The 57,671-nt window shown below is 44.6% G+C and carries 53 protein-coding genes, 1 tRNA gene and 1 riboswitch (2 of these 55 cut by a window edge); of the genes, 31 read left to right on the top strand and 23 right to left on the bottom strand.

All coding sequences use genetic code 11. The features are described 5' to 3' along the window. The 3 genes from M9194_RS14135 to nagA all read right to left on the bottom strand — a co-directional run. A protein-coding gene (locus M9194_RS14135; RefSeq protein WP_250613329.1) for a cation:proton antiporter family protein crosses the window boundary here: on the bottom strand, positions 1–1,360 show its 5' portion. The gene continues 236 nt to the left of window position 1, outside the view; only the first 1,360 of its 1,596 coding nucleotides appear in the window; the start codon lies at positions 1,358–1,360; its stop codon lies off the left edge, out of view. Positions 1,361–1,570: 210 nt separating this feature from the next. Next, positions 1,571–2,785 (bottom strand): DNA-binding transcriptional regulator NagC, encoded by a 1,215-nt coding sequence (gene nagC / locus M9194_RS14140; protein WP_250613330.1) that lies wholly within the window; start codon positions 2,783–2,785, stop codon positions 1,571–1,573. Between the two features lie 2 nt (positions 2,786–2,787). Further along, entirely contained in the window at positions 2,788–3,924 is a 1,137-nt protein-coding gene (gene nagA / locus M9194_RS14145) for an N-acetylglucosamine-6-phosphate deacetylase (protein ID WP_250613331.1), read from the bottom strand. A 371-nt stretch (positions 3,925–4,295) separates the two neighbouring features. Here nagA and nagE point away from each other — a divergent pair, with 371 nt between their 5' ends. Both nagE and glnS read left to right on the top strand, forming a co-directional pair. After that, on the top strand, positions 4,296–5,855 hold the full coding sequence (gene nagE, locus M9194_RS14150) for an N-acetylglucosamine-specific PTS transporter subunit IIBC (RefSeq protein ID WP_250613332.1): 1,560 nt from the start codon (positions 4,296–4,298) through the stop codon (positions 5,853–5,855). A 232-nt stretch (positions 5,856–6,087) separates the two neighbouring features. Continuing rightward, a complete protein-coding gene (gene glnS, locus M9194_RS14155; protein WP_250613333.1) occupies positions 6,088–7,758 on the top strand; it encodes a glutamine--tRNA ligase in 1,671 nt (556 codons plus the stop codon). Positions 7,759–7,845: 87 nt separating this feature from the next. Here glnS and fcrX read toward each other — a convergent pair whose 3' ends face one another. Further along, positions 7,846–8,295, bottom strand: a complete 450-nt coding sequence (gene fcrX / locus M9194_RS14160; RefSeq protein ID WP_250613334.1) for a ferric iron uptake transcriptional regulator FcrX — start codon at positions 8,293–8,295, stop codon at positions 7,846–7,848. A 207-nt stretch (positions 8,296–8,502) separates the two neighbouring features. Here fcrX and M9194_RS14165 point away from each other — a divergent pair, with 207 nt between their 5' ends. Further along, entirely contained in the window at positions 8,503–8,982 is a 480-nt protein-coding gene (locus tag M9194_RS14165) for a DUF4442 domain-containing protein (protein ID WP_250613414.1), read from the top strand. Between the two features lie 76 nt (positions 8,983–9,058). Here M9194_RS14165 and fldA read toward each other — a convergent pair whose 3' ends face one another. From fldA to M9194_RS14180, 3 genes are all read right to left on the bottom strand, one after another. Continuing rightward, a complete protein-coding gene (gene fldA, locus M9194_RS14170; protein ID WP_250613335.1) occupies positions 9,059–9,592 on the bottom strand; it encodes a flavodoxin FldA in 534 nt (177 codons plus the stop codon). Between the two features lie 49 nt (positions 9,593–9,641). Beyond that, a complete protein-coding gene (locus M9194_RS14175) occupies positions 9,642–9,860 on the bottom strand; it encodes a DUF2788 domain-containing protein (protein ID WP_250613336.1) in 219 nt (72 codons plus the stop codon). Between the two features lie 81 nt (positions 9,861–9,941). After that, positions 9,942–10,712: an alpha/beta fold hydrolase gene (locus tag M9194_RS14180; protein WP_250613337.1), complete on the bottom strand. Its 771-nt coding sequence runs from the start codon at positions 10,710–10,712 to the stop codon at positions 9,942–9,944. A 92-nt stretch (positions 10,713–10,804) separates the two neighbouring features. On the opposite strand from M9194_RS14180, the gene seqA reads away from it, so the two are divergent. Together seqA and pgm are read left to right on the top strand one after the other, a co-directional pair. After that, complete coding sequence (gene seqA / locus M9194_RS14185) at positions 10,805–11,353, top strand: replication initiation negative regulator SeqA (protein WP_250613338.1); 549 nt, start codon at positions 10,805–10,807, stop codon at positions 11,351–11,353. Between the two features lie 80 nt (positions 11,354–11,433). Further along, the gene (pgm, locus tag M9194_RS14190; RefSeq protein WP_250613339.1) at positions 11,434–13,080 is read left to right on the top strand and encodes a phosphoglucomutase (alpha-D-glucose-1,6-bisphosphate-dependent); all 1,647 of its coding nucleotides are present in this window, start codon (positions 11,434–11,436) and stop codon (positions 13,078–13,080) included. 70 nt (positions 13,081–13,150) lie between these two features. Here pgm and M9194_RS14195 read toward each other — a convergent pair whose 3' ends face one another. Further along, a complete protein-coding gene (locus M9194_RS14195; protein ID WP_250613340.1) occupies positions 13,151–13,912 on the bottom strand; it encodes a DUF1853 family protein in 762 nt (253 codons plus the stop codon). A 149-nt stretch (positions 13,913–14,061) separates the two neighbouring features. Here M9194_RS14195 and M9194_RS14200 point away from each other — a divergent pair, with 149 nt between their 5' ends. After that, the gene (locus tag M9194_RS14200) at positions 14,062–14,820 is read left to right on the top strand and encodes a Nif3-like dinuclear metal center hexameric protein (protein WP_250613341.1); all 759 of its coding nucleotides are present in this window, start codon (positions 14,062–14,064) and stop codon (positions 14,818–14,820) included. A gap of 48 nt (positions 14,821–14,868) precedes the next feature. Here M9194_RS14200 and M9194_RS14205 read toward each other — a convergent pair whose 3' ends face one another. Further along, complete coding sequence (locus M9194_RS14205) at positions 14,869–16,158, bottom strand: citrate synthase (protein WP_250613342.1); 1,290 nt, start codon at positions 16,156–16,158, stop codon at positions 14,869–14,871. Positions 16,159–16,557: 399 nt separating this feature from the next. On the opposite strand from M9194_RS14205, the gene sdhC reads away from it, so the two are divergent. The 8 genes from sdhC to sucD all read left to right on the top strand — a co-directional run bounded on the left by sdhC (position 16,558) and on the right by sucD (position 26,148). Beyond that, positions 16,558–16,950, top strand: a complete 393-nt coding sequence (sdhC, locus tag M9194_RS14210; protein ID WP_250613343.1) for a succinate dehydrogenase cytochrome b556 subunit — start codon at positions 16,558–16,560, stop codon at positions 16,948–16,950. Continuing rightward, complete coding sequence (sdhD, locus tag M9194_RS14215; RefSeq protein ID WP_250613344.1) at positions 16,944–17,291, top strand: succinate dehydrogenase, hydrophobic membrane anchor protein; 348 nt, start codon at positions 16,944–16,946, stop codon at positions 17,289–17,291. Before sdhC ends, sdhD begins: the two co-directional genes overlap by 7 nt. Further along, complete coding sequence (gene sdhA, locus M9194_RS14220; RefSeq protein ID WP_250613345.1) at positions 17,292–19,058, top strand: succinate dehydrogenase flavoprotein subunit; 1,767 nt, start codon at positions 17,292–17,294, stop codon at positions 19,056–19,058. Positions 19,059–19,073: 15 nt separating this feature from the next. After that, positions 19,074–19,784: a succinate dehydrogenase iron-sulfur subunit gene (locus tag M9194_RS14225; RefSeq protein ID WP_250613346.1), complete on the top strand. Its 711-nt coding sequence runs from the start codon at positions 19,074–19,076 to the stop codon at positions 19,782–19,784. Between the two features lie 95 nt (positions 19,785–19,879). Further along, positions 19,880–22,696, top strand: coding sequence for a 2-oxoglutarate dehydrogenase E1 component (gene sucA / locus M9194_RS14230; RefSeq protein ID WP_250613347.1), 2,817 nt, complete (start codon positions 19,880–19,882; stop codon positions 22,694–22,696). 19 nt (positions 22,697–22,715) lie between these two features. Further along, a complete protein-coding gene (gene odhB, locus M9194_RS14235) occupies positions 22,716–23,924 on the top strand; it encodes a 2-oxoglutarate dehydrogenase complex dihydrolipoyllysine-residue succinyltransferase (RefSeq protein WP_250613348.1) in 1,209 nt (402 codons plus the stop codon). Positions 23,925–24,109: 185 nt separating this feature from the next. Next, on the top strand, positions 24,110–25,276 hold the full coding sequence (sucC, locus tag M9194_RS14240) for an ADP-forming succinate--CoA ligase subunit beta (protein WP_250613349.1): 1,167 nt from the start codon (positions 24,110–24,112) through the stop codon (positions 25,274–25,276). Further along, entirely contained in the window at positions 25,276–26,148 is an 873-nt protein-coding gene (gene sucD / locus M9194_RS14245; protein WP_250613350.1) for a succinate--CoA ligase subunit alpha, read from the top strand. The genes sucC and sucD overlap by 1 nt, the downstream gene beginning before the upstream one ends. Positions 26,149–26,219: 71 nt before the next feature. Here the strand turns inward: sucD and M9194_RS14250 are convergent, their stop codons facing one another. Next, a complete protein-coding gene (locus tag M9194_RS14250) occupies positions 26,220–27,551 on the bottom strand; it encodes a Na+/H+ antiporter family protein (RefSeq protein ID WP_250613351.1) in 1,332 nt (443 codons plus the stop codon). A 26-nt stretch (positions 27,552–27,577) separates the two neighbouring features. Beyond that, entirely contained in the window at positions 27,578–28,225 is a 648-nt protein-coding gene (rnt, locus tag M9194_RS14255; protein WP_250613352.1) for a ribonuclease T, read from the bottom strand. Positions 28,226–28,461: 236 nt separating this feature from the next. On the opposite strand from rnt, the gene motY reads away from it, so the two are divergent. The 5 genes from motY to M9194_RS14280 all read left to right on the top strand — a co-directional run bounded on the left by motY (position 28,462) and on the right by M9194_RS14280 (position 33,894). After that, positions 28,462–29,343 (top strand): flagellar protein MotY, encoded by an 882-nt coding sequence (gene motY / locus M9194_RS14260; protein ID WP_250613353.1) that lies wholly within the window; start codon positions 28,462–28,464, stop codon positions 29,341–29,343. 148 nt (positions 29,344–29,491) lie between these two features. Next, positions 29,492–29,962 carry a Dps family protein gene (locus M9194_RS14265; RefSeq protein ID WP_250613415.1) on the top strand — a complete coding sequence of 157 codons (471 nt, stop codon included), beginning with the start codon at positions 29,492–29,494 and terminating at the stop codon, positions 29,960–29,962. Between the two features lie 185 nt (positions 29,963–30,147). Further along, positions 30,148–32,565: a hybrid sensor histidine kinase/response regulator gene (locus M9194_RS14270; protein WP_250613354.1), complete on the top strand. Its 2,418-nt coding sequence runs from the start codon at positions 30,148–30,150 to the stop codon at positions 32,563–32,565. A 102-nt stretch (positions 32,566–32,667) separates the two neighbouring features. Continuing rightward, a complete protein-coding gene (locus tag M9194_RS14275) occupies positions 32,668–33,417 on the top strand; it encodes an MBL fold metallo-hydrolase (protein ID WP_250613355.1) in 750 nt (249 codons plus the stop codon). A gap of 93 nt (positions 33,418–33,510) precedes the next feature. Then, the gene (locus M9194_RS14280; protein ID WP_250613356.1) at positions 33,511–33,894 is read left to right on the top strand and encodes a hypothetical protein; all 384 of its coding nucleotides are present in this window, start codon (positions 33,511–33,513) and stop codon (positions 33,892–33,894) included. Between the two features lie 123 nt (positions 33,895–34,017). Here M9194_RS14280 and gloA read toward each other — a convergent pair whose 3' ends face one another. From gloA to M9194_RS14325, 9 genes are all read right to left on the bottom strand, one after another. Further along, positions 34,018–34,434 carry a lactoylglutathione lyase gene (gene gloA, locus M9194_RS14285; protein WP_250613357.1) on the bottom strand — a complete coding sequence of 139 codons (417 nt, stop codon included), beginning with the start codon at positions 34,432–34,434 and terminating at the stop codon, positions 34,018–34,020. Between the two features lie 14 nt (positions 34,435–34,448). Further along, the gene (gene nth / locus M9194_RS14290; RefSeq protein ID WP_250613358.1) at positions 34,449–35,081 is read right to left on the bottom strand and encodes an endonuclease III; all 633 of its coding nucleotides are present in this window, start codon (positions 35,079–35,081) and stop codon (positions 34,449–34,451) included. Positions 35,082–35,109: 28 nt separating this feature from the next. Then, a complete protein-coding gene (locus tag M9194_RS14295) occupies positions 35,110–35,802 on the bottom strand; it encodes an electron transport complex subunit E (protein ID WP_250613359.1) in 693 nt (230 codons plus the stop codon). Further along, on the bottom strand, positions 35,802–36,431 hold the full coding sequence (gene rsxG / locus M9194_RS14300) for an electron transport complex subunit RsxG (RefSeq protein ID WP_250613360.1): 630 nt from the start codon (positions 36,429–36,431) through the stop codon (positions 35,802–35,804). The genes M9194_RS14295 and rsxG overlap by 1 nt, the downstream gene beginning before the upstream one ends. Positions 36,432–36,434: 3 nt before the next feature. Next, complete coding sequence (rsxD, locus tag M9194_RS14305; protein ID WP_250613361.1) at positions 36,435–37,481, bottom strand: electron transport complex subunit RsxD; 1,047 nt, start codon at positions 37,479–37,481, stop codon at positions 36,435–36,437. Continuing rightward, positions 37,481–39,868 carry an electron transport complex subunit RsxC gene (gene rsxC / locus M9194_RS14310; protein ID WP_250613362.1) on the bottom strand — a complete coding sequence of 796 codons (2,388 nt, stop codon included), beginning with the start codon at positions 39,866–39,868 and terminating at the stop codon, positions 37,481–37,483. Before rsxC ends, rsxD begins: the two co-directional genes overlap by 1 nt. Continuing rightward, entirely contained in the window at positions 39,869–40,459 is a 591-nt protein-coding gene (rsxB, locus tag M9194_RS14315; protein WP_250613363.1) for an electron transport complex subunit RsxB, read from the bottom strand. Beyond that, positions 40,459–41,040: an electron transport complex subunit RsxA gene (gene rsxA, locus M9194_RS14320; RefSeq protein ID WP_250613364.1), complete on the bottom strand. Its 582-nt coding sequence runs from the start codon at positions 41,038–41,040 to the stop codon at positions 40,459–40,461. Before rsxA ends, rsxB begins: the two co-directional genes overlap by 1 nt. 309 nt (positions 41,041–41,349) lie before the next feature. Next, positions 41,350–41,425: transfer RNA gene (locus M9194_RS14325), tRNA-Asn, on the bottom strand. Positions 41,426–41,925: 500 nt separating this feature from the next. On the opposite strand from M9194_RS14325, the gene uvrB reads away from it, so the two are divergent. The 3 genes from uvrB (at position 41,926) to luxU (ending at position 45,971) form a co-directional block, all read left to right on the top strand. Then, positions 41,926–43,956 carry an excinuclease ABC subunit UvrB gene (gene uvrB / locus M9194_RS14330; protein WP_250613365.1) on the top strand — a complete coding sequence of 677 codons (2,031 nt, stop codon included), beginning with the start codon at positions 41,926–41,928 and terminating at the stop codon, positions 43,954–43,956. A 269-nt stretch (positions 43,957–44,225) separates the two neighbouring features. Then, positions 44,226–45,626: a quorum-sensing sigma-54 dependent transcriptional regulator LuxO gene (gene luxO / locus M9194_RS14335; RefSeq protein ID WP_250613366.1), complete on the top strand. Its 1,401-nt coding sequence runs from the start codon at positions 44,226–44,228 to the stop codon at positions 45,624–45,626. Then, positions 45,627–45,971 (top strand): quorum-sensing phosphorelay protein LuxU, encoded by a 345-nt coding sequence (gene luxU / locus M9194_RS14340; RefSeq protein ID WP_250613367.1) that lies wholly within the window; start codon positions 45,627–45,629, stop codon positions 45,969–45,971. Here the strand turns inward: luxU and yvcK are convergent. Further along, the gene (gene yvcK, locus M9194_RS14345; RefSeq protein WP_250613368.1) at positions 45,966–46,850 is read right to left on the bottom strand and encodes a uridine diphosphate-N-acetylglucosamine-binding protein YvcK; all 885 of its coding nucleotides are present in this window, start codon (positions 46,848–46,850) and stop codon (positions 45,966–45,968) included. The two genes, luxU and yvcK, sit on opposite strands and share 6 nt — an antisense overlap. A 352-nt stretch (positions 46,851–47,202) precedes the next feature. Continuing rightward, a riboswitch (molybdenum cofactor riboswitch) is annotated at positions 47,203–47,339 on the top strand. On the opposite strand from yvcK, the gene moaA reads away from it, so the two are divergent. From moaA to udp, 9 genes are all read left to right on the top strand, one after another. Further along, entirely contained in the window at positions 47,328–48,317 is a 990-nt protein-coding gene (moaA, locus tag M9194_RS14350; protein WP_250613369.1) for a GTP 3',8-cyclase MoaA, read from the top strand. (Overlaps the previous riboswitch by 12 nt.) 69 nt (positions 48,318–48,386) lie before the next feature. Then, positions 48,387–48,914, top strand: a complete 528-nt coding sequence (gene moaB, locus M9194_RS14355) for a molybdenum cofactor biosynthesis protein B (protein WP_250613370.1) — start codon at positions 48,387–48,389, stop codon at positions 48,912–48,914. A gap of 3 nt (positions 48,915–48,917) precedes the next feature. Next, positions 48,918–49,397, top strand: coding sequence for a cyclic pyranopterin monophosphate synthase MoaC (moaC, locus tag M9194_RS14360; protein ID WP_250613371.1), 480 nt, complete (start codon positions 48,918–48,920; stop codon positions 49,395–49,397). Beyond that, positions 49,394–49,639 (top strand): molybdopterin synthase sulfur carrier subunit, encoded by a 246-nt coding sequence (moaD, locus tag M9194_RS14365; protein WP_250613372.1) that lies wholly within the window; start codon positions 49,394–49,396, stop codon positions 49,637–49,639. Before moaC ends, moaD begins: the two co-directional genes overlap by 4 nt. Position 49,640: 1 nt before the next feature. Further along, complete coding sequence (moaE, locus tag M9194_RS14370) at positions 49,641–50,096, top strand: molybdopterin synthase catalytic subunit MoaE (RefSeq protein WP_250613373.1); 456 nt, start codon at positions 49,641–49,643, stop codon at positions 50,094–50,096. A gap of 183 nt (positions 50,097–50,279) precedes the next feature. Continuing rightward, the gene (locus M9194_RS14375) at positions 50,280–50,696 is read left to right on the top strand and encodes a CBS domain-containing protein (RefSeq protein WP_250613374.1); all 417 of its coding nucleotides are present in this window, start codon (positions 50,280–50,282) and stop codon (positions 50,694–50,696) included. 104 nt (positions 50,697–50,800) lie between these two features. Further along, on the top strand, positions 50,801–52,252 hold the full coding sequence (locus M9194_RS14380) for an MATE family efflux transporter (RefSeq protein ID WP_250613375.1): 1,452 nt from the start codon (positions 50,801–50,803) through the stop codon (positions 52,250–52,252). 67 nt (positions 52,253–52,319) lie between these two features. Then, positions 52,320–54,659, top strand: a complete 2,340-nt coding sequence (locus tag M9194_RS14385; protein WP_250613376.1) for a zinc/cadmium/mercury/lead-transporting ATPase — start codon at positions 52,320–52,322, stop codon at positions 54,657–54,659. Between the two features lie 224 nt (positions 54,660–54,883). Then, positions 54,884–55,645 (top strand): uridine phosphorylase, encoded by a 762-nt coding sequence (udp, locus tag M9194_RS14390; protein ID WP_250613377.1) that lies wholly within the window; start codon positions 54,884–54,886, stop codon positions 55,643–55,645. Between the two features lie 69 nt (positions 55,646–55,714). On the opposite strand, the gene M9194_RS14395 is transcribed toward udp, so the two are convergent. Together M9194_RS14395 and M9194_RS14400 are read right to left on the bottom strand one after the other, a co-directional pair. After that, complete coding sequence (locus M9194_RS14395) at positions 55,715–56,803, bottom strand: ABC transporter substrate-binding protein (protein ID WP_250613378.1); 1,089 nt, start codon at positions 56,801–56,803, stop codon at positions 55,715–55,717. 169 nt (positions 56,804–56,972) lie between these two features. After that, positions 56,973–57,671, bottom strand: the 3' portion of a protein-coding gene (locus tag M9194_RS14400) for a hypothetical protein (RefSeq protein WP_250613379.1). The gene runs 111 nt beyond the window's last position; 699 of the gene's 810 nt are visible here — the last part of the coding sequence; its start codon lies beyond the right edge, outside the window — the gene reads right to left on this strand; its stop codon occupies positions 56,973–56,975.

A 57,671-nucleotide genomic window follows, 5' to 3' on the forward strand; every position in this document is an offset into this window, starting at 1 on the left:
GTTTGACTTTCGAGGTATCAAGAATCCGTTCCCAAAAATCTGGGTCGGTTGCATCGCCAGCAATGACATTGCGGCTCTGATGCTGATGTTGCTCCGCTGTACTGTCGTTAATGTCTACCCCTAGCGCAATATTTCCAAACCGAGAGGTAAGTTCATCGTAGGCACCAGTTCCAATCCGACCCATACCGAAAATTAGCACTTGGGCTTCCCCGGGATGGATGAGTTGGTCCTTTTTGTTTAGAGATTCTGCTTTGTGCTCTTTTAAGTGGTTGGCGACTTTTCGGTAGAGGCTGTGTGCTTTTCGGTTAAATGGAGAAGCAATCACAAAAGAGATAGAGACTGCAATGGCAATTGACACCATCACATCATTGTTAATCCAGTTCATTTGATAGGCGAGTGCGCCAACGATGAGTCCAAACTCACTAAAATTAAACAGGGCTAGGCTAGTAAACAGTGATGTTCGCACCCTAAATTTAAATTTATGCAAAACCCAAAAGTAGAGAACGCCTTTTATCGGCAGCAGCAGTAAGAAAAGAATTGCTAGTGATACGCCGACCAAGGTGGGTTGTGCTTGAAGACCGATGTCTAAGAAGAAACAAACCAAAAACAGCTCTTTCAAATTGAAAAGCGATTTTGATAGCTCAGAGGCTTTCTTATGGCCTGCGAGCAGCATGCCTAAAATGAGTGCGCCTAGGTCAGGTTTCATGCCAACCAAGTGAAAAAGTCCAGCTCCCATGACTAACGCAAAGAAGATACCGAACAACACGAGCATCTCTCCATGGCCCACTTTATCAAGCAGCTTAAAAAAGAATGGTCTGAGCAGCGGCAGTGCAAAGAGAGCGATGGCATACCAATGGGGAAGTTGGCCCGTTGAGGCGGTAAGAAAGATAACGGCGAATATATCCTGCATGACAAGAATACCTATGGCAATCATGCCGTAGGTCGCGTTCATGTCCCCTTTATCTTGGATAGACTTCACAGCGAAAACAGTACTAGAAAAAGACAACGCAAAGCCTAAAAGCACGAGCTGCATGAAAGGTAATTGAGATAAAAATGAAACGCCAAGTACTTTTAATAGCAGAAGAAAGGCACTAAAAATCAGTGTAGAAAGTACATTATGTATGGTTGCACTGGCCCATATTTCTTTTGCTAGCAATACCTTAATGTCGAGTTTGAGGCCAATAGTAAACAGCAGTAAAGTAACACCCAGTTCAGAGAGTGTTTGAATGGTCTCATTGGTTTGAAAACCGTAATAGTGCAATACGAATCCCGCGAAGAGAAAACCTACGAGGGGAGGGAGGTGGCATCTAACGGCGATAAATCCCGCGACAAATACCGAGGAAATAAAAACTAATTCCATATCAAATTAAATCCCTTGTGCCAGTACAGACGTATCATTTTTTCGGTGCAGCTCAGTGCCCCAAAGCCGAAGTAATCTGGAAGTCGTTGATTCTGCCCGCATATGCTAGCACTGTTGGGCCATCTATGGGAGACATAGAGAGTAGATAAATCACCCAGTGGTAGAAATAGCAAGACCCACCCAGAGCTGGGTGGGGCGATGAGTTAGGTGTTAGCTTTCTAACAGTTTTTGTAGCAAAACGCCATTTAACATCGCGCGCTTAATCATAGCAAATGCGCCCATGGAAGGCTGGTGGTTGAGCTCAGAGGCGACAATAGGCAAATGGTTATGGAAGGTTTTGAGTGACTGGTTTTCTACGTTTCGCTGAATCGCCGGAAAAACAATGTCTTTGCACTGCGTGATGTCGCCCGCGATAATGATTTTCTGCGGGTTGAACAAATTCACCGTGATCGCAATGGCTTTACCAAGTTGATTACCAACTCGAATTAAACTTTGTCTGGCAAGCTCATCACCCTTATTTGCATGTGCGCAGACATCCTTGATGGTAATTTGTGGCAGGTCGCAAAGGCTCGATTCGTAGCCTTGAGCGACGAGCTGCCTGACTCGTTTGACGATTGCAGGGTTGGCAGCAATGGTTTCTAAGCAGCCAAAGTTCCCGCATTGACATTGTTCACCTAGGGGATCAATTTGGATATGGCCGATTTCACCAACATTTCGGTTATGCCCAAGAAATACCTGGCCGTTAACGATGATTCCTGAGCCCGTGCCACGATGGACACTGACTAAAATAGAATCTTGGCAGTCTTGGCTAGCACCAAAGTAATGCTCTGCGAGTGCCATCCCGCGAACGTCGTTACCGACAAAACACGGAACTTCAAATTGATTTTTAAGTAGCTTACCTAACTCCAGCTTCTCCACTTTGATGCCCGGCATGTAGTCAACGATACCGGTTTCAGGGTTCACCAAGCCAGGTAAGATGATGCCAATGGCGATCAGTTGTTTAATCGTGTACTTGTGGTTCTTCAGAAAATAGGAGGTTTGGTGAATAACCCCCTCTGTGAGCTCTTCTTGAGTGGTGTAGAAAAACTCGTTGTTCGTTGAAGCTAATTCACGACCCGCTAGGTCATACAAGCTAAATTGGATATAGTCGCGGCCCAAACGAATAGCGAGAGAATGAAAAGGCTCTACTTCGGTTTTTAACGAAATAGCGCGGCGGCCACCGGTAGAGGCTTGCTGCGCGACTTCTTTTATTAGCCCGCGTTCAAGCAGTTGGCGGGTTATTTTGGTGACACTAGCGGGTGCCAGCTGACTGATGTCAGCAACTTGAATTCTAGAAATAGGCCCTTGTTGATCGATCAGTCGATAAACTGCTGCACTATTGAGTTGCTTCACTAAGTCTACGTTACCAATTTGTCCGCCATTCATTCTTATATTTGCTCGTATTTCCCGTTAACTATTGCCGCTTGGATTTGATAACTGCTGTCAAACACGGTCAGGTTGGCCGTCATACCTTTTCGAATTCGCCCAAGAGAGTCTTGAACCCCAATTGCGGTTGCTGGATATAACGTTGCCATCCTAAGTGCTTCATCCAAAGCGATCCCAACATGCTCAACTGTATTTCTAACAGCTTCTATCATCGTTAGCGCTGAGCCGCCTAGTGTATCATTTTCGTCAACGCACATACCATTACGGTAATAGACTTTCTTACCGACAAAAATAAAATGGTCGATGTCGGCACCCGCAGGCGCGGTTGCGTCGGTCACGAGTACCAACTTTTCACCTTTTAGTTTATGGGCAATGCGAATATTAGCGTAATCCACATGGTGTCCATCTGCGATGATTCCAGCATAAACATCAGATGTGTCGTAAATAGCTCCGACAGCCCCCGGATCACGGCCAGTAATTGAGGTCATGGCATTGAATAGGTGAGTGGCAAAAGAAATCCCCGCTTCAAATCCTTTTCTAGCTTGAGCATAAGTCGCATTGGTGTGGCCGATGGATACCACAATGCCAGCGTTTTTTAATTGCTCAATATGGCGACTTTCATTGCATTCAGGAGCCAAGGTGACTTTTTTAATCACATCGGCGTTGTCACACAGATAGTTAACCCTTTGATCCGCTGGATGACGAATATAATCAAGACTGTGAATGCCATTTTTTTTGGGGTTCAAGTAAGGGCCTTCTAAATGGAGCCCGAGTGAGTGGTTTTTATATTGTTGTTGGTACTGACGGGTCACCTCAATAGCCTTGTTCATATCCTGATCGGATGTGGTAATTAAGGTGGGTAAAAAGCTTGTGCAACCTGAGCGTAAATTGGCTTGGTGCATGGTGTGGATAGTACCAATCGAAATATCATCATTGAACATGACGCCACCACAGCCGTTCAATTGCAAATCAATAAACCCTGGGCTCAGATTCGCACCTTCAAGGTCAATAGAGTTCATATCTTGAGGCACGTCAGCAGAAGCGCAGATGTCACTAATCATATCACCATCGATGATGACTGCATGTTCTCTGAGTACATCTCTGCCTGTGTAAATATTGCAGTTTGTTAGCGCGTACATTGCCAGCTAATCCTTAAAAAAATATCGGTTTAAAAAGTTAATTAGCACGATGAATTATTTGTCTAAGTTATTAATTTTATGGTGAAAGGCCAAGTATTTATGAGATCTTTACGGTAAAAACTAGCCAAGATATTACTCACTTTATCAGCTTAAACTTAACCATCAGCTTGATAATTTTTATTGTAAAATAAGTTTTGCTTTTCATCCAGAGTAAATCAATAGATTTATCATTTTTGAGTGACTTTTATCACATAAGTGAGGGGTTTGATTTGCGATACAAATTTATCGCCATACACTTATTTGGACTAAATTGAGGCATCAAAATAAGTGCTTCGGCCAACTATTAGAAAATCCTATGGGGGGAACTTGAGGTGAATATTCTCGGGTATGCGCAAAAATTAGGTAAAGCATTGATGCTTCCTATCGCAACATTACCAGTTGCAGCGCTTCTACTACGTTTGGGACAACCAGACTTGCTAAACATACCATTTATGGCAGATGCAGGTAGTGCAATATTTACCAACCTACCGTTACTATTCGGGTTGGGTATTGCCATTGGTCTATCCAAGGATGGAGCTGGTGCTGCTGGGCTTGCAGGTGCAGTGGCATATTTTGTACTAGTCGCAACAACTAAATCAATCAACAAAGATATCGACATGTCCTTCTTTGGCGGGATCATCGCCGGGATAATTGCAGGGCACAGCTACAACGCGTTCCATAAAACTCGTTTGCCCGAGTGGCTAGCCTTTTTTGCAGGTAAACGTTTGGTGCCTATCATGGCAGGTCTATTTGCATTAATTGCTGGTGCAATAGCGGGTGTTATTTGGCCAACAATACAAGACGGATTAAACGCGGCTGCTCATGGTATCGTGCACGCTGGATACGTAGGTGAATTTATCTATGGCGTCCTTAACCGAGCATTGATTCCAGTCGGGCTTCACTATGTATTGAACGCTTACATGTGGTTTGGGCAAGGCACTTGTCAGGAAATCATTACCGCACCGATTGGTGTTCTGCACAACGCTACCCAGTTGTGTGTTGACCCAGCCGTTGCTAAGCAATTAATTGTTGGTCAGGCGCATACATTCCACTTTGCTAATGCGGTAACACCTGAAATTACCACTGTGGTTGAGAAAGTGACTGACATTGTTAAAACAGGTGACTTGAACCGCTTCTTTGCAGGTGATAAGAGTGCTGGTGCCTTCATGACTGGATTCTTCCCAATCATGATGTTCGGTTTGCCAGGTGCTGTTTTAGCCATGTATGTGGCTGCGCCTAAGCATCGTCGCCCGCATGTTGCTGGCCTGTTTATCTCTGTTGCTTTGACCGCATTCGTCACTGGTATCACCGAGCCAACCGAATTCATGTTCATGTTCCTAGCGCCTGGCTTGTATGTTATTCATGCTATTTTGACCGGCTTGTCTTTGGTGGTGACGAATTACCTCGGCATTCTTGATGGGTTTGGCTTCTCTGCAGGTTTGATTGACTTTGTATTGAACTGGGGCCTGGCGACCAAGCCATTAGAGCTCATATTTGTTGGCTTGGCCTTTGGTGTTATCTATTTCGTTATCTTCTACTTCGCTATTCGCTTCTGGGATTTGAAAACGCCTGGACGAGAAGATGAAGACGACGAGGATGCCAATGGTGAAGAAAAAGGTGACGGTGAGTTAGCGCGCCAATATCTAAAAGCCCTGGGTGGTAAAGATAACTTAACTTCGATTGACGCTTGTATTACACGTCTTCGCCTTACTCTGAAAGACCGCTCTATTGTCAACGAGACTGTGCTTAAAAAGCTTGGTGCGAAGGGCGTGGTTAAGCTAGGTGAGAATAATTTGCAGGTCATCTTAGGCCCTCTAGCAGAAATCATTGCTGGCGAAATGAAAGCCATAGGCTCAGGTGATGATTTATCCGATGTAACCTTACCTCGTTAAGCCATCTCACTTTCCTATCTGTTATTCAGCCCCCATCTATTTATGGGGGCTTTTTTACGTCTTCATGTTAGAACTGAGTGCCTTTCATCCGTTTCGCATAAATAATTTTATTAATTCACCGAATCGTATTGTGTAACGCCCTAGAATCATGGATCATTGGTCAGGATAATATTTTCTCTAATGTGTCGACATTAGGGGTTTGACAATACTGAATACATTTGAGGTGCCATAGATGAGTGAGATTGAGGCTCGTCCATCGAATTTCATTCGCCAAATAATCGATAAAGATTTAGCGAGTGGTAAACATACTAGCGTGCATACCCGTTTCCCGCCGGAACCAAACGGCTATCTTCATATTGGGCATGCGAAATCCATTTGTTTAAATTTCGGTATTGCTCAGGATTACCAGGGCCAGTGCAACCTGCGCTTTGATGATACAAACCCAGAAAAAGAAGAAGTCGAATACGTTGAATCTATAAAACATGACGTTCACTGGCTTGGTTTTGAATGGGCAGGTGAAGTGTGTTATTCATCCAATTACTTCGATAAGCTGTACGGATATGCTGTCGAGCTTATTAACAAAGGTCTAGCTTATGTTGATGAGCTTACACCAGATGAGATCAGAGAGTATCGTGGTACGTTAAAAGAGCCAGGTAAAGCTAGTCCTTATCGTGATAGAAGTGTCGAAGAAAACCTAGCACTGTTTGAAAAAATGCGCGCAGGTGGCTTCGAAGAGGGCAAAGCTTGTCTTCGCGCCAAGATCGATATGGGTTCGTCGTTTATGGTGATGCGCGATCCGGTACTGTATCGAGTGCGCTTTGCTCATCATCATCAAACGGGTGATAAGTGGTGTATTTACCCAATGTACGACTTTACACACTGTATTTCTGATGCGCTTGAAAACATTACTCACTCTTTGTGTACATTGGAGTTTCAAGACAATCGTCGCTTGTATGATTGGGTGTTGGACAACATATCGATAGAAAGCCAGCCTCACCAGTATGAGTTTAGCCGTTTAAACCTTGAGTATACGGTGATGTCTAAGCGTAAGCTCAACCAGCTCGTTACTGAGAATCTCGTGGAAGGCTGGGATGACCCACGTATGCCGACGATCTCTGGTCTACGTCGCCGCGGTTTCACCCCTGCGTCAATTCGAGAATTTTGTCAGCGTATTGGTGTGACTAAGCAAGAGAACATGATTGAGTTCAGTTCGTTAGAATCATGTATCCGTGACGACTTGAATGAAAATGCCCCTCGCGCTATGGCGGTATTAGACCCTGTTAAAGTCGTTATTGAGAATTTCGATGCGTCTACGACGGAAACACTTACAATTGCCAATCATCCTAATAAGCCTGAAATGGGCACGCGTGAAGTGCCATTTACGCGCGAGCTTTGGATAGAGCGTGATGATTTTCGTGAAGAAGCAAACAAGAAATACAAACGCTTAGTCTTGGGCAAAGAGGTTCGTTTACGTGGTGCTTACGTGATCAAAGCTGAGCGTATTGAAAAAGACGACCAGGGTGACATTACCACGATTTATTGCACCTATGATCCAGAAACGTTAGGCAAAAACCCGTCGGATGGGCGTAAAGTCAAAGGGGTGATTCATTGGGTCTCTGCTGACAAAGGCTTGAGTGCTGAAATTCGCTTGTATGATCGCCTGTTTACTGTACCAAATCCAGCAGCAGCTGATGATTTCGCTTCTACGCTGAATCCGAATTCTTTGGTAACAATGAAGGGTTACGTAGAGCCAAGCTTAGCCGATGCGCAGGCAGAAAAAGGTATTCAGTTTGAGAGAACGGGGTATTTTTGTTTGGATAATAAAGACGCTAGCCCTGACGCCTTGGTATTTAATCGTACCGTTGGTCTGAGAGATTCTTGGACAAAGATCGAAAGCAATTAGAGCGTTCACTCTAAATAGCTTATTAAAAAACCAGCTTACTTTAGGAAGCTGGTTTTTTTGTCCGTGTAATTGGCTCGATAGAGACGTTTACTTTTTGAGTTTGTGCGCGTCTGGGTTCTCTTTGCAAGTTCCATCACTGCATTTACCGTACAAATATAAGCTATGGTTGGTCAAATCAACGTTATATTTAGCCGCTATTTCCTTTTGGCGCTCTTCGATGATGTCATCTGAAAACTCGATCACTTCTCCACAATCTAAGCAGACCAAATGGTCATGATGGTGTTGAGTCGACAGTTCGAAAACTGACTTACCGCCTTCAAAATGGTGTCTAGTTACGATACCTGCATCATCAAATTGGTTGAGTACCCGGTAAACGGTAGCAAGGCCAATTTCTTCGCCAATATCAATCAGCTTTTTATAAAGGTCCTCAGCACTAATGTGTTGGCATTCAGGCTGCTGAAGAACTTCTAAAATCTTTAGCCTTGGTAGGGTAACTTTAAGACCAGCATCCTTTAACGCTTGGTTGTTATCTGACATATGTTTTCCTGTTGATGACCTGTTTAATTTAACAGCTTTCAAGTATCTCAATCATTATATTGTAGTCGCAAACAACAATAAACCACGAAGTTCAAAGGGTTACTAATAAATTTTATTCGATGCCGAAATTTTTTATTAAACTAGTGGTTAGACCAGATATTATTTGTCATTATTGTGTTGGTAATTGGTGTGATTAGGATAGAAATGATGAACAAGTTACTTGCCTCTGTATATAAGCCTAATGTTGTAAGAAGAGTGCTAAATTTATGGCCTCCGTTTTGGGGTTCGGGTATTAAAATCGTCAGTATTAGCGATGACTTTCGCTCGGTAAGTGTGCGGTTGAAGTTCAGGTGGTGGAATAAGAATGCTAACAGAGCGCAATATGGTGGCAGCATTTTCTCTCTTACAGATCCTGTCTATGCGCTGATGCTGATGGGGATTCTTGGTAAGGAGTACTATGTATGGGATAAAGAAGCCAGTATTAATTTTATTAAACCGGGCTACAGCGACTTATACGCAGACTTTATTATTTCCGATGATCAAATATCGACCATACTATCGAGTACTTTAAATGGTGAGAAATGTTTCCCAGAGTTTGTTGTGCGTGTGAAGGATAAAAGCGACGAAGTGGTGTCGGAAGTGCAGCGTGTCTTATATGTAAGAAAGAAACCAGCGTTTAGAGAGTAGGGTAATAAGAATAAGATCCAAGCTAGGCGAAACACATCGGATGAATCTTATTCTTTGTTGAACCAAACCTACGAGGTTAGCCTTCTAGCTCTGAAAGGCACATCTCTTCGTGGATCTGCTTAACCCAGTTCGACACTCTTTCGTCGGTCAATTCTGGCTGGCGATCTTCATCAATGCATAGGCCAATGAACTGGCTGTCATCGTCTTCAAGAACCGCTTTTGATGCTTCAAATTCATAGCCGTCCGTTGATGTATGGCCAAGGATGGTTGCTCCTTTCGCTTCTACGATATCACGAACCGTACCCATCGCATCACAGAAATACTCAGCGTAGTCTTCTTGGTCACCACAGCCGAAGATAGCGACAAGTTTGCCTGAAAAGTCGATGCTTTCGAGCTCTGGGAAAAAGTCATCCCAGTCACATTGTGATTCGCCGTAATACCAAGTTGGGATGCCAAGTAGCAATAAGTCGAAGTTTTCAATATCTTCTTTACTACTTTTCGCGATGTCTTGAACATGTACCAGGCTTTTACCTAATTGTTTTTGAATCATCTTTGCGATAGCTTCAGTATTGCCCGTATCGCTACCAAAGAAGATGCCTACACTTGCCATAGAGAATTTACCTTTGATTTTGTCTATATCTGGCTGACGAATAGAGGGTCTATAAACCAGTGCCCTCCCAAGTGAGCTGTATTATGCCTTTTGCAATAAACCCAGTACAGCCGAGGAAGAGAACTAGCCAAACTATACGACGCCCGAATGGCGGAACATTACCTTGCTTTAATACGTCTTTAATTGCCATTCCAATCAGAAAGAAAATAGACGCAAACAGCAGATCAAGTCCAATCGACTCAATAATGTTCATGTAGTCGTATAGCATGATATCCCTTTATGCCAATTTAATTGGGCGAACTATAACATTGTTATAGTCTAAAGTTAATTCGAGTGTCGCGTAATCTTGTTACGATTTTTGCAGAAACTTGCTGAGTACGCGAAGTACATCTTTTGGCTTTTCTGCATGCAGCCAATGCCCCGTATTGGCAATGACATGCGCTTTCACATTGGTAAACTGCTGTTGGATGAGAGACTGGTGTTCGGCAACAATATAGTCTGAATCTCCCCCTTTTAACAATAATGTCGGGACAGTAATAGGTTCTACTTGTTGCCAGCCTAAAATATTCCAATAGTTTTGTTCAATCGATGGGACGTTAAATCGCCAGCGGAATATGCCCGCATCGTTATAAAGTGATTTACTTAAAAATTGCCTAACTCCCTCCATTTCAATATGTTGGGCAAGAAGCGTCATAGCATCACTTCGAGATTGCGGCTCGTTTTCCATTACCGCATGTAAGCCTGCGAGAACGTTCTCATGTCGGCGTTCAGTGTAGGCAACAGGGGCCATATCTAGCACCGCCAGCTGTTTGACTTGTTGGCGTGCAATATCGGCAAGTTTTATGGCGACTTTTCCACCCATCGAGTGACCAACTAAGCTACAAGAGGTAATATTTAACTCATCAAGCACATTTTTGACATCTTGCGCCATCGCAGCATAGTTATGTTCTTCACTGTGGAAAGATCGTCCGTGGTTTCTTACGTCTACACTAAGAACTTGATATTGTGTCTTTAGTTCTCGTGCGAGCAAACCTAGGTTGTCTAAATTACCAAATAGGCCATGGATCAATACGAGGGTATGACCCGCCCCTTCTAATTTGTAGTTGAGCAGCTGTGACATTTTATTTTATTCGTGACTGGTTTAACGTAGAGTATCTGACAAGATCTCGTTATAATCTTACAGAGTTTAAACATTGAGATTGTGAAAAGCGAATGAAAACAATTGAGGTTGATGAGGATCTATACCGCTACATCGCTGGCCAGACGCAGCACATAGGTGAAAGTGCGTCCGATATATTGCGTCGCCTGCTTAAAGTAGAATCAAATAATACAAGTGCTGGTGGTTCTTTGCTCAAAGCAGGAATGGCTGACAAAGGAATTGTCGTCAGTAAAGATATCGTAAAAGACAGTGCACTAGACGGCGTGAAAGAAATGCGCTCGCTATTGATATCTGATGAATTTGCCGGTTTAAAAAAAGCCATTGATAGATTTATGCTTGTCCTCTCAACCCTTTATCGCATTGACGCAAGCAGCTTTTCAGAAGCGAGTCAGGTAAAAGGGCGGAAAAGGGTCTACTTCGCTGATAACGAAAAGACATTGTTAGCAAATGGCAACACGACTAAGCCTAAAGCGATACCAAACACTCCTTTTTGGGTCATCACCAATAACAATACCAGCCGCAAAAGACAAATGGTCGAACAACTCATGGTGAGGATGAACTTTTCGTCAGATTTAATAGAAAAAGTCACCAACTCAATTTAAGTCAAAATAAAATAGCCTCATCGCCTCTCCAATAAAGCAGATGGGGCTTTTATTTTTCGAAGATATTTAAGGATTTCAGTATGGCTATTCATCCTAGAGCGGGGCAGAAAGCCCAGCAGCAAGACCTCTACAACATCCCATCCTTAGTCTCCAATTACTATCTGCTACAACCTTCTGCCAATGCACCAGAGCAACGCGTTCAGTTCGGGACTTCTGGCCATCGAGGTTGCGCTGACAAGCATACCTTTAACGAGCACCATATTTTGGCAATTGCTCAATCGGTCGCGGAAGTGCGTGCTGAGCATGGTGCCACGGGGCCTTTATTTGTTGGTAAAGATACTCACGCTTTATCCGAACCTGCTTTTAATAGTGTTGTTCAGGTTTTGATTGCGAATGGGGTACAGGTTGTGGCTCAAGAGGATAATGGCTATACACCCACTCCTGGGATTTCTCATGCCATTTTGACTCATAACCTTAAGCATGACGAAAAAGCGGATGGTTTAGTGATTACTCCATCTCACAATCCTCCGCAAGATGGTGGGATCAAGTACAACCCTCCTCACGGTGGGCCTGCTGAAGGCGCTTTGACAAAGCGAATCGAAGACAGAGCGAATATTCTTATTGCAGAGGGCCTGCAGGGTGTGAAGCGCGTCAGTGTCGAGCAAGCTAAATCTTCACCACTTTACCAAGAAATGGATCTTGTTTCGCCTTATGTTGAAGATCTAGTCAACGTTGTGGATATGGAAGCGATACAGGGTGCGAACTTAAATATTGGCGTAGACCCGCTTGGTGGCAGTGGCATTGAATATTGGAAGAAAATCGCTCAGGTATATCACTTAAACCTCACTTTGGTTAATGATGCTGTCGATCCGTCATTTCAATTCATGTCGTTAGACAAAGATGGTGCAATCCGAATGGACTGCTCGTCACCCTATGCCATGGCAGGATTGCTTGCGCTTAAAGATGAATATGATTTGGCATTTGGTAACGACCCGGACTATGACCGCCATGGTATCGTGACGCCTAAAGGTTTAATGAATCCCAACCATTTTCTAGCAGTGTGTATTGATTATTTATATCGCCATCGAGAAGGCTGGGCAAAAGAAGTCGCGGTTGGAAAAACCTTGGTTTCTAGCGCTTTGATAGACAAAGTTGTCGCGGCACTTGGCCGAGAGTTATGCGAAGTCCCCGTTGGATTTAAATGGTTTGTTGATGGGCTACATTCGGGACGCTTCGGATTTGGTGGAGAAGAGAGTGCGGGCGCGTCTTTCCTTCGTCAAGATGGTACACCTTGGTCAACCGATAAAGACGGCATTATTTTGTGCTTGCTTGCGGCAGAAATTACCGCAGTGACGGGTAAGAACCCTCAGCAATATTATGAGGAACTGGCCAGTCAGCATGGAGAATCCCAGTACAATCGAATTCAGGCGGTAGCTAACAGTGAGCAGAAAAAAGTCTTAGCAAATTTAAGCCCTGATATGGTGTCGGCACAGGAACTGGCCGGTGATCCTATCACTGCAAGGCTGACTCATGCGCCAGGTAATGGTGCAGCGATTGGTGGATTAAAGGTAACGACTGATTTTGGTTGGTTTGCTGCCCGCCCATCAGGTACTGAGGACGTTTACAAAATCTATTGTGAAAGCTTTAAAGGCAGTGAGCACTTAAAGCAAATTGAGTCAGAAGCTCAAGATATAGTGAACCAAGTCTTTCAAGGTGCAGGGTTGTAATGTAATTCTTTGCTCCGGTTAGTAAAAAAGCAGCGACAAGTCGGTCGCTGCTTTTTTATTTCGTCCATATTTACCCGCTTTCTTGGGGCCAATGATCGGGCACAATAAACCAAAATGTTCCGGTCGCTGTTTGGTAATGGCGAGCATGTGATGATGATACTGGTTCTGCTGGAGTCTGAAAGGTTTCTAACCCGGTAATCCACTGGTGTTTTACTAGCGAGAACAGCGGCTCTTCAATCAAATGTTGTTGGTGTTGGTAGCACCAATAGCCTTTGATTCGTGATTGGCATAGGGTCTCTGCTAAGCAGGTCGTAGGTATTGGGTAGTTTGCAAACGGGTTGGTGTATAGACGTCCTTGCATCAACAAATGTTTGCTAATATTTTCCCACTGTGGATAGGCTTGTTGAAATGCATCAGATGTTGACATATTCAACTGATGTTCAAGCATTCTAGCCAGTTTCAAATCCAACCTATCATGGGCGCTGGGGCCATACCAGCGTTCCTCGTGCAGTAAGTAAAACTTAATCGCGATTTCCCAATGTTCCACTTGGTTTAGTGCTAAGTTGTTAACAATAAAGTCGATAGCGCCAAGTGTTTTGCCATTTTGATTAAGTTGAATTTCTTCTGCTAGCAATTGGTAATTATTGGCTTGTGAAAACAGTTGGCTAAATATGTATTGGTAGACAAACCCAAGTCGCGGATTACCTTGATATGACTCAGGCCAATCCATCTGAACATTTTGAACGGGGCTCGCCTGCCATACCGGAGCATTGTGTTTGAACAAGCTTGGTGTATTTTGTACCCACTGGGCGATTCGAGTAAGTGGTGTCATTGATTGATAATCTTTGCAAGTAATATGCTTGTTAGTAGGTAGCTTATGTCTATTCGACTTGAATGTAGAGTGTTTCGACATTCTGGCCTTAAATTGTTATAAACAACTCAACGCTTCGCTGGTATTACCCAAGTATAAAGGCTAATGAAATGAATAATATACAATTAGAGACAATATTAAACGAAAAACTGTCTCCTCAGTTGATAAAAGACTATGCCCCAAATGGGTTACAAGTTGAGGGAAAGCAAGAAATACAAAAGATCATCACGGGCGTGACGGCTTCACAAGCACTTATCGAAGCGGCAATAGAAAAAAAAGCAGATGCCATTCTTGTCCATCATGGGTACTTCTGGCGAGGTGAGCCTGAGCCAATACGAGGAATGAAGGGACAAAGGATCCGCAGCTTAATTAAAAATGATATCAACCTTTTTGGTTATCACTTACCGTTAGATATACATCCCGAGCTAGGTAATAACGCTCAGCTGGCCAAGTTGCTAGGGATTAAAGTGCTTGGCGGCTTAGAAGGCCATGCGCAATCGGTGGCCATGTATGGTGAATTAGAAACTCCGATGTCTGGAAAAGAGTTGGCTAACTTGATCTCTCAAGTCCTCGATCGCACTCCTTTACATATTGCACCATGCGCACAAAACACAAAAATCTCAACCATAGGCTGGTGTACTGGAGGAGGGCAAGACTATATCGACCTTGCTGCCAAGTTTGGCCTAGATGCCTATCTGTCGGGGGAGATCTCTGAGCGTACTACCTACTCTGCACGAGAGCAGAATATCCACTATTTCGCGGCTGGTCATCATGCCACCGAAAGATATGGAATAAAGGCGCTTGGGGAGTGGTTGTCAGAGCAACATGGTTTGGATGTTGAATTTATCGACATCGATAATCCAGTGTAGCGAGATGAAAAAAGGGCTTGATCAAATCAAGCCCCTTCTGGTTATGAATTAACCGCGTTCGTGAATCGGCGTAAAGTCACGCTTTTTCAGACCAGTATAAAGCTGGCGAGGACGGCCAATACGGTTTGTTGGGTCGCTGTGCATTTCGTTCCAGTGAGCAATCCATCCGACAGTACGAGACATCGCAAAGATTACGGTGAACATCGACACTGGGATACCGATAGCTTTTAAGATGATGCCTGAATAGAAGTCCACATTTGGATAAAGCTTCTTGTCGACAAAGTACTCATCAGAAACGGCGATGCGCTCAAGCTCCATTGCGACATCCAATAGTGGATCTTTAATGTTAAGCTCTTTTAACACTTCATGACATGCTTCACGCATGACGGTCGCACGTGGGTCGTAGTTTTTGTAAACGCGGTGACCAAAGCCCATTAGACGGAATGGGTCATCTTTGTCTTTCGCTCTGTCGATGTACTCAGGAATGTTATCGACTGAGCCGATTTCTTCTAGCATTTTCAGACATGCTTCGTTAGCACCACCGTGCGCAGGTCCCCATAGAGAGGCAATGCCTGCTGCAATACATGCAAACGGGTTAGCGCCAGAAGAACCAGCAAGACGAACGGTAGACGTAGACGCATTTTGCTCATGATCAGCATGCAATGTGAATATCTTATCCATTGCACGAGCGACAACTGGGTTCACTTCGTACTCTTCACATGGGTTAGCAAACATCATGTGAAGGAAGTTTTCAGCGTAGCTTAGATCGTTACGAGGATAGATAAATGGTTGGCCTATCGAGTACTTGTAACACATGCCTGCCAATGTTGGCATTTTTGAAATCAGACGGTACGCCGCAATTTCACGGTGTTCGTCGTTGTGTACGTCTAGAGAATCGTGATAGAAGGCAGCGAGAGCGCCAACCACACCACACATAACCGCCATTGGGTGCGCGTCACGGCGGAAGCCGTGGAAGAAACTTGCGATTTGTTCATGCACCATAGTGTGACGAGAAATCGTCTTTTTGAACTCTTCGTATTGTTCACGTCCTGGTGCTTCGCCATAGAGCAAGATATAACAGACTTCTAAATAATCAGCGTTGTTCGCCAATTGTTCGATTGCGTAGCCACGGTGTAGAAGTACACCCGCGCCGCCATCGATATAAGTGATTTGAGATTCACAAGATGCAGTGGCAAGAAATCCTGGGTCAAAAGTGAAATAACCACTTGCTCCCAGTTTTCGAACGTCAATTACTTCAGGACCAAGAGTCCCATCCATAATTTCTAGCTCGATTGGCGCTTTACCTTCGACTTGAAGGGTCGCTTTCTTATCTGCCATAACCAATCTCCTATTTATTTATTGTATCCGGTCAGGATGTTTATGTGCCAATTTTTTACGTCTGTTCGCTAGCAATGTCAATAACAGTCGTCTTTTGTGTGCACTTGTAGGGGTTTTTTGCACATGTATAGTCAAAAACCTGCCCTGTGTAGCAAAATCCAGTGCACTTATTGTATTAGAATATCGCGAGCCGTATAGTGGCGCTAAAATTTTTTGAGGAAACCTTTTGAATTCGGGGCTAGACTGTATTGCGAAGCAAGTTAATCTAGTTTCGATAGTTAACGTAAAATAACACATTGAAATGCACCAAAATGATGCTTTTTTGTGACAATAAAGTTAACTTTTTGTAGGTTTTCCTTAGAAAATCGTTCTATAACTATAAATGCATAATGGAGCTGAGTGAGCAAGCCCATGAAAGAAAGAAAGTCAAGACCTGTTAATCTCGATTTACAGACCATCCACTTTCCGATAACAGCAATAGCATCAATATTGCACCGAATCTCTGGTGTGATTACTTTTGTCGCTGTCGGAATTCTTCTCTGGTTATTATCCGTATCCCTATCATCGCCGTTTGGCTTCTTAGAAGCTTACCACATAGTTAACGGTTTCTTCGTTAAGTTTATCTTGTGGGCAATTTTGACGGCCTTGTCATACCATGTTGTTGGCGGTATTCGCCATCTACTCATGGACTTAGGGCACTTTGAAGAACTGGAGAGCGGTGCAAAAAGTGCAAAAGTTACTTTTGTTGTCACTGTGATTCTATCTGTATTGGCGGGGGTTTTAGTATGGTAAACAATGTTTCCACGTTTGGACGTAACGGAGTGCATGATTTTCTCCTAGTCCGTGGCACAGCCATCATCATGACTCTGTACATTCTGTACTTGGTCTGTTTTTTCGCATTCTCTGGACAGATCACGTATCAGTCTTGGGCAATGTTCTTTGGTGGGACCTTCACCAAAGTGTTTACTATGCTAGCGTTGGTGTCAGTTCTTATCCATGCGTGGATTGGCCTGTGGCAAGTGCTCACAGATTACGTGAAGTGCTCTAAACTTCGTGGTCTGCTGCAACTTGCTGTCATCGCAGTATTAATTGGTTATGTATTTTCTGGTCTGTTTATTTTGTGGGGTGTGTAAGTGACTATTCCAGTTCGCGAGTTTGATGCCGTTGTTATTGGCGCTGGTGGTGCAGGTATGCGCGCCGCACTACAGATTTCAGAGCAGGGTTTGTCCTGCGCACTTTTATCTAAAGTTTTTCCTACCCGTTCTCATACGGTTTCCGCTCAAGGCGGCATCACGGTGGCTTTGGGTAATTCCCATAAAGACAATTGGCAATGGCATATGTACGATACCGTTAAGGGCTCCGACTATATCGGCGACCAAAACGCTATTGAATACATGTGTAAAAATGGCCCTGAGTCGGTTATCGAATTAGAAAAAATGGGTTTGCCGTTTTCTCGTTTCGATAATGGTACGATTTATCAACGACCATTTGGTGGTCAGTCTAAAGAGTTTGGTGGCGAGCAGGCTGCACGTACTGCTGCGGCTGCCGACCGTACCGGTCACGCACTTCTTCATACCCTTTATCAGCAAAACATCAAACATAAAACGACCATCTTCTCAGAGTGGTATGCACTAGACTTGGTGAAAAACCAAGATGGTGCCATCTTAGGTTGTACTGCAATTTGTATGGAAACCGGTGAGATGTGCTACTTCAAGTCGAAAGCAACGGTTCTTGCGACGGGTGGTGCTGGTCGAATTTACGCTTCTACAACGAATGCACACATCAATACTGGTGACGGTGTTGGTATGGCATTACGTGCTGGTGTACCAATGCAAGACATGGAAATGTGGCAATTCCACCCAACAGGTATTGCTGGAGCTGGTGTTCTAGTTACAGAGGGTTGTCGGGGTGAAGGTGGCTATCTACTGAACAAAGATGGCGAACGTTTCATGGAACGTTATGCACCAAACGCGAAAGATCTAGCTGGCCGTGATGTGGTTGCTCGTTCAATGATGATAGAGATCCGCGAAGGTCGCGGTTGCGATGGCCCTTGGGGACCACACATTAAACTTAAGTTAGATCACTTAGGTAAAGATGTCCTAGAATCTCGATTGCCAGGAATCCTTGAGCTTTCAAGAACCTTTGCACACGTAGACCCAATCAAAGAACCGATTCCTGTTATCCCTACCTGTCACTACATGATGGGTGGTGTACCAACTCAGGTCTCTGGCCAAGCGGTGAAACAAGATGCATCGGGTAATGATGTAGAAGTTCAAGGCCTGTTTGCTTGTGGTGAAATCGCTTCTGTATCGGTGCATGGCGCGAACCGACTAGGTGGTAACTCACTACTTGACCTTGTTGTATTTGGTCGAGCAACTGGTCTACACCTTGGTGATACGCTTGACGCTCAAGCAGAAGCACGCCCAGCGACGGAATCGGATATTGAAGCCTCTCTTGCTCGTACTATGCGTTGGGAAAACAGTACAGGCGGCGAAGATCCAGTCCAGATCAGAAAAGATTTGCAAAGCTGCATGCAGCATAGCTTCTCGGTATTCCGTGAAGGTGATGCGATGGCAACTGGGCTTGAAGAGCTTAAAGCGATTCGTGAGCGACTCAAAGATGCTCACTTGTCAGATAAATCTTCTGAGTTTAATACTCAACGAGTTGAGTGTTTAGAGTTAGACAACCTTATGGAAACGGCATACTCCACTGCTGTCGCGGCTAACTACCGTACAGAAAGCCGTGGCGCACATGCTCGCTTTGATTTCCCAGAGCGTGATGATGCGAATTGGTTGTGTCACTCCATATACAACCCTGAAACTGAACAAATGACTAAGCGTGATGTCAATATGGCACCAGTTCATCGCGAAGCATTTCCACCCAAAATACGTACTTACTAAGGGAGGCGATAAACAATGAAACTTAACTTCTCTTTGTACAGATACAATCCAGATGTTGACAAAAAGCCTTATATGAAGGATTACACTCTGGAAGTGGATGAAGGCTCTGACATGATGCTGTTGGATGCGCTGATTCTTTTGAAAGAGCAAGATCCAACGATCTCATTCCGTCGTTCATGCCGTGAAGGGGTTTGTGGCTCTGACGGTGTCAACATGAATGGTAAAAACGGTTTGGCCTGTATCACGCCACTATCAGCACTTAAAGGTGGAAAGATTGTTATCCGTCCACTTCCTGGTCTGCCTGTGGTTCGCGACCTTATCGTAGATATGACGCAATTCTATGATAACTACGCAAAAGTGAAGCCGTTTTTAATCTCTGACGGTAAATTACCACCATCAAGAGAGCATCTTCAGGCTCCAGAAGATCGCGCGCATTTAGATGGGCTTTATGAGTGTATCATGTGCGCGTGTTGCTCAACATCCTGTCCATCTTTTTGGTGGAACCCAGACAAGTTCATTGGCCCTGCTGGCCTGCTGGCTGCTTATCGTTGGCTTATTGATAGTCGCGATAGCGCAACTGAAGAACGTCTGTCTAATCTGGATGACGCATTCAGTGTGTTCCGTTGCCACGGAATCATGAACTGTGTAAGTGTTTGTCCTAAAGGGTTAAACCCGACAAAAGCGATTGGCCACATCAAGTCGATGTTAGTGAATCGTTCAGTATAATGAAAAATCAAAGGCCAACCTCATTGAGGTTGGCTATTTATACCAATTCGGCATAGACCGAACATAATGTGAAAACTACTGGTTAAGGGAAAATAATGCACAATGGTGTGATGAAGGCATGGCTCGAGTCTTCACACTTGGCTGGCGCCAATGCAACTTACGTAGAAGAACTCTACGAACTGTATCTAAGTGATCCCGAACAGGTAAGTGAGGAGTGGAAATGTGTTTTTGAAGATTTGCCTAAGCAATCTTCTGAGTCGGTTGAACAACCGCATTCACGTGTCCGCGACTACTTCCGACGACTCGCAAAAGAAACAAAGCATTTCAGTGCCCAAGTTAGTGACCCAGATGTCGATGCGAAACAAGTAAAAGTACTGCAATTAATCAATGCTTATCGATTTAGAGGGCATGAAGCAGCTGACTTAGACCCATTAGGTCTTTGGAATAGAGATACAGTCGCTGAGCTGGACCCTTCCTTCCACAATCTAACCGAAGATGACTTTGACGAAACATTTAATGTAGGCTCATTCGCTATTGGTCAAGACACCATGGTGCTTCGTGACCTGTATAAAGCATTAAATCAAACGTATTGCGGCTCGATCGGTGCAGAATATATGCACATGACCAATACCGAGCAAAAGCGTTGGATTCAGCAGCGACTTGAATCTGTCTCTGGCCAGCCCACTTTTAGTAAGTCTGAGAAAAAAACATTCCTTGAAGAACTGACTGCCGCAGAAGGTTTAGAGCGCTACCTCGGTGCAAAATTCCCCGGTGCAAAACGCTTTTCTTTAGAAGGTGGTGATGCCCTTATCCCAATGACGAAAGAGATTATACGTCATGCGGGAAATGAAGGCATGCGCGAAGTCGTTGTGGGCATGGCTCACCGTGGTCGTCTCAATATGCTAGTGAATGTACTAGGTAAAAAACCGCAAGACTTGTTTGATGAGTTTGCAGGTAAGCATGACGAAACCTGGGGTACGGGTGATGTGAAATATCACCAAGGTTTTTCGGCAGACTTTGCGACTGAGAAAGGTGATGTTCACTTAGTTCTCGCCTTTAACCCATCTCACTTGGAAATTGTTAACCCAGTTGTCATGGGGTCAGTTCGAGCTCGTCAAGACAGACTGAACGATCACGATGGTAAAAGCGTATTGCCTATCACCGTTCATGGTGATTCAGCGATTGCGGGCCAAGGCGTAGTTCAAGAAACCTTTAATATGTCCCAAGCTCGAGGCTTTAAAGTAGGCGGGACGGTTCGAATTGTAGTCAATAACCAAGTTGGTTTTACCACTTCAAACCCTCGAGACACTCGTTCCACTATGTACTGTACCGATATCGCTAAAATGGTACAGGCACCTATTTTCCACGTTAATGCTGATGACCCTGAAGCGGTCGCATTCGTCGCTCGAGTTGCGCTAGATTATCGCAATACCTTTAAGAGTGATGTTGTCATCGATTTGGTTTGCTATCGTCGCCATGGTCACAACGAAGCTGATGAACCGAACGCAACACAGCCTCTGATGTATCAAAAAATCAAGAAGCATCCAACTCCGCGTAAACTTTATGCTGATGTGTTGATTGATAAAGGCGAGTTTGAAATCGAAACCGCAACTCAGCTGGTTAACGAATATCGTGATGCACTCGATCAAGGTGAAGTGGTTGTTAAAGAATGGCGTCCGATGACGATGCATTCTGTTGATTGGTCTCCATTCCTAGGTCATGACTGGAATATGGAGTGGGATAGTAAGCTCGATAGTAAACGATTGATCGAGCTAGGCAACAAAACCTGCCAATACCCAGACAGCCACAAGTTACAAAGCCGCGTGAACAAGCTGTATAACGATCGAAAATCCATGATGGAAGGCGAGAAAGCCATCGACTGGGGTATGGCTGAGACGCTTGCCTACGCCACTATGGTTGATGATGGCAAGCGAGTTCGTATTTCAGGGCAAGATTCTGGACGTGGTACTTTCTTCCACAGACACTCCGTACTTCATAACCAATCTGATGCTAGCACCTATGCGCCTCTTGCTCATATCCATGATAAACAAGGGCCTTTCCAAGTATTTGACTCAGTCTTATCTGAAGAAGCAGTACTTGCATTTGAGTATGGTTACGCGACGGCAGAGCCTGGCGGTTTAACACTTTGGGAAGCGCAGTTTGGTGACTTTGCTAATGGTGCTCAAGTTGTAATTGACCAGTTTATTTCGTCTGGTGAGCAGAAATGGGCTCGTTTATGTGGCCTAACTATGCTATTACCTCATGGCTATGAAGGGCAAGGTCCAGAGCACTCGTCTGCGCGCTTAGAGCGTTACCTACAATTGTGTGCTGAGCAGAACATGCAAGTCGTTGTTCCTTCAACGCCTGCGCAGGTTTATCATATGCTTAGAAGACAAGTTGTTCGCCCAATGCGACGTCCATTGATCGTGATGTCACCAAAATCATTGTTAAGACATCCGCTTTGTATCTCACATATTGATGATTTAGCAGACGGTACGTTCCAGCCTGCGATTGCTGAAATTGATGAGCTCGATGCGAAGAAAGTCAAGCGCGTCGTCATGTGTTCAGGAAAAGTGTATTACGACCTCCTAGAACAACGTCGCAACAACGAACAGGATGATGTGGCTATTATCAGAATTGAACAGCTATATCCATTCCCGTTAGAAGAAGTGAAAGCTGCCATCGCAGATTACACAAATGCGGTTGATTTTGTTTGGTGTCAAGAAGAGCCACAAAACCAAGGTGCATGGTACTCCAGCCAGCATAACTTTAGAGCCTCAATACCAGCAGGTTCGGAGTTGATTTATGCAGGCCGTCCAGCTTCTGCATCACCTGCAGTCGGATACATGTCCGTACATTTGAAACAACAAAAAGCGTTGGTCGAAGACGCTCTTACCCTAGATAAGAACTAGAGTGAAAGGAAAGAAGAATATGACAATTGAAATTCTGGTTCCAGATTTGCCTGAATCTGTAGCAGACGCAACAGTGGCAACTTGGCATAAACAACCAGGAGAAGCGGTTGCTCGTGATGAAGTGATCGTCGATATTGAAACGGACAAAGTAGTATTGGAAGTACCGGCTCCAGATGAAGGTGTACTGGAAGCGATCATTGAAGAGGAAGGCGCTACCGTACTTTCTAAGCAGCTTATCGCTAAGTTGAAGCCTGGCGCAGTCGCTGGCGAACCAACGAAAGATAAAACAGAAGAGCCTGCAGCTTCTCCAGACAAGAGACACAAGGCCACGCTTGCTGAAGAGTCTAATGATGCGCTAAGCCCAGCAGTAAGACGCTTGCTGGCCGAGCATAACCTTGAAGCAAGCCAAATCAAGGGTACAGGCGTTGGCGGTCGTATTACTAGAGAAGATATTGAAGCTTACCTAGCATCAAATAAAGGCGGTGCTTCAAACGCAAAACAAGACGAGCCAGTTGTACCAGTTGCTGCTCGTAGCCAAAAACGTGTTCCTATGACACGTTTGCGCAAAACGGTTGCAAACCGTCTGCTTGAGGCCAAAAACAGCACGGCGATGTTAACGACGTTTAACGAAGTGAACATGAAGCCAATTATGGATCTAAGAAAGCAGTACAAAGACCAGTTCGAAGAAAGACACGGTATTCGACTTGGCTTTATGTCTTTCTACGTGAAAGCGGTAACAGAAGCGCTTAAGCGTTATCCTGAAGTAAACGCGTCAATTGATGGCGACGATATTGTTTATCACAACTACTTTGACATCAGCATGGCGGTTTCTACCCCTCGTGGTCTAGTAACGCCGGTATTGAAAGATTGCGACACGCTAGGCTTTGCAGATATTGAAAAAGGTATCAAAGAGCTTGCACTTAAAGGTCGTGATGGCAAGTTAACCGTTGATGAATTGATGGGTGGTAACTTCACCATTACTAATGGTGGCGTGTTTGGCTCTTTGATGTCTACACCGATTATTAACCCACCTCAATCTGCTATTCTTGGCATGCATAAGATTCAAGAGCGTCCTATGGCCGTTAATGGACAGGTTGAGATTTTGCCTATGATGTACCTAGCGCTATCGTACGATCACCGCTTAATTGATGGTCGTGAGTCGGTGGGCTTCTTGGTAACAATTAAAGAATTGCTAGAAGACCCAGCTCGCTTGCTATTAGGCGTATAACGCGAGATTAAATAGAAAAAACAAGGTTAGACCTGCTCAACGTCTAACCTTTTATACTGAAGACACATAAGATCACGTTGTGGTTTGTCTTCTAAATTTGAGTAACCCTACAGACATATCGCTCATTTCGATGATGCAATATGAGAAAACTCATCCTTCAAAGGATCACAAGACGGAAAAACGTAATGAACTTGCATGAATATCAAGCCAAACAGCTGTTTGCAGAATTCGGTTTGCCAGTGCCAGAAGGCTACGCGTGTGACACTCCACATGAAGCAGCTGAAGCGGCAGGTAAAATTGGTGGAAACAAATGGGTCGTAAAATGCCAAGTGCATGCCGGTGGGCGTGGCAAAGCTGGTGGCGTTGAACTGCATGACAATAAAGAAGGCATTAAAGAATTTGTCCAAAAGTGGAGCGGTAAAAACCTAGTCACTTATCAAACGGATGAAAATGGCCAACCAGTCTCTAAGATTCTTGTTGAAGAAGCATCTGACATCGCTAACGAGCTGTACCTAGGCGCTGTTGTCGATCGCTCTACACGTCGCATTGTATTCATGGCTTCTACTGAAGGCGGCGTTGAAATTGAAAAAGTTGCAGAAGAAACGCCAGAACTTATTCACAAAGCAGCTATCGATCCACTCGTAGGTCCTATGACGTATCAAGGTCGTGAGCTAGCATTCAAATTGGGCCTACAAGGTGACCAAATCAAACAGTTTGTGAAGATCTTTATGGGTCTTGGCAAAATGTTCACTGAGCTTGACCTTGCTCTGTTAGAAATCAACCCTCTAGTTGTTACTGGCGATGGCAACTTAGTTTGCCTAGACGGTAAGATTAACATTGATTCAAACGCATTGTACCGTCATCCAAAACTACGTGAAATGCATGATCCATCTCAAGAAGATGAGCGCGAAGCACACGCAGCAAAATGGGAACTAAACTACGTTGCCCTAGATGGCAGCATCGGTTGTATGGTTAACGGTGCAGGTCTTGCGATGGGAACCATGGACATCGTAAACCTTCACGGCGGCAAACCTGCTAACTTCCTAGATGTTGGTGGCGGCGCAACCAAGGAGCGCGTGACTGAAGCATTCAAGATCATTCTATCTGACAGCAATGTTAAAGCCGTATTGGTAAACATCTTTGGTGGTATCGTACGTTGTGACCTTATTGCTGACGGTATTATCGGCGCAGTTGAAGAAGTAGGCGTTAAAGTGCCTGTTGTTGTTCGACTTGAAGGTAACAACGCACCACTTGGTGCACAAAAACTGGCTGATAGTGGCCTAAATATTATTGCTGCGACCTCTCTAACTGAAGCAGCTGAAAAAGTAGTTGCAGCAGCGGAGGGCAAATAATGTCAGTCTTAATCGATAAAAATACGAAGGTTATTTGCCAAGGCTTTACTGGTGGTCAAGGTACTTTCCACTCAGAGCAAGCACTTGATTACGGTACTCAACTTGTCGGTGGTGTTTCACCTGGTAAAGGCGGACAAACTCACCTAGGCCTGCCAGTTTTCAATACAGTACGTGATGCAGTTGAGAAAACGGGCGCTACGGCTTCGGTTATTTATGTACCAGCACCATTTTGTAAAGATGCAATCCTAGAAGCGATTGACGCAGGCATCAAACTGATCGTGACTATCACAGAAGGCATCCCTACTCTTGACCTTGTTGATGTGAAAGTTCGACTAGACGAAGCTGGCGTTGTAATGATCGGTCCAAACTGCCCAGGTGTTATTACACCAGATGAGTGTAAGATTGGTATCATGCCAGGTCACATCCACAAGAAAGGTAAAGTAGGTATCGTATCTCGCTCTGGTACGCTCACTTATGAAGCCGTGAAGCAAACAACAGACGAAGGCTTTGGTCAGTCTACGTGTGTTGGTATCGGTGGTGACCCAATACCAGGCTCTAACTTTATCGATATTCTTAAGCTGTTTGAAAAAGATCCAGAAACTGAAGCCATCGTTATGATTGGTGAAATCGGTGGAACAGCGGAAGAAGAAGCGGCAGCCTTCATTAAAGACAACGTCACTAAGCCAGTCGTTTCTTACATTGCTGGTGTGACTGCTCCTCCAGGTAAGCGTATGGGCCATGCTGGTGCGATTATCTCTGGTGGTAAAGGTACTGCGGATGACAAGTTTGCAGCACTTGAAGCCGCTGGCGTTAAGACCGTGAAAAGCCTAGCTGACATCGGTAAAGGCATTCGCGAAATTACTGGTTGGTAATCTCGTTGTAAAGAATACAGCTAAAAAATTTGTAATAAGCCCCCAAGTCTTTGGGGGCTTTTTTGTGCGCGTTATAAAATCATCGCGGCAAGCCAGCCGAATGCAATTAAAGGAATATTGTAGTGTAGAAAAGTAGGGACTACGGTTTGCCAGATATGTTCATGTTGCCCATCCATATTGAGCCCCGATGTTGGCCCTAACGTCGAATCAGAAGCAGGAGAGCCTGCGTCTCCCAAAGCCGCAGCTGTACCAACCAAAGCAATCGTTGCCATGGGAGAAAAACCGAACGCGACACTAAGTGGTACGTATATTGTGGCAATGATAGGAATGGTCGAAAACGAAGAGCCAATTCCCATTGTGACCAGCAACCCGACGACGAGCATAAGTAAAGCGGCGAGAGGCTTGTTGTCTCCGATTATCGAAGAAACAGATTGAACGAGGGTCTCGACCCCGCCAGTTTGTTTCATGACCGCAGCAAAGCCCGCCGCTGTAATCATAATAAAGCCAATCATGGCCATCATGTGAACACCTTGAGTAAACACATCGTGAGTTTCGCTCCAGCGTATGACGCCGCCAAAGGTGAATACCATAAATCCAGCTAGCGCACCGATAATCATCGAGCCTGTATAGAGCTGAACAGATAGCGCAGTGACAATGCCAATTAATGCAACAATAATAGGCTTGCGGGTGGAATTTGCTTTCTGGCCAGTGTGTGTTGTGTGGTCAAGCTCCACTTGCTGGTAAGTACGTGGCTTTTTGTAACTAATGAAAACGGCGCTAAGCAGCCCTACCAGCATCCCAAAGGCAGGTAACAGCATGGCCTCAGGGACTTGAGATGCACTTACGTGATGCAGGCCATTGTCATTCAGGTTCTTCAATAAGATATTATTTAGAAATATCCCGCCAAAGCCAACCGGTAGCACCATATATGGTGTGATGAGGCCAAAAGTGAGAATACACGCCAGCATTCTTCTGTCTAGCTTAAGGCTGTTAAAGACACTGAGAAGTGGGGGAATTAAAATCGGAATAAAAGCGATATGAACAGGAATGATATTTTGCGATGACATTGTGATGGCGACTAAGGAAAGAAGTAAACCATACTTGATGCTATTCGCGGCAACATCATTCTGCTGGCCAGTGAGCTTTTTTATCACAGATTGCGCGAGCAGATCCGTGATGCCAGAGCGAGAAATGGCAACGGCAAACGTTCCTAGCATGGCGTAGCTCAGCGCTATAGTAGCGCCTCCGCCTAGACCACTTTCGAAAGCAGATATGGTATTTCCTAAGCTCATACCTGCAGTTATACCACCGATTATTGCACTAAAAGTCAGTGCGATAACCACGTTTACGCGCATGAGTGCCAAAAGCAGCATTAAGCACACAGAAATTACAACGGGGTTCATAGTTGTCCTTAACTATTTGAAGAATGTTATTGGGGACTGTCGGTCAGAGGCCAGCCGCCGAGCGCCTTCCACTTATTGACGATTCGGCAAAACAACTCTGCGGTTTTTTGCGTGTCATAAAGAGCAGAGTGTGCTTCCTTATTGTCAAATTCAATCCCTGCTGTTTGGCAAGCTTTCGCCAGCACGGTTTGCCCGTAGGCCAAGCCACTCAGGGCTGCGGTATCAAATGTAGCAAAAGGGTGAAATGGCACTCTCTTTAGTTTACTGCGTTCGTTGGCTTCAGAGACAAAACTGTGGTCAAAAGTGGCGTTGTGGGCAACGATAATTGCTCGGTTGCAGTCGACAGCTTTTTGTTCCTTGCGCACCACTTTATAAATTTCTTTCAGTGCCTCAGATTCCGTGACAGCCCCACGCAATGGGCTAAACGGGTCTCGAATTCCGTTGAATTCTAGAGCTGCTTGTTCGATGTTGGCACCTTCAAATGGGGTAACATGAAAATGACAAGTGGTGGCAGGGTGCAGATCACCGTTTTCATCCATTTTCAGTGTAATAGCACAAATTTCCAGCAGTGCGTCGGCTTTCGAGTTAAAGCCCGCAGTTTCTACGTCAATCACGACTGGGAAATAACCACGAAAGCGCCCTTTTAGTGTTAGGGCGTCATTGTTTGAAGACATGAGTTACCTAATTTATTAAATAGGGCATCATTATTGCAGATTCTTCGTAGGAGAAAAACTAGCACCTATAATTTAAAGATGATGAGAGGCATAAATAGGAACTCTCTACATTGTATACATTACTTTTATTCAAACATGCACGGTAAGGCGGCAGGCTTTTTGCATTCAGGCTTATGTAGAGACGATAGGCGGCAAACCGCTTCCTATTGAGTTATGGGTTTCAGAGAATGCAGTATATGGAAAAGTGGACAGTATTTGGTTTAAGCGCTTTAGCATGCCTGATAAGTTTTCATTCAGAGGCATCAAGTAAACGCTACGTGGCTTCCCCCACGGAATCGAAATGGGAAATGGCGGTAAATACCCCATTAGAGTGCCGCTTGGTTCACCCTATTCCACACTACGGCGATGCAGAGTTTACCTCCCACGCGAGCAAGAAAATCAACTTAGACTTCGAGCTTAAGATGCGTTTACCTATGGGCGCAACAAGAGATGTCAGCCTTATTTCTATGCCTCCTTCTTGGCGACCGGGAGACACCGCTGATCGCATATCAAATTTGAAATTTTTCAAACAATTCGATGGATATGTCGGAGGACAAACGGCTTGGGGGATTTTAAGCGAATTGGAAAAAGGCCGTTATCCAACGTTTAGCTACTTGGGGTGGGAGAGCCGCAATCAAAGGGTCGAAGTGGCATTGTCATCTGTGTTGTTTCAACATCAGTACGATGTCTTTAGCCAGTGCATTAGTAAATTGCTGCCTTATAGTTTTGAGGATATTGCTTTTACCATACTCCATTATGATCGAACCAGTGTTCAACTCAATAAAGCGTCGCAAAAGCGCTTGGCCCAAATCGCCGAGTACATTCGCTATAACAAAGATATCGACTTAGTTTTGGTCTCGACATACACCGACTCAACAGATACTAAGGCCGTCAGCCAAGACCTGTCAGAAAAAAGGGCAGATGTACTAAGAAATTATTTCCAATCGCTGGGGTTGTCTGAAGACAGAATTCAAGTTCACGCTTATGGTAAGCGTCGCCCAATAGCTGATAACGCTTCTCCTATTGGAAAAGATCAAAACCGCCGAGTGGTTATTTCCCTTGGTCGCACTCAGGTTTAGGTGGTTTTAGCTACGACTCAAAGTGTCTTTATGCTTCATTTTGATAGGTTATACCTATTGAAATGATAAATTCAAACAAATTCATCTAATTTCTTTGTTGGTTTATTCTATATCCATAGTAAGAATACTGGAAAAAAGAGGGATGATGATGAACAACAATATTATTGGGTTAGACAAAGAACAAAGCCTACAACTAACAAATAAATTAAACCTGCTACTTGCGGACTACCAAATCTTGTATATGAATGTCCGTGGTTTCCACTGGAACATTAAAGGGCGAGATTTCTACGAATTACACACAAAGTTTGAAGAAATTTATAACAACCTGATTGATAAAGTGGATGAAATTGCCGAGAGAATTCTCACTCTAGAAGGCGCACCTTCGCACGGTTACTCGCGTTATTTAGAGCAGTCAGAGCTAAAAGAAGTACTAAACGTAACAGATGGTAAGACGGCGCTAGGTAATATCTTAGAGTCTTATCAAATCTTGCTAATCAAACAACGCGACATCTTAACGGCGGCGGGCGATCTAGGTGATGAAGGAACGGCTTCTTTGATGAGCGATTATATCAGCGAGCAAGAGAAAGAAACTTGGATGATGGCATCGTATCTTAAATAATGCCTGTCGTATCCTCAGCTTGTTTAGGTATCGCCATATCGCGCGGATGACTGCGCCATATGGCGATATTCGTCTATTTCCCCTGTCTCTTCCTCAAATCTAACATCAAATAAGCAACAGGTTGTACAAAAAGTAAGGGTGTTCACTATACTTCAGCCTATACAGTACGCTCACAGGCTAAAGCTATGGATAGATCGTGGTTTAATGATATTTCGATTCAAACAAAGCTATTAACGGCTTTTACCATCCCTCTTCTACTATTGGCATTCGTATCCGTCGGGATTTACAGAAATACTCAATCCATGGTGGAAGATCATCGATGGGTCACCCACACACATAAAGCCATCGCAAGAGCTCAAGAGTTGTTGACTTTGGTCTTGGATATGGAAACGGGTGAACGTGGATACCTCATCACCGGGGATGAGGAGTTTCTAGAGCCTTATGCCGCCTCTCTTTTAGAGTGGGATAGCAAATTGGAAGTGTTAGCCAAGCAAGTGAGTGACAACCCTCCTCAGGTTGTGCGCTTAGGTAAAATAGACAAGTTGCAAAAAAAATGGTTGGAAAAAATTGCGGCCATCTCCATAGAAAAACGGCGGGACCTTGCCAAGGGACAAATGCCTTCAAACTTGGTTGTCGATAAATTACACGCCGCAGCAGGCAAGCGGATCATCGATAGCATTCGCTCTGAAATCAACACCTTCATACAAATTGAACGAATTCTAATAGAACAAAGGATCACGAACTCTGAAAATTCGGCGACAAGCACGAGCTACGCTTTATTTCTTGGGACTTTGCTTTTGGCGTTGTCGGTGATGGGGGTGTCTTTTTGGATATCATATCGACTGAAGAAACAACTTGCGCCATTGCTAAATGCGACGAGAGAAGTGTCTCGTGGCAATTTACAACGTGGCAAAGCGATATTGAGTGTGCCAGAGCGTATTTGTGCCAAAGATGAGATAGGGCAACTGGCCAATGGCTTTTGTAGTATGACAAACAGCTTGATCGCGCATGCAAATGAAAGCCAGCGAGTAAACAAGGAGCTCAAAGCCGCTGCAGACAGAGCAACCGCCGCAACCAAAGCTAAGTCTGACTTTTTATCTACCATGAGCCATGAAATTAGAACGCCAATGAACGGAGTATTGGGTTTGTGCCAGATGATTCTTGATGAAACAAAAGAAGAGCAAACCAAGAAAAACGCCAAAATAATTGTCGAGTCGGGGCAGCATCTAATGACCATTCTCAATGACATACTCGATTTTTCTAAGATTGAAGGTGGCAAGCTAGAGTTAGAGAAGATTCCATTTAGGTGGGACGATATTGTCACTCCTATTCAAGGGACGATTGAGCCACTGGCAAAGGAAAAGGGCATTGCTTTTAATGTTGACAACAAAGTGGCTGGAGAGATTGAATTTACCGGGGATATTGTTCGGCTAAGGCAGGTGGTCTACAACTTAGTGGGTAATGCAACAAAATTTACCGAGATTGGCAGTGTGTCAATTAGTGCCACTATTAATCAAGCAGACCGCCGGCTACATATTGAAGTGTCCGATACTGGCGTTGGTATCTCTGAGGAAAAGCTGAACACCATATTTAACTCATTTGAACAGGCAGATACATCAACGACGAGAAAGTTTGGTGGGACAGGGCTTGGCTTGACCATAGTGAAAAAGTTGGTTGATCTCATGGACGGAGACATAAAAGTGAGCAGCGTGGTGGGCATTGGCTCAAAGTTCGTCATCTCACTACCGTTACCTTGGACAGTAAGAAAGTCTCTATGCGACGATACTCAAGATCATCAGGCTCATTCATCTATGGGTTCAAATGTCTTGCTGGTCGAGGATAATCGTGTCAATGCTCTGATTGCGAAGAATTTTTGTAAGAAACGGGGCTTTAATGTTGATACGGCAGAAAACGGACTTATTGCTACGCAAATGGTGCAAGATAAAGATTACCAGCTAATTATTATGGATAATCATATGCCGAAAATGAACGGCATTGAAGCGACTCATATTATTCGCCATAAATTTGGAATGGACACATTAATCTTTGCTTACACCGCAGACGTGTTTCAAGAGGCGCATGATGGTTTTATCAATGCTGGAGCCGACCATGTGCTCACCAAGCCGCTTCAAGAAGACAGCTTTGAGCAAGCGCTTACCCAATTTTCAGCACGATTCTCACCAAGCAATAATGTTGTTGCTCTGCACAGAAACAAATTAGAAGACCTAACTTTAACGGAAGAAGAGCTGAGCCAATCAGAAATACTGAATCAAACCAACCCGTCCGATCTGCCTACAATGCTCAACACTATTATCACTGAATTTGACCAAGCGCTGGACAAACTTCTCGATGCTTTTGGAGAGCAGGAACCAAGTACGTTATCCCAAATTGTTGAGCCTCTAGTTACGATAGCCAAGGGCCTAGAACTACCCATGCTGCTAAACCAGTTAGAGTCGATTACGACTCGACTAGAGAACGATCAGTTGCCAAGTATTGAGAAATTACAAATGCTGATTAACCGTTTACAAGTCAATACTCATCAAGCTAAGCGGTTGTTGAGTTTGCAAACCGATGGGGCTTCAGGATCAAGTGAAATCGGCTAAGCTGATGCTTATATTCTTTATTTAACAAAATTGAAACAATTGTTTGAATCTATATTGCGGATTGTTACACTGCTAAAGTCATCTCAAATATGAGGCTAATCAATGCAGTTAAAGCAGATCTCAGGCTATATCCAGTCAATCTATTTGGCTGTCTACGACGACAAAATATTACTGTTAGACGGCTGTTGTAAACCAGATGTTAATGTGGTTTATGATTACATTACCCAGGAATTAAATCGCCCAATTGAGCACTTAGAAGCCGTTGTGGTGACTCACATGCACCCAGACCACGCTGGGGCGGCGAATACGTTGAAGCGACGCTTTGGCTGTAAAATCTATTCAGGTTGTGTTGAAGGAGAATGGTACAGTGGTGTTGATGGCTTTTTCATGTACCTTAGCGAGATCATTCTTGGCAAATGGGTGGCAAAGCGTTTAGGAAAGCCAAGAAAAAGCATTTGGTATTGGCCCAGATTGAATGCGGATGCGTTACTCAAAGATAATGAACTTATCCCTGGTTTTGAAGACTGGCAGGTCATTGAAACCCATGGACACACAGATAGAGATCTGTCTCTTTTTCATAAGCACAGTAAAAAAGTGTATGTTGCCGACTTAGCTGTAAAAGTTAAGAATAAATACATTCCTCCCTTTCCGATCTTCCATCCTAATCGATACCGTAATTCCTTAAAAAAAGTGGAAGAGTTAAAACCATCAAGCGTCATTTTAGCTCATGGTGGAGAAGTGAGTTTTAGCCGTGAAGAATACGAATATTTAGTGAATTTAGCGCCAAAGGTGCCCGTGACTCATTGGCGTGTGACAAAGGCAAAATTAATGAGAGTGTTTCAACAGTTTTAATTGTTGTCGCCTCTTTTCCTCTATAAGGCACCAGACTATAATTCAGCACTGTCCCGCTCTATCACTTTAATAAAGTTAGTCTAAGAGAGAAAAATGAAATTAAGAATGTTTTCTACTGTTGCAAGTCTCGCTATTGTATTGTCCGGGTGTGCAGCGACTGCTAATACAGAGGTTTATCCAACGGAGCATGGATATAAAGCCATATCTATGTCATCTGATGAAAGTGCCGCAATAAAAGACAGTCTTCTAAAAGCCAAGCTACAGTGCCAAAGCTTAAATGAGTCCTATGTGGTTATTTCACAACAGAGTACTTACAATGGCATTGATAAAAACATAAAGGACGCGGCAAACATCGTTTCTAATGTTGTTTCCCTAAACTCAGATACGGTTTTTACAACTGGCCCATTAAATTCAGATGATGACTACAGAGTGGTTACTGTGTTTAAGTGTAAGGCGGATCATTCCATACAGTCATGAGCTCAAATAAATCAATGAAGCCCTCTGAATTCTGCTTCTTGAAGTACTTGGGTATACATGTAAAAAAGGGCTTAAAAAGTCTTTCAGCCCTTAAGAAAATGATTGCTCGTTTTGAAGTTGGGCTTAGCCGTTCAAACCTTCCGATGCTTGTTTGTTTTGGATAAGCTCAATCATGTATCCATCTGGGTCTTTGACAAATGCGATTTGCGTGGTGCCGCCTTTTACTGGCCCTGGCTCGCGGGTCACATTGCCTCCAGACTGCTTGATAGCATCACAGGTTGAGTAAATGTCATCGACACCGATAGCGATATGACCAAATGCATTCCCCAAGTCATATTCGGATTTGCCCCAGTTGTAGGTTAGCTCAATCACCGCGCCTTCCGACTCATCGCCATAGCCTAAAAAGGCAAGCGTGTATTCGTATTCTTTATTTTCGTTTTTTCTTAACAAGTTCATTCCCATCACGTCTGTATAAAACGCAATAGACTTATCAAGATCACCAACTCTCAACATAGTGTGTAGAATGCGACCGTTAGACATACATTGCTCCTAAATTATTCTGTTTTTTCTTTGAACTCACAGAGATCTTCAATTATACAGCTTCCACACCTTGGCTTTCGTGCCACACAGGTGTATCGGCCATGTAGAATCAACCAGTGATGAACGTCCACTTTGAATTCTTTAGGTACAACTTTCAACAATTTTTGTTCGACTTGGTCAACATTCTTTCCCATCGCAAACTTAGTGCGGTTGGAGACTCTAAAGATATGGGTGTCAACAGCAATGGTCGGCCAGCCAAAGGCCGTATTGAGAACGACATTAGCGGTTTTCCTGCCCACGCCAGGCAGCGCTTCTAGTGCTTCGCGGTTTTCAGGAACTTCGCCATTATGTTGGTCGAGTAAAATACGACATGTTTTAATGACATTTTCGGCTTTAGAGTTAAATAAACCTATGGTTTTTATGTACTCTTTTACTCCATCTACACCTAGATCAAATAGAGCTTGTGGTGTGTTAGCGACAGGATAGAGCTTATCCGTTGCCTTATTCACACTCACATCAGTGGCTTGAGCAGAAAGTAAAACGGCAATCAGAAGCTCAAAGGGTGTCGACCAATTGAGCTCAGTTTGCGGATGAGGATTGGCTTCTCGAAGTCTGGTGAGAATCTCAACTCTTTTCGTGTTGTTCATTTGGATCGCTGCCAGTGTCTTTATATTTTTATTGGTTAGTCACTCTAACACGTTCAATCTTAGGTTTTTCGACTTTTGGTTGGCGTTGTTGGAGTTTGTTGTCAATAACACTTTTGAGCGCAATTAAAAAGCCCAAACCAATAAAAGCGCCAGGAGGCAGTAGTGCTAAGAGAAAACTATTATCCGGGTGAAATAAGACAATTTTTAGTGACGTTGCCCATTGACCTAGCAATAGATTGGCACCACCAAATAAGGTTCCGCTGCCAAGTATTTCGCGCATAGCCCCTAATACGACGAGTACACTGGTCATTCCCATTCCCATCCAAAAGCCATCTTGGATGGAAGGCAATACCTTATTTTTTGAAGCGAATGCTTCTGCTCGTCCAATGATGATGCAGTTAGTGACGATAAGAGGAATAAAGATACCCAATGAGAGATACAAGCCATAAGCGTAGGCGTTCATCAGCAATTGAACGCAGGTTACTAAAGCTGCAATGATCATCACAAACACTGGAATGCGTATTTCATTCGGCACGTAGTCACGTACTAGAGAAACCGTAATGTTGGATCCTACCAATACGAGCATGGTAGCGATACCCAAGCCTAGCCCGTTGATCACGGAGGTGGATACGGCAAGTAGGGGGCACAATCCCAGGATCTGTACTAGAGCCGGGTTATTGTCCCATAAGCCATTTTTCATCAGGGTTTTATGGTCGTTCATTATTTAACTCCGCAATTGTAGGGTTGGGAGAGAATGTCTTGGCGATGTTGGTCGATAAACAAGACCGTTTTTCTAATAGCTTTCACCACTGCTCTAGGGGTAATAGTAGCACCAGTAAATTGGTCAAACTGACCCCCGTCTTTTTTTACCTTCCATGTCGATAGATTTTGTGGGGTTATCTTTTTACCAGTGAACTCTAAAATCCAGTTAGAAATACGCAGTTCAATTTTGTCCCCCAGTCCAGGCGTTTCATGTTGCGACAGCACACGTACGCCAAGCACTGTACCATCTTGCTTAACACCTACGATGATTTTTATTGCCCCGTTATATCCATCCGGCGCAATAGATTCAATCGCGATTGCGCTTGGTTTTCCTTTTAATGTGCCCACATAGGCTGGCATGGCAGACTTAGTGCCAAGAGCTGGGTTTGTCACCAGTGTGCAGGATTTATATAACAAGTTGTCATGTAAATCCTGTGGTAATACTTGGTTTAATATGGACATCAGTTGGGCTTGCTCTTGATGCTCAATTTGTGATTGTGTTAAGTAATGCGTTAACGCGACCACTCCAGTGGAAATAATGGCAAATATTGCTAACACTAGACCATTTTTACGGATTGCATCTAACATAGTTTAGTGTCCATATGTACGAGGTTTGGTGTAATAATCAATCATTGGCACGCACATGTTGGCGAGCAATACCGCAAAGGCCACACCATCAGGAAAGCCGCCAAAGCTACGGATAATGAACACCATAAAGCCAATAAAACCCCCGTAAATAAGTCGGCCTTTCACTGTCGTTGACGCGGACACTGGGTCGGTCGCGATGAAAAATGCCCCCAACATGGTCGCCCCTGAGAGTAAGTGGATAACGGGCGAGGCAGTTTCTCCCGGTGAAATGAGCATAAATAGCGTTGAGGTGACCAACAGGCCTGCAAGAAAGCTGACAGGAATATGCCAACTGATGATTCTTTGTCTGAGCATGAGTAAGCCACCAAGTAAATAAGCGATATTTACCCACTCCCAGCCGATACCCGCAACACCGTCAAATTGTGGCTGCTTTAATGCTTCAGATACAGTATTGCCGTTGTGCAGTGCCGTTTTAAAAGCGTCTAACGGTGTCGCCATTGTTACACCATCCACGCCTGAGCGAACTTGTTGTAGCGACATACCATCAAGGTTGTAGTGGGTGAAAATCAGTGACAAAGAATCGGCGAAGGAAATCGGATCTTGGCTAAGTTGATGTGGAGTGATCCAACTGGTCATTTGAACAGGAAATGAAATCAGCAGCACGACGTAGGCAACCATGGCAGGGTTAAACAAGTTCTGCCCAATTCCACCATAAAGATGTTTAGCAATGACAATCGCAAAAAACAGCCCGATGACCATGATCCACCAAGGAGACAAAGGGGGGATGGACACCGCGAGTAGCCAAGCAGTTACGAGAGCGCTGTTATCTCGAATGGAAGATAGGGGTGAGCGCTTACGCAGCCTCATCACTGCACTTTCCATAATCAAGGCAACGATGATGGCAAAAATGACTTGAATGATCGTGCCCCAGCCAAAGAAATAGGTTTGGGCTAAGAGTCCAGGTAGTGCACATATGACGACCCACTTCATTAAATCAGGTGTGTTTCGTTTGCTGTGTGCATGCGGGGAACTAGCGATAAAGAAGGACACTACTCTTTCTCCTCGGAATGGTTGTCTGAGCCAGGATGTTTCTTGGCTGCTTTTTTAGCTTTTGCTCGAGCGATAGCTGCCGCAACGGCGGCTTTTTTCGCGTCTTTCTCTGAGCTCTCTTCAGCAGGTGGCTCAGCTGCGTTTGTAGATTGGTTAGCTTGTTTTTTCGCTTTTGCTCGAGCGATAGCCGCTGCAACGGCGGCTTTTTTTGCGTCTTTTTCAGAGTTCTCTGCAGAGGATGCTTCAGCTGTGCTGGCAGATTGGCTGGCTTGCTTTTTCGCTTTAGCACGAGCGATAGCCGCTGCAACCGCCGCTTTCTTCGCGTCTTTTTCAGAGCTCTCTGCAGAGGATGCTTCAGCGGTGCTAGCTGGTTGGCTGGCTTGTTTTTTCGCTTTTGCTCGAGCAATAGCCGCTGCAACTGCTGCTTTCTTCGCGTCTTTTTCAGAGCTCTCTGCAGAGGATGCTTCAGCGGTGCTAGCTGGTTGGCTGGCTTGTTTTTTCGCTTTTGCTCGAGCAATAGCCGCTGCAACTGCTGCTTTCTTCGCGTCTTTTTCAGAGTTCTCTGCAGAGGATACTTCAGCTGTGCTGGCAGATTGGCTGGCTTGCTTTTTCGCTTTAGCTCGAGCGATAGCTGCGGCAACCGCATCTTTCTTGTCGGCTTTGAGCTCTTGGTCTGAGGTCTGTCTGGCTTTTTCTGCTTTTCGCTCACGAGCTTGCTTTTTACGCTCTTCACGGAGCTTCATTATTTCAGCGTTATCTGGCTCAGAATTACCAGCTCCGGCGGCAGCGGCTTGTTGGGCTTTTGCTCTAGCGATCGCCGCTGCAACTGCTGATTTTGGACCGTCATCCACACCAGACTTCTTCGCATTGACTCGAGCAATTGCCGCTGCGATTGCATCCCCGCCGGACGAGTCTTTCATCTCTTTTCGGCGTTTCTCCGCAGCTTGTTTAAAGCGATTCTCTCTAGCGGCTTTTTCTCTTTCTTGGCGAGCTTTTTTCTCTTCAAAACGTTGTTTTGCACGCTCTGACGCTTCGGCTTCTATTTTGCGGGTGCGAATTTCCGCTTTGGCTTGCCGGTAGTATTGAACAAGGGGAATTTCACTTGGGCATACATATGCACACGCCCCACATTCGATGCAATCTTTTAGATTTAGCTCTTCACATTTGTCATATTCTTCGGCTTTAGCGTGCCATTGAAGCTGTTGAGGAAGTAAAGAGGCGGGGCATACATCAGAGCATTGACCACATCGAATACAAGCCATTTCATATCGGCTTGGCGCTATCTCTTTTTTTGTTGGTGCTAATATGCAGTTGGTGGTCTTGGTGACAGGCACATTGGCATGGGGAAGCGTAAAGCCCATCATGGGGCCACCGAGAATAAGCCTTGAGAGCTTTTTGTCGGCTTTATATTCAAATTCATCGAGTAGCGATTGAATTGGTGTTCCTAGTTTCGCCCAAACGTTTCGCTGAGTGTTAAATGCCTTGCCCGTTAGGGTAACGATTCGCTCGACTAAGGGCTCACCATCACATACCGCTCGCTTTATCGCAAAGAGCGAGCCAACGTTTTGTACTAATATACCGATGTCAGCTGGAATTCGGCCGTTAGGGACTTCTTTGTTGGTTAGGATTTTGATCAGTTGCTTTTCACCACCAGAGGGGTATTTAGTGGGCACAACTCGAATGACTAGATCTTTATTTTTTGCTGCATCTTCTAAAGCTTGAATGGCATCTGGTTTGTTATCTTCGATACCAATCACGGTCAGTTTGGGTTTTAAGATATGCTCTACAATTTCAATGCCTTGTATGATTTCTTGAGCATAATTTTGCATCAAAACATCGTCAGCTGTGATGTAGGGCTCACACTCTGCGGCATTAACAATTAAGATCTCGGTTCTCGCTAGCCCAGATTGCACTTTCTTTGCTGTCGGAAAACCGGCTCCGCCTAGGCCCGAGACGCCAGCTTTACGTATCGTTTCAATTAACTCGTCCGGTGACTCATTTAAAAAATCGCTGCAAGGTTTGCGCTCTATCCATTTATCTTCACCATCTGGTTTTATTACGATACAGGTTTCTTGCAAGCCCGACGGGTGGGCCACCGTACGTGGCTCAATCGCGGTGATGGTACCTGAAGTACTGGCATGAACCGGTAACATAAAGCTGGTGTTGTAATGGGTCAGCGCTTGTCCCTTTAGTACTTTTTCACCCACCGAAACGGTCAAATTCCCTGGAGTACCAATGTGCTGCTTAATGGGCAATACGATTTCTTTTGCAAGGGATGCCTTTATGAGAGGCTGCTGAACGGATTGGGTTTTATTTTCCGGTGGGTGAATGCCACCAGGAAAGTCCCACATTGCGCCAGATTTTATTTGTTCAATTAACGATAGCATCTAGCCTTCCTTCACAGGGGTTGAGTGTGTGGAAGGGCTGGATATATTCATTACTGGAATAGTATTGAGTTGCCATTTCCAGTTGTCGGTCGTGGTTTCAATTGGAATCATTTCGATACAGTCAGTTGGGCAAGGAGCAACACATAAATCACACCCAGTGCATTCGTCTTTAATGACGGTATGTACGGCTTTTGTCCCGCCAACAATGGCATCCACTGGGCAAGCTTGGATGCATTTGGTGCAGCCAATACACATGTCTTCGTTGATAAAGGCGACTTTCTTACTCGAATCGGAGAGATCATGTGCCGATTCTTCTGCTTCCACGCCCATGAGATTTGCCAGCTTTTCGATGGTTGCTTGGCCCCCTGGTGGGCATTTGTTGATTTTATCGCCACTGGCAATAGCTTCGGCGTAGGGACGGCAGCCAGGGTAGCCACATTGACCACACTGAGTTTGCGGTAGTATTTCGTCAATTTGGTCGACAATAGGGTCAGAGTCCACTTTAAATCGAACCGAGGCAAAGCCTAATATGGCACCAAAAACGGTGGCCAACACTGCCAGAGCAATTACAGCAAAAACAATTGAGCTCATTACACCTTCACCAAGCCTGTGAAGCCCATAAAGGCAAGCGACATCAATCCGGCAGTAATCATAGCGATAGAAGCGCCTTTGAATGGACCAGGGACATCTGCTGCCGCGATTCTCTCACGCATAGAAGCAAATAAAACCAATACCAAAGAAAAACCAAGTGCAGCACTAAAACCGTAAACAATGGACTGAACGAAATTGTGGTTCTCATTGATATTGAGTAGTGCAACGCCTAAAACCGCGCAGTTCGTGGTAATGAGTGGGAGAAAAATGCCGAGAAGTCGGTACAGTGTAGGACTGGTTTTATGTACCACCATTTCGGTGAACTGGACCACGACAGCAATCACTAGGATAAAACTCATCGTTCTTAGGTAGTCAATACCTAGTGGATCAAGAATATAGGTTTCAACCAGATAGGAGCAAACTGAAGCGAGGGTGATAACAAAGGTTGTAGCTAGTCCCATTCCTATCGCGGTTTCTAGTTTTTTGGAAACGCCCATAAATGGGCAGAGTCCTAAAAATTTTACCAGGACAAAGTTATTGACTAAAACTGTGCCAACCATCAACAAGAGATATTCGGTCATAGTAGGTTAGTGTTCAAAATCCGATGACAATATTATCATGCTTTGCAAAATCAATAACAACCAAGGAAGAATAGGGTTTTATGACTTGAATCAGTGAACATCCTGAGTTGATATCGTTTCTGCAACCAGTTAATGGGCTTGAAATGCGAACAAGATGTCACTGTGTTGAACAACGTTGAACAACAGGCCATAGCCAGCCCACTATTTTTCAAGCATAAGCCCAAAATTTCACTACGTCAGGTTAACGGCTTAATTTTCAGGGCATAAATACGAACAAGGCCCATTCTTGATGAATGGGCCTTTAAAATATGGCTCCCCCTGCGGGACTCGAACCTGCGACATACGGATTAACAGTCCGCCGTTCTACCAACTGAACTAAGGGGGAATTGCTTGAAGCGGAGCGAATATTATCGGTCATAACGGATCCTGTCAACCTCAAAAATAAGACAAAGCGAAAAATTTATTTATCTAAAAAGTCTTTACTTTTTTGAACCCCTTACGCTATTTGCGCTGTATTTACTTATCCACCAAAACTGTGGATAAGTGTGTTGGAGATAGGTTGAAATGACAAACTTGAGCGTCAAATGAACACTTTTTGCACACAATGAAATTGCCATAGTAGCTTATGGGATTGATATTACAGGATTTTGTTTTTCTAATTGGCAATCATTATCAAGGTGAATCTTTTTGTACACAGTATGACCAGCTTGAGTGATCTCTTATCTATCTACGGGTATTTAGTGGAGAAATTGGGCCTCTTGGGTGCTCAGGGACGGGCTTTTTGATTTGATGTCACCTTAAGATAGAGCGACAATGTAGTCAGTTTGTCTTTGAGGTGGCAATATTTGGCTTTGAAGGCGGTATGAAATCACAAATGAGGCTGTTATGAGTAAAGTGTTTGACTTAGTATCTGACTATCAACCCTCGGGGGATCAGCCAACAGCGATTGCACAATTGTTGGATGGTTTGGACTCAGGGCTGGCACATCAAACGCTACTTGGTGTGACTGGATCAGGAAAAACGTTTACTCTGGCTAATGTGATCGCTCAGGCGAAACGGCCAACCATTGTATTGGCTCCGAATAAGACTTTAGCCGCGCAACTGTATGGAGAAATGAAATCATTTTTTCCCAACAATGCCGTGGAATATTTTGTTTCCTACTATGACTACTACCAGCCAGAAGCCTATGTTCCAACCACGGACACCTTTATTGAAAAAGATTCGTCAGTCAATGCGCATATTGAACAAATGCGACTGTCAGCCACTAAGGCGTTATTAGAAAGAAAAGACGCGGTCATTGTCGCCTCGGTATCTGCAATTTATGGCCTTGGTGATCCTGAATCGTATTTACAAATGATGCTGCATATTCGCCGTGGAGATATGCTAAACCAGCGCGATATACTGCGCCGACTGGCTGAGCTTCAATATTCACGCAATGATGTGACGTTTCAGCGTGGTCAATTTCGAGTGCGTGGTGAAGTGATCGACATTTTCCCAGCTGAGTCTGATCAAGACGCATTGCGTATTGAAATGTTTGATGATGAAGTGGAATGCATTAGTATTTTTGATCCGCTAACTGGTGCTATCAAACAGCGAGATATCCCACGTTATACCGTCTATCCAAAAACACACTATGTGACGCCACGCGATCGCATCTTAGAAGCGATAGAAAATATTAAGGAAGAATTGCGCCAGCGTCAGTCTTATTTGCTCAACAACAATAAGCTTCTTGAAGAACAAAGAATCAGCCAAAGAACCCAGTTTGATTTAGAGATGATGAACGAACTTGGTTTTTGCTCTGGTATTGAGAACTATTCCCGTCATTTAAGTGGCCGCAGCGAGGGCGAGCCACCGCCAACACTGTTTGACTATTTACCTCATGATGGACTGCTTATTATCGATGAATCGCACGTTACCGTGCCGCAAATAGGGGCTATGTACAAAGGTGACCGCTCGCGTAAAGAAACCTTAGTAGAATTTGGCTTTCGATTGCCCTCGGCTTTGGATAACCGCCCGTTAAAATTTGATGAATTTGAAGCTCTTGCTCCACAAACGATATTTGTCTCTGCCACGCCTGGTAACTATGAACTAGAGAAATCAGCGGATGAGGTGGCGGATCAAGTGGTTCGCCCAACTGGACTGTTAGATCCACAGCTTGAGGTGCGCCCAGTCGCCACACAAGTGGATGACTTGTTGTCTGAAATCCGCATTAGAGCTAAGAAAGATGAAAGGGTGTTGGTTACGACGCTAACCAAACGCATGGCTGAGGACCTCACCGAGTACTTAGACGAGCATGACGTCAAAGTACGCTATTTACACTCTGATATTGATACGGTAGAAAGGGTCGAAATTATACGAGACCTTCGCCTAGGTGAGTTTGACGTACTGGTGGGCATCAACCTATTGCGTGAAGGCCTCGATATGCCGGAAGTATCGCTGGTGGCCATTCTTGATGCTGACAAAGAAGGTTTCTTGCGCTCCGAACGTTCATTAATTCAGACCATTGGTCGAGCTGCAAGAAACATTGCAGGGAAAGCCATATTGTATGCCGACTCGATAACCAAATCGATGAAAAAAGCGATGGATGAAACCGAACGGCGTCGGCATAAGCAGCAAGCTTACAATGAAGAGAAAGGCATTCAACCCACCGCACTAAAACGTAATGTTCAAGATATTATGGAGTTGGGTGACATTGCCAAGAGCAAGAAGCAAACCTCAACCAAGCCAGTCCCTCTTTCTAAAGTGGCAGAGCCGTCTCAAAGCTACCGTGCTTTGTCTCCTCAAGAGCTGGAAAAAGAAATTGCCAAATTAGAAGCACAGATGTACCAACATGCGCAGGACTTGGAGTTTGAGTTGGCTGCGGAAAAGAGAGACAAAATTGAAGCCTTGCGTCAGCAGTTTATTTCTAACAGTTAAATCAACACGCCTTAGTGTTATCCACGTAGAGCAAGCAAAAAAATAGCCAATAGAAAGAGGATCTACTGGCTTATATTTGTGAATACTAAGTTCACTAACAACGTCAGTTGGCTAGGTAACCCGTTAGGGTTAACAAGTATTCAGCATATATCGTGCCAATTATATGTTGCGGATTATTGATAGATTTTGTGTATTTTTTAGAAAATATTTGCAAAATGCAATTCGTAATGCAATCATTTAAACAAAATGCAAAGCATTATGGCTAGGTTATGCAACAATCTACACTGAATCAAAAAAGCAAATATTTGCTGATGGTGGAAGACACCGCGTCAGTCGCTGTTTTGTATCGTTCGTATCTGACCCCGTTGGGGATCGACATTAATATTGTTGGTACTGGTCGCGATGCAATTGAAAGCTTAACGTTCCGCACCCCAGATTTGATCTTGCTCGATCTACGTCTACCCGACATGACGGGTATGGACGTGCTTTATGCGGTAAAGAAAACCCACCCTGAAGTTCCCATTATTTTTATGACTGCCCACGGCTCAATTGACACCGCCGTAGAAGCGATGCGCCACGGCGCACAGGATTTTCTCATTAAGCCATGTGAGGCGGATCGGCTAAGGGTAACGGTCAATAACGCAATTCGCAAGGCAACCAAGCTTAAAAACGAAGCGGGCAATCCTAGTAATCAAAAATATCAAGGCTTTATTGGCAGTAGCCATATGATGCAAGCGGTGTATAGAACCATAGACTCAGCGGCATCCAGTAAGGCGAGCATTTTTATTACTGGAGAAAGTGGTACTGGTAAAGAGGTGTGTGCTGAAGCGATCCATGCGACCAGCAAGCGCGGTGATAAGCCGTTTATTGCCATTAACTGCGCCGCGATACCGAAAGACTTGATTGAAAGTGAGTTGTTTGGTCATGTTAAAGGGGCATTCACAGGAGCGGCAACGGATAGACAAGGGGCTGCTGAGCTGGCAGATGGTGGGACGCTTTTCCTTGACGAACTGTGTGAGATGGATCTTGATTTACAGACGAAACTACTGAGATTCATCCAGACTGGTACGTTTCAAAAAGTTGGCTCTTCGAAAATGAAGAGTGTTGATGTACGCTTCGTATGTGCAACCAACCGGGACCCTTGGAAAGAGGTCCAAGAAGGTCGCTTTAGAGAGGATTTGTACTATCGACTGTACGTAATACCTCTGCATCTTCCTCCGTTACGAGATAGAGGGGAAGATGTCATAGAGATCGCTTACTCCTTATTGGGCTTTATGTCTCATGAAGAGGGGAAAGACTTTGTTAGGCTGGCGCCAGAAGTTGTCGATCGTTTCAATAGTTATGAGTGGCCTGGTAATGTTCGCCAATTGCAGAATGTGTTGAGAAATGTGGTGGTACTCAATAACGGTAAGCAGATTGATCTGGATATGTTACCTCCACCATTGAACCAGCCAAGCGACAACTTGATTCGTGTACAGAAGCAGGAGAAAGCGAGCGTGACAGCTCAAGATATTTTCCCTTTGTGGATGACCGAAAAGGTGGCGATAGAACAAGCAATAGAAGCGTGTAATGGAAACATTCCAAAGGCTGCGGGGTATTTAGACGTTAGCCCTTCAACGATTTACCGCAAGCTACAAGCTTGGAATTCAAAGGAAAAGGAAAAACGATAGATGGCATTGGAAGTTCTAAATCAGAAAAAAATCGACCGCCTAGCGGCTGAAGTCGGTGAAGAAAATGTCCCCGTGTTATTAGAGATTTTTCTCGGCGAGTTAGATGGTTACATTAGTCATCTAGCATCAAATTCGACGGGAGATATTGTAGAATATCTAAAAGAGATCAGCCACGCGCTAAAAAGCAGTGCAGCAAGCTTTGGCGCTGACGCGCTGTGTAATATTGCTATCACCATCGATGCAAAAGCGAAAGCCGGTCAACCCATCAATGAGAAGCAAGATACCGACGACATGTTAGATTGGTTACAACAAACCTATCAGCGATACAGCGAGCTCGTCTCATAATACGCTTTCTATGGCGTTTTTCAGCTTTGTTCTGTCATGACGCCATATTCTATTCGGTGAAGCAAGATCCACATTCATGCAATTCCAGTCCCCCTCAATTTCCGAATAATTCTCTTCTCCAATCACTACATCAATTTTACGAGCTTGGCAGGAACGCTCACACCATTGCAGTTTCTGCTTAAGTGTCATTCTGCCTGCAGGCCCTTTTTCTGGCGCTAAGTTGTCAACAAAGACGAATTTAGCGTTGAGGTTGTTGGCGATAGCGTGTCCAATATCAGGCAGTAGAAGTGGAGGCATAATACTGGTTAAAAAGCTGCCTGGGCCAATGACAATACAATCAGCTTGCTCAATAGCCGTCACGGCTTCACGTGTCGCTGGAACTTCTGGTACCAAATCTAATCGGCGAAGGTCAACTTTCATCTCGTCGATACTGGTTTCACCAGTGACCCATTCGCCATCGATTGAAAGCGCAGAGAGATCAGAGGGGTGCTCTGACATAGGAATGATATTGACGTCCACTTTCAACATATCTCGGATAAGATTGATGGCGTCTAATGGTCGAACAGAAAGGTTGTCTAAGCCAGTTAGCATGAGGTTGCCTAGGTTATGACCGTCTAGCTCACCAGAGCCTTTAAATCGATATTCAAACATCATAGAGCTGATGGATGGCTCAGTGATCAGCTGGTTGATGCAATTGCGAGTATCTCCCCACGCGATGCCACCTTGACAATCTCGAATGCGCCCAGTCGAGCCGCCATTGTCTGTTGTGGTTACAATGCCCGTAGCGTTGCAGCCATAGTCCTTTAAGGCAGACAGCACTCTTCCTAAACCATGGCCGCCACCAATCGCTACTATCTTTTTGTTTTGATACATCGTCATACAAACATTCTCTTACTCGCCCCATGTTTTCTATTGAGTAGTGAGTGGGCTTATCATTAATTTTATTAATTGATGCGGCATAGCATAATTGTTCAGCTATGACCGTTTGTCAAAATTCTATTGAGCTAGCGCAATGAAAGTGTTTCTTAGCACTGATACTAAGTATCGGCAAAGATATCTAGTTCTATGGTTTTTTTGGGGAGGATTTAGAGCTAGTATCTATATGTAAGTAGATAAAGGCTACTGAATGACAGAATACTTTGAGCTGGCGCTGATATTTTATCGATAAACGAACAAAATTCCACACTCAAAGTAAGTTAATATTCGCTGCTATTGAGAGATCAGGTGTCAATAGTTGCCATAACTCCGAGCTTTTAGCGCTAAGTTCATTCATGAATATGCGTTTCAAGCCAGTGACGACAGTCACCAGGGCTTAGTTAGAAATGGTTAAGCCTCCCGTATTTGGAAAGGTGTTGAATGGCGCAACAATTCGAAGATAAATTTCATCGTAAGTTTTATTACTTACGTTTGTCGGTTACCGATGTGTGTAACTTTAAGTGTTCCTATTGCCTCCCTGAAGGTTATCGGCCCGTGGGCGGCGAGAAATCCACGTTTCTTACTTTGCCAGAGATAAAACGTGTCGTGACGGCCTTTGCAGACTGTGGAACAACGAAAGTTCGTATCACTGGCGGTGAGCCAAGTCTACGCCGCGACTTTAATGACATTATTCATGCTGTGTCCAATACCGCTGGAATCAGCAAGGTGGCCACGACAACCAATGGTTATCGTATGGCGAAGCAGGTCGCAAATTGGCGACAAGCAGGATTGACGCATATTAATGTCAGTGTTGATAGCTTGAACCCGAGAATGTTTCACCAAATCACGGGTGAAAACAAATTTGAACAGGTGATGGCTGGCATCGATAAAGCGTTTGAAGTAGGTTACGAGCAAGTGAAAGTGAATGTGGTTCTGATGAACAACTTCAATTTGCGAGAAATCCCAGCGTTTTTAGAGTGGATCAAAACTCGACCCATTCAACTGCGTTTTATTGAGCTTATGCAAACCGGAGAAATGGACCAATTTTTCGAGAAAAATCATGTCTCTGGTGTTAACATTCGTACTCAGATCTTGGCCAATGGCTGGATGCCTAAGGTGAGGCAGTCAAATGACGGGCCCGCACAAGTCTTTACTCATCCAGATTATCAAGGCGAGATCGGTCTTATCATGCCCTACGAAAAGGGCTTTTGTGAAACCTGCAACCGGCTTAGAGTATCGGCGAAAGGTAAGCTTCACTTGTGTTTATTTGGCGAGCAAGGCATTGAGCTACGCGATTTATTACAAGTCGATAAGCAAAAGCCTGAGTTGATTTCTCGCATCCAAGCGCAATTAATGTCGAAATCTGTTAGTCATTATTTGCATGATGGCAATTCAGGGGCAACACCTCATCTTGCTTCCATCGGTGGCTGAATAATGCTTTATCTAAAGCAGGCTTTACGTATTTATTATTAGCGCATTCCAATCCTACAGGTAACAATTATGACTCACGCAGCAAGTGAATTCAAAGCAGCAAAAATAGCCGTACTCACCGTTTCTGATACCCGAACTGAAGAAACTGATACATCGGGAGGGTATTTGGTCGAGCAAGCTCGAGAGAGCGGCCATCAAGTGGTGGATAAGAAGATTGTCATTGATGATAAGTATAAAATTAGAGCCATTGTCTCTAACTGGATTGCTGACGATAATGTCCAAGCCATTCTGCTCACTGGCGGTACTGGCTTTACCGCTCGAGATTGCACACCAGAAGCCATCACACCATTGTTTGATAAGCAGGTCGAAGGGTTTGGTGAGCTGTTCCGCGCAATTTCTTATCAAGAAATTGGTACCTCTACCATTCAATCTCGCGCAGTGGGTGGGTTTGCTAATAATACGGTCATTTTTGCCATGCCAGGCTCGACTGGGGCTTGTCGTACCGCTTGGACCCAAATCATCAAGCAGCAACTTGATGCCAGTTACCGACCTTGCAACTTTATGCCTCATCTCAACACAGAGTTTTGTCAGGGTTAATGTATGAGCCAGTTTTCCCATATTAATCAATCGGGCGAAGCCAATATGGTGGATGTTTCCGTGAAAGCGGAAACAGCACGAGAAGCTCGAGCAGAAGCTTATGTGGACATGTCTGCACAGACCTTGCAGCTGATTTTGTCAGGTAGTCATCATAAAGGTGACGTGTTCGCGACGGCTCGAATCGCGGGTATACAAGCGGCCAAGAAAACCTGGGATCTGATTCCTTTGTGCCACCCGCTGTTGCTGTCTAAAGTTGAAGTCCATATTGAGGCGATAGAAAGCGAAAGTTGTGTACGTATCGAATCTGTTTGTAAGCTTTCGGGTAAAACCGGAGTAGAAATGGAGGCACTCACTGCGGCATCAGTGGCTGCGCTGACCATATACGATATGTGCAAGGCAGTTCAAAAGGATATGGTGATTCGCACCACTCGGTTACTGGAAAAGTCAGGCGGTAAATCGGGGCATTTTAAGGTACAAGAATGATTAAAGTTTTATTTTTTGCGCAAACGCGAGAATTAATAGGACAAGACTCGATTGAGTTAGAGTCCAGTTTTACCACCGTCGAAGAGGTGCGTGGCCATCTGGCTTCTCGACCTGGAAAATGGGAGCTAGCATTGAGCAAAGGTAAGCTTTTAGCCGCCGTAAACCAAGAAATTGTCCCGTTAGAAAAGGTCATTAACGATGGTGATGAAATTGCCTTTTTCCCACCAGTGACAGGGGGGTAATGTGGCGATTAACATTTCCGTTCAAACAGAACCCTTTTCGATTGCTGATGAATACGAAACGTTATCCGCGGATAGCGCTTCAGGCGCTATCGTCACTTTTGTCGGCAAGGTTCGCGACATGAACTTGGGGGACGATGTCACGGGCCTTCACTTGGAGCACTACCCAGGAATGACGGAAAAATCCTTGCGTAATATTTGTGAGCAGGCCGCGGTGCGCTGGCCACTAACAGATATCACGGTGATTCACAGAGTGGGAAGCTTAGGTGTCGGCGATCAAATCGTATTTGTCGGTGTTGCGAGTGCACACCGTCAGGCGTCTTTTGAATCTTGTGAGTTCATTATGGATTACCTTAAAACCAAAGCACCGTTCTGGAAAAAAGAGCGGACGAGCTCTGATGAACGCTGGATTGAATCTCGGGAGTCAGATCAACACGCGGCTAAGCGTTGGCAAACTTAGCACAGATCCAATATCGCCTTCTTTTTCAGAGGCATAATGCAAAGCTTGTTCAAAGTGCGGTGAGAAAGTTTGATAGGCTTCACCTATTAGCAAAATTAGTGAAATCAATTTAGTAAAATAAGGAAATTAAACAACAATTAAGATATAGATATTTTTTATTATTTTAGTCTCAGGAGATACCGAATGGAATCGCTCAAAGTTCAAGACTACATGACGACAAAAGCCGTCACCTTCAAACCTGAAATGTCGTTAAGTGCTGCACTGGAAAAAGTGATGAAATCTCCGCATATGGGTGGCCCGGTGATTAATGACAAAGAAGAAGTGATCGGATTTTTATCCGAACAAGACTTATTAGAAAAGCTGGTGAAGGTCAGCTATTTCTGTCAGGACACGCATATTGTTGGCGATTGTATGCACAGCGAAGTGCTTTCTGTATCTCCAGATACCAGCATTATTGAACTGGCAGACAAAATGAAAGTAGGGAAACCGAAAGCGTATCCCGTTGTCGATAAGGGAAAATTAGTTGGTATTATCACTCGATCTGATGTATTAAAGGCTATCGGGAAGAATCTAAATGATTGTTTTCAACATCCAGTATAACTTGATGCACGTGTGGGCCGAAAAATGGGCCCAGCTCGAAACACGCATCTAAACGATATTCTAGATTGAGGCGCATATAGCGCCTTTTCTTTTTGGGGATTTGTATGTCTAAGCACCACGCAAAATTTGTCGAAGGCTCCACCATGAAGCACATCTTAGTGATGACTGGGGCAGGTTCGGTGGGTTTAATGGGCCTTTTTGTCGTTGACCTATTAGATATGCTGTTTATCAGTATGTTAGGGCAAGTGGAGCTGGCAGCTGCTATTGGATTTGCAGGCACATTGGTGTTTTTCTCTACTTCCATTTCAATTGGCACTTCTATTGCGATGGGGGCATTGGTATCTAAAGCCATTGGGGCCAAGCAGAGACAAAAGGCAAGAGAGATCGGCACCAGCGTAATAATTACCGCATTTTGCATTAGTACCATTGTGAGCATCGTTATGTATGCTTTTATTCCTGAGCTGTTACATGCGATAGGGGCGCGGGGGTATGCAGCAGAGCGAGCGGCGGACTATCTAAGAATTCTCATTCCATCAGGCCCATTTCTTTCTTTGGCGATGTCTTGTGGCTCTGGCCTTAGAGCGGCTGGCGATGCAAAACGTTCTATGTGGTCGAAGCTTTATGGTGGGATTGTAAACGCCGCGCTTGATCCTTTGTTTATTTTTGGCTTTGGTTGGAACGTAGAAGGGGCGGCGATCGCTTCTGTCATAGCTAGGTTTACGGTATTGTTTTTCTCCATGTACCCGCTTATCAAAGTCTATGACTTACTTGCGATGCCTTCGCTGTCTAAATGGCTTCGCGATTTAAGGTCGATATGCTCAATAGCGGTGCCTGCAATTATTACGAATACGGCAACACCGATAGGAAACGCCATTATTACGGCATTTATCGCAAAATTTGGCGAAGATTTCGTTGCGGGTTATGCGGTGATCGGCCGGGTCGTCCCTGTGAGTTTTTGTATTGTTTTTGCTCTATCAGGGGCAATAGGGCCAATCATAGGTCAAAACTTTGGTGCAGAGAGGTTTGACCGGATTAAAGAGACACTCAAAAACTCCATTGTTGTCACCGTCATGTACGTCATCGTCGTGTGCATCATTTTGTATTTTGCTCAAGGGTTGATCATTGACGGCTTCAAACTGACTGGTGACGCTGCCATTATTGTGGCGACGTTCTGTACATATATTGCTATTAGCTACGTATTTAATGGCATATTGTTCGTTGCCAATGCGTCATTCAACAACTTGGGGAAACCCTTGTATTCCACTGCATTGAATCTGGGGAAAGCGACAGTTGGAACCTATCCGTTTGTTTATTTCGGGGCACATATGGCAGGAGCTGTGGGCGTGTTGTATGGAAGCGCAATCGGCACCGTGGTATTTGGCTCTCTTTCTACTTTAGTGCTGAGAAGGCATGTTAATCACCTGATGCGTGGTGACGAAGTGGAGGTTGATAATGACCCTGCGATAAAATGTGTCAATACTCAACCATTTTGTTCCCATGACGCAATGTTGATAGAAGAAGTCAGCGCAGCAACAAAAAATAAAGAAAATGAATAACAGCTCTTGACCTTGGAGTATGCTCCAAGGTTTACACTTAGTGTAAATAGACAGATGGAGATCGAATATGTGCACTAAACATCAAGCATGTCGTTCAAACAAACAAGTATTTAATCCAGGCGCGCCAGTTACGTGTTCGTCGCCGAAGATCGCCTCCATTCAGGCTGAAGGAGTTGCTCAGACTGGCTCTTGCTGTAGTGGTGGTACTTGCTCTGCAACGGTGGAGGCCTCCGCTCCTGATGAGGAAAGTGAGCGGCGAACGTTAGACCGCTCAGTAGTCACTAGAAACTGGTTGATTGAAGGTATGGACTGTCCTTCATGTGCCAGTAAGATTGAAACCGCGGTGGCCAACATTGAAGGTGTCGTTGAAACAAAAGTCCTGTTTGCCACTGAAAAACTAGTGGTGAAGCTCAAAGACGCGAATATAGCCGAGCGAGTGGAAAGTACGGTTAAAAAAACGGGTTTCTCACTCAAGCAGAGCGTCAAAGCTTCCGCTACCAATAAGTCACCGAGCAGCAAACTCAAACAAATTATCGACAATAGCCACCTTATCTCTGTTGCGTTGGCTGTTGTGGTTGCTGCGTCTCTCAAGCCTTTTTATCCTCTTGCCAGTGAGTGGTTATTTATCTTCACCTGTCTTATCGGCCTTTATCCGATTGGCAAAAAAGCCATACGTTTAGCAATATCAGGCACACCTTTTTCTATTGAAACATTGATGAGTGTTGCCGCTCTGGGTGCACTGTATTTAGGTGACACTACAGAAGCGGCAATGGTATTGCTGCTGTTTTTAATTGGTGAAAGATTGGAAGCTTTCGCGGCTTCGCGAGCTCGCAGTGGGGTTCAAGCCCTGATGGAGTTGGTGCCAGAGACTGCAACCAAGATTGTCAACGGCGAGCGTGTTGAAGTTTCCGCCAGTGACCTGCAACCAGGAGACGTTATAGAAGTCGCTCCAGGTGCCAGGTTGCCTGCTGACGGTAACTTGCAAGGCGTAGCAGCCAGTTTTGATGAAAGCGCCCTCACAGGTGAATCGATCCCGGTAGAACGTTACCAGGGGGATGCGGTCATGGCAGGCTCTGTGGTGGTCGATAAAGTGGTTCGCTTTGTGATTACCTCTGAACAGGGTGAGAACTCCATCGATCGTATCTTGCATTTGATTGAAGAAGCCGAATCTAAAAAAGCGCCACTTGAGCGATTCCTAGACAAGTTTAGCCGTTGGTATACGCCAGCGATGATGTTGCTTGCCTTAGCGGTGGTGATAGTGCCTCCATTGATGTTTAATCAACCATGGGATACTTGGATTTACCGTGGTTTAGCCATGCTGCTGATTGCGTGCCCATGTGCTTTAGTTATTTCAACACCTGCAGCCATTACCTCAGGTTTGGCCACTGCTGCTCGTCGTGGGGCTTTGATTAAAGGTGGTGCAGCGCTAGAGCAGCTTGGCAAGGTTGAAACGATCGCCTTTGATAAAACGGGCACACTGACTAAGGGTAAGCCTGAGGTAACGAATATTATTCCATTGGCTGAGATGGAAGAAGGTGAACTCTTACAAGCAATTGCTTCGATTGAAGTGGGTTCGAGCCACCCTCTTGCGATTTCTTTGGTGAAAAAAGCGCAAGCTCTTGGCATTGATCTTCCTGAAGCTGCAGACAAGCAGGCGCTGATTGGTAGTGGGGTGACTGGCTTAGTTGATAATGTACGTTTTAGTGCAATCGCGCCAAGCAAGTTAGCCATCGAACTTGATGCCGATGTTGAAGCTCAGGTGCAGCAACTTGAAATGGAAGGCAAAACGGTGGTTGTTGCCTTGAGAAACGACACCGAGGTGGCTGGTTTAATCGCTTGGCAAGACACATTGAGAGAAGATGCAGAACAAGCCGTGCGTACGCTCAAGTCTTTGGGTGTTCATTCGATAATGCTAACCGGCGATAATCCTCGTAGCGCACAAGCTATGAGCTCGCGAATCGGTATAGATTTCAAAGCGAGTCTATTGCCACAAGACAAGGTCTCTTACGTAGAGCAACTATCTGAGCAGCATCAAGTCGCTATGGTTGGAGACGGCATCAATGATGCGCCAGCGATGAAAGCGGCCAGTATTGGTATTGCGATGGGAGGAGGAACGGATGTTGCGTTAGAGACAGCAGACTCGGCCATTACTCACAATCGTTTGGTGGAGCTGGCGGGTATGATAGAGCTATCTCGTGCGACGTTAGCCAACGTTAAACAAAATATTACGTTAGCCATTGGCACCAAAGCCATCTTTTTGGTCACAAGCTTACTAGGGCTCACAGGCTTGTGGGCTGCGGTTCTAGCCGACAGTGGTGCGACCGCTTTGGTGACGCTCAATGCACTGCGTTTATTACGTTTTAAATCAAAATCAGACCAGATCAAACCTAGTCAACACAGCAAGTAGAACTCTACTCGACCTTTCAATATTCGCGCCTACGTTATCGTAGGCGTTTTTTGTTGTTGCATATATGTAAATGTGATGCAAAACGATTAACTGTGCAATTGTGAATAGTATATAAATTTCAATTGTGAGATTTATCACTTAATTCCTTCAAATTGAGCGATACATTGCGGTTATGTATCTCGAACTAATATAAAGGCACTGAAGCCAACAAATAAGGAGTTCACATGTCTGAATCTGTATTCCACCTAGGCGTTAATCAATCTGACATTAAAGGAGCAACGTTAGCAATCATTCCGGGCGATCCTGCGCGAGTAAAAAAGATCGCTGAATTATTAGACAACCCAGTTTTTCTTATTAGTCAACGTGAATACACCTTGTACTTGGGTGAGCTAGAAGGCCAATCTGTGGTGGTTTGCTCGACAGGTATCGGTGGGCCTTCTACTTCTATTGCGGTTGAAGAGCTTGCACAGCTTGGTGTCACACACTTTCTTCGTGTGGGTACAACGGGCGCTATCCAACCACATGTTAACGTGGGTGAAATCATAGTCACGACTGGATCAGTACGATTAGATGGTGCCAGCCAACACTTTGCACCTTTAGAGTTCCCAGCGGTTCCAGATTTTGATATCACTGCGGCAATGCGTGAAGCGGCACTTGAGTCTGGCTCTAACGTCCATATGGGTGTCACCGCATCTAGCGATACATTCTATCCTGGTCAAGAGCGCTACGATACCTTTTCTGGTCGAGTGGTAAGGCGTTTCCAAGGTTCCATGAATGAATGGCAAGAGATGGGCGTGCTGAACTTTGAAATGGAGTCCGCCACACTGCTGACCATGTGTGCAAGCTCTGGCTTGAAAGCGGGTTGTGTCGCAGGTGTGTTAGTGAATCGAACCAAGCAAGAAATTCCGAATCATGAAACGCTCAAAGAAACCGAAATCCGCTCTATCAGCGTAGTGGTAGAAGCGGCACGTAAACTATTGAAATAATTTACGTGATGGGGCCTGAGTCCACGGTGTTTAACCTTAGCTTATCTGATGCTAGGTGACTTAGGCTCTTTATGGTGAGAGCGAACTTTCTAGTTTGAAGTTGTATTTGCTTCGCTTGGGGTTTAATTTTTTCGATAGAGATCGAAAATTGACTAAACTCCAATCGTTGTTAGAGAGTAGTGGGAGATAGAGCGCCATATTGTTGGAGTGTAAAACACTCATCCGAGATAAAAAGCTTACCCTCTCAGTCGCAAAATCGATACCACTTAAGTAGTCATAGACGAGAGTCAGCGCCCAGCCTCCTTCCATAAAGTGCCCGCCAAGATTGCACGATAGTTTGTCTTCTTTGAGGGCAGCTAGACCCTGTGCAGACCAGTCTATACCTCCGATAACAATGTCTATGCCAGGCTTCCTTTTGATACTTTCTAAACCTTGTACGGCTCCAATCGCCATTTCATCATTGGCTGCCCACAATACATTGGTATTTGGATATCGTGATACCATCCAAACAGTTTTATCTTTTGCTTGATTAAGATCCCAGTTGGCTGGTGCGGTTTGTTTAAGTACCACATTCCTTCTTTCAGCAATGGCTTTGTTTAATCCTTGGTTGCGAAAAGACCCGGCGAAATCCGCTAAGGTGCCATCTAATCCAATAGCGGTTAATTGCCGGTTCTCATTGTAAAGGCCTTTATCTTCCGCTGTATCAAATAAGCACATCGCAAGATCATAGCCAGCCAGTGCCTCATCTGGGAGCATTTGGCCGATCCAGAATTTATATTTGGTCCTTGGTTCTAAAGGTTCTGACGTAATACCTGCATTAAAAATAAAAGCAGGGATACGATACTTTTCCGCAAGCTCAAGCATAGACACGCCATTTTGCTTTAAAACAGGAAATAAGACCGCATCAGGTTTTCGAGCTGATTCCGCCACCTCTATAAACTGTTTGGTCATGCCTAGCCGGCTTCTCGCTGCGTATGATACTTGTAGATCAATGCCAAGATCGTCACTTGCAGTTTGCATAACATCGGTGACATGGGCCCAAAACAAATCTGAAGAATCACTCGGGTTAAAAAAGTGAACCAGAGGGCGCTGTGCTAAAGCAGATATCGAATAAGTGGTTATAAAACAGACCACTAAAAGGTGCAAAAAGACTTTCATTTGTGACTTGCCAATACTATGTGCGAGTGCTTCTTCTGTAGTTATTATAGACCTTGACATGATCCGTGTTTGACTGGTGCTAGTATTGATAGAAGTAATGTTTAGGTGGATGTCTCATCTACATCTACCCAGTTGCGAGGAGCTACGCCATGACCAAGGCACTCTTGACTTATATACCAAAGCTCACCCGTGGAAGAGGCTGGTGCAGCTGTTCAGTGAGATCGGATAAAATTTGGTCATACACTCTGGCAATGTTGAGAGAAATATCTGAGGTGAGTTGATAAAGTACGTCAACGTCTCTTTCGAATTCTGGATTATTGATAAGCTCTTCTAGAGTGTGCAGCGCTTTGCTGCATGCGGGTGAGGTGAGGGTCAGAGGTGAGATGATGGAAAGTAGGTTTATTTTACGCCGCATTTTATCGCAATAAAACTTGGAGCGCTCAAACCCTTCGATGCTGTGGATGTCTTGAATGGAGATTCTTAACTGAGTCAGGACTTCCATTGAGTCTGCAACTTGCTGCCAGTTTCTATGGTATTCGTTGCTCAAATCTTCTCTCGCAGCTTGCACTAACCAAGTAATCACAACTTCATCGATAAGAAATAGGCAATGACGAATGGCTTTGCCATGAATCATTTGGTTGCGAGCGATGCTACGCTCTTGCCAGCCTTTTCCGAGTGAGCCTAGCATAAGCTGAAAAACGCGATAGTTAGATTTGTTGTCGAAAGGAGAAATAGCAATGAGCTGGTTTGATTTTTCCAGCAATTTTGCTTCCAAGGTGGACATGTCTGGTTGTGTCTCTTCTCGCAAGGCAAGCCAATAATGGCTGTGGCTTCTACTTTGCCTAATAAGGAGCAGAATTTCTCTTAG

The organism is Vibrio sinus, from assembly GCF_023634645.1.
In the GTDB taxonomy this organism is placed as follows: Bacteria; Pseudomonadota; Gammaproteobacteria; order Enterobacterales; family Vibrionaceae; genus Vibrio; species Vibrio sinus.

Excerpts from the sequence above, each read along its gene's own strand:
- nagC (WP_250613330.1), bottom strand. The coding sequence starts at position 2,785 with ATGAATGGCGGACAAATTGGTAACGTAGACTTAGTGAAGCAACTCAAT.
- nagA (WP_250613331.1), bottom strand. The coding sequence starts at position 3,924 with ATGTACGCGCTAACAAACTGCAATATTTACACAGGCAGAGATGTACTC.
- glnS (WP_250613333.1), top strand. The coding sequence starts at position 6,088 with ATGAGTGAGATTGAGGCTCGTCCATCGAATTTCATTCGCCAAATAATC.
- fcrX (WP_250613334.1), bottom strand. The coding sequence starts at position 8,295 with ATGTCAGATAACAACCAAGCGTTAAAGGATGCTGGTCTTAAAGTTACC.
- M9194_RS14165 (WP_250613414.1), top strand. The coding sequence starts at position 8,503 with ATGAACAAGTTACTTGCCTCTGTATATAAGCCTAATGTTGTAAGAAGA.
- fldA (WP_250613335.1), bottom strand. The coding sequence starts at position 9,592 with ATGGCAAGTGTAGGCATCTTCTTTGGTAGCGATACGGGCAATACTGAA.
- M9194_RS14175 (WP_250613336.1), bottom strand. The coding sequence starts at position 9,860 with ATGCTATACGACTACATGAACATTATTGAGTCGATTGGACTTGATCTG.
- M9194_RS14180 (WP_250613337.1), bottom strand. The coding sequence starts at position 10,712 with ATGTCACAGCTGCTCAACTACAAATTAGAAGGGGCGGGTCATACCCTC.
- seqA (WP_250613338.1), top strand. The coding sequence starts at position 10,805 with ATGAAAACAATTGAGGTTGATGAGGATCTATACCGCTACATCGCTGGC.
- pgm (WP_250613339.1), top strand. The coding sequence starts at position 11,434 with ATGGCTATTCATCCTAGAGCGGGGCAGAAAGCCCAGCAGCAAGACCTC.
- M9194_RS14195 (WP_250613340.1), bottom strand. The coding sequence starts at position 13,912 with ATGACACCACTTACTCGAATCGCCCAGTGGGTACAAAATACACCAAGC.
- M9194_RS14200 (WP_250613341.1), top strand. The coding sequence starts at position 14,062 with ATGAATAATATACAATTAGAGACAATATTAAACGAAAAACTGTCTCCT.
- M9194_RS14205 (WP_250613342.1), bottom strand. The coding sequence starts at position 16,158 with ATGGCAGATAAGAAAGCGACCCTTCAAGTCGAAGGTAAAGCGCCAATC.
- sdhD (WP_250613344.1), top strand. The coding sequence starts at position 16,944 with ATGGTAAACAATGTTTCCACGTTTGGACGTAACGGAGTGCATGATTTT.
- M9194_RS14225 (WP_250613346.1), top strand. The coding sequence starts at position 19,074 with ATGAAACTTAACTTCTCTTTGTACAGATACAATCCAGATGTTGACAAA.
- sucA (WP_250613347.1), top strand. The coding sequence starts at position 19,880 with ATGCACAATGGTGTGATGAAGGCATGGCTCGAGTCTTCACACTTGGCT.
- odhB (WP_250613348.1), top strand. The coding sequence starts at position 22,716 with ATGACAATTGAAATTCTGGTTCCAGATTTGCCTGAATCTGTAGCAGAC.
- sucC (WP_250613349.1), top strand. The coding sequence starts at position 24,110 with ATGAACTTGCATGAATATCAAGCCAAACAGCTGTTTGCAGAATTCGGT.
- sucD (WP_250613350.1), top strand. The coding sequence starts at position 25,276 with ATGTCAGTCTTAATCGATAAAAATACGAAGGTTATTTGCCAAGGCTTT.
- M9194_RS14250 (WP_250613351.1), bottom strand. The coding sequence starts at position 27,551 with ATGAACCCCGTTGTAATTTCTGTGTGCTTAATGCTGCTTTTGGCACTC.
- rnt (WP_250613352.1), bottom strand. The coding sequence starts at position 28,225 with ATGTCTTCAAACAATGACGCCCTAACACTAAAAGGGCGCTTTCGTGGT.
- motY (WP_250613353.1), top strand. The coding sequence starts at position 28,462 with ATGGAAAAGTGGACAGTATTTGGTTTAAGCGCTTTAGCATGCCTGATA.
- M9194_RS14265 (WP_250613415.1), top strand. The coding sequence starts at position 29,492 with ATGAACAACAATATTATTGGGTTAGACAAAGAACAAAGCCTACAACTA.
- M9194_RS14270 (WP_250613354.1), top strand. The coding sequence starts at position 30,148 with ATGGATAGATCGTGGTTTAATGATATTTCGATTCAAACAAAGCTATTA.
- M9194_RS14275 (WP_250613355.1), top strand. The coding sequence starts at position 32,668 with ATGCAGTTAAAGCAGATCTCAGGCTATATCCAGTCAATCTATTTGGCT.
- M9194_RS14280 (WP_250613356.1), top strand. The coding sequence starts at position 33,511 with ATGAAATTAAGAATGTTTTCTACTGTTGCAAGTCTCGCTATTGTATTG.
- gloA (WP_250613357.1), bottom strand. The coding sequence starts at position 34,434 with ATGTCTAACGGTCGCATTCTACACACTATGTTGAGAGTTGGTGATCTT.
- nth (WP_250613358.1), bottom strand. The coding sequence starts at position 35,081 with ATGAACAACACGAAAAGAGTTGAGATTCTCACCAGACTTCGAGAAGCC.
- M9194_RS14295 (WP_250613359.1), bottom strand. The coding sequence starts at position 35,802 with ATGAACGACCATAAAACCCTGATGAAAAATGGCTTATGGGACAATAAC.
- rsxG (WP_250613360.1), bottom strand. The coding sequence starts at position 36,431 with ATGTTAGATGCAATCCGTAAAAATGGTCTAGTGTTAGCAATATTTGCC.
- rsxC (WP_250613362.1), bottom strand. The coding sequence starts at position 39,868 with ATGCTATCGTTAATTGAACAAATAAAATCTGGCGCAATGTGGGACTTT.
- rsxB (WP_250613363.1), bottom strand. The coding sequence starts at position 40,459 with ATGAGCTCAATTGTTTTTGCTGTAATTGCTCTGGCAGTGTTGGCCACC.
- rsxA (WP_250613364.1), bottom strand. The coding sequence starts at position 41,040 with ATGACCGAATATCTCTTGTTGATGGTTGGCACAGTTTTAGTCAATAAC.
- uvrB (WP_250613365.1), top strand. The coding sequence starts at position 41,926 with ATGAGTAAAGTGTTTGACTTAGTATCTGACTATCAACCCTCGGGGGAT.
- luxO (WP_250613366.1), top strand. The coding sequence starts at position 44,226 with ATGCAACAATCTACACTGAATCAAAAAAGCAAATATTTGCTGATGGTG.
- luxU (WP_250613367.1), top strand. The coding sequence starts at position 45,627 with ATGGCATTGGAAGTTCTAAATCAGAAAAAAATCGACCGCCTAGCGGCT.
- yvcK (WP_250613368.1), bottom strand. The coding sequence starts at position 46,850 with ATGACGATGTATCAAAACAAAAAGATAGTAGCGATTGGTGGCGGCCAT.
- moaA (WP_250613369.1), top strand. The coding sequence starts at position 47,328 with ATGGCGCAACAATTCGAAGATAAATTTCATCGTAAGTTTTATTACTTA.
- moaB (WP_250613370.1), top strand. The coding sequence starts at position 48,387 with ATGACTCACGCAGCAAGTGAATTCAAAGCAGCAAAAATAGCCGTACTC.
- moaC (WP_250613371.1), top strand. The coding sequence starts at position 48,918 with ATGAGCCAGTTTTCCCATATTAATCAATCGGGCGAAGCCAATATGGTG.
- moaD (WP_250613372.1), top strand. The coding sequence starts at position 49,394 with ATGATTAAAGTTTTATTTTTTGCGCAAACGCGAGAATTAATAGGACAA.
- M9194_RS14375 (WP_250613374.1), top strand. The coding sequence starts at position 50,280 with ATGGAATCGCTCAAAGTTCAAGACTACATGACGACAAAAGCCGTCACC.
- M9194_RS14380 (WP_250613375.1), top strand. The coding sequence starts at position 50,801 with ATGTCTAAGCACCACGCAAAATTTGTCGAAGGCTCCACCATGAAGCAC.
- M9194_RS14385 (WP_250613376.1), top strand. The coding sequence starts at position 52,320 with ATGTGCACTAAACATCAAGCATGTCGTTCAAACAAACAAGTATTTAAT.
- udp (WP_250613377.1), top strand. The coding sequence starts at position 54,884 with ATGTCTGAATCTGTATTCCACCTAGGCGTTAATCAATCTGACATTAAA.
- M9194_RS14395 (WP_250613378.1), bottom strand. The coding sequence starts at position 56,803 with ATGAAAGTCTTTTTGCACCTTTTAGTGGTCTGTTTTATAACCACTTAT.